Source organism: Lentzea sp. NPDC042327, assembly GCF_040647275.1.
In the GTDB taxonomy this organism is placed as follows: Bacteria; Actinomycetota; Actinomycetes; order Mycobacteriales; family Pseudonocardiaceae; genus Lentzea.
The window spans coordinates 342,317-399,987 of the sequence record NZ_JBEZBX010000007.1 but is presented as its reverse complement, the minus strand read 5'-3'; the positions used below and the strand labels follow the sequence as shown (position 1 = coordinate 399,987).

Sequence of the window (57,671 nt, the reverse complement as noted above, 5' to 3'; positions counted from 1 at the left end):
CGGCCGTCACGTCGACCTGGTTGCCGACCGACACGAACCGCGACACCCCGAGCCCGGCGGCCGCGGCGAGTCCGGCGATCTCCAGCCCCACCTGCCCGCTCTGCGACACCACCCCCAGCGAACCGGGCTGGAACTGCCCCCACGCCAGGTGCAGCGACGTCGCCGCGTCGTACACGCCCAGGCAGTTCGGCCCGAGCAGCCGCGCCCCCGCCGCACGGATGCGCGCGACCACGCACTCGTCCATCGCCGACGGAATCCCGACGAAACCGCGCGTTCCCAACGCCAGAGCCTCGTCCACCACCGCGGCGACGTGCTGGGGAGGCACGGCGAGCACCACCAGCTCCGGTGCCTCGGGCAGTTCCGACAGCGTCCGCACGGTCGGCCGCGACAGCACCGCCCCGCCACCGCGGTTCACCAGGTGCACGGCCCGGCGGTCGCTGCCGGTCAACGCACCGCGCGCCAGCCAATGCCCCCACTTCGCCGGGTCGTCACTCGCGCCCACCACCGCGACGGACGACGGATCGGAGAAGATCACCTGGCACCCAGCCCGCGCGAGATGATCAGGCGCTGGATGTCCGAGGTGCCTTCCTCGATCTCCTCCAGCTTGGCATCGCGCATCCAGCGCTCGACGGGGTACTCGCGGGAGTAGCCGTAGCCGCCCAACGTCTGCACGGCCGCGTGCGTGCACCACATCGCGTTCTCGGAACCGACGAGTTTCGCCATCGCGGACTCCTGCGCGACCGCCTCCCCCGCGTCGTGCAGCGCAGCGGCCCGCAGCGTCAGCAGGTGCGCGGTGTCGACGCGCGTGGCCATCTCGGCCAACCGGAACGCCACGGCCTGGTGCCGCAGGATCGGAACGCCGAACTGCACGCGTTCAGCGGCATAAGCGGAAGCGAAGTCCAGCGCCGCGCGTGCCAGACCCGTGCAGGCTGCGCCGATCAGGATTCGCGAGGCGTCGAACGTCCGCATCAGGCCCGAGAACGCCTGCCCCTCCTCGCCGAGCCGGTTCTCGGCGGGCACGCGCACGTCGTCGAGGAACACCTCCGCGTTCACGATCGCCCGCTGCCCCATCTTCCGGAACGGCGGCCCGACGGTCAGGCCGGGCGTGTCCCGTGGCACCACGAATGCCGTGACACCACGGGAACGCAAGGAGGGGTCAACGGTCGCGAAGATCACGAACATCGCGGCGTACGGGGCGTTGGAGATCCAGGTCTTCTGTCCATTGAGGACGTAGGAGTCGCCGTCGCGCCGCGCCGAGGTCCGGATGCTCGCCGCGTCGGAGCCGGCGCCCGGCTCGGTGACCGCGACGGCGGTCACCGGCGGCAGGTCCGTCCCGAGTGGACCGAGGAAGCGCTTCTGCTGTTCAGGGGTGCCGAGGTGGTCGATCGGCGCGCTGAAGAAGCCGTTGGACGTGAGCAGGTTGCCGATGCCGATGTCGCCGTGGCACAGCTCCTGCTGGACGAGCACCTGAGTGGTGAGGTCGGTGATCCCGCCGCCGCCGAACTCCTCTGGGATCATGAACGTCGTCAGCCCCAGCCGCGACGCCTTCTCCCACAGGTCGAGCGGCGACTCGGTGTCCGCCTCGTCCACGGCGCGGGCCCGCGGGCGGATCTCCTCCGCCGCGAACCGCCTGGCGAGCTCGACGAACTGGTCCTGTTCAGCCGTGCGCCGCAGGCCGTCCCGGACGGTCCGCACCATCTCCCACCCCTAAGTTGACTGATGAGTCAGTTATCTGCGGTTCACGGGGCAGCCTAACCGCATAAGGGCAGGTAAGAGGGTCCGCAAACGGGTGAGTGGCGTGCACGTTCGTGGCGGTCGTGATCACCTGCTTGGAGCAGGCAGGCATACAGATACGACTACTCGGCCACGCGGCGCCCGCAGCATGATGAACTGGCCGTGACGGCGGTGTTCCACCTCTGGCCAGACCCGCGGTGTCGAGCACGACGGGCGCATCGCGGCTCAACTGGGTGAGCGCGATGTCGTCATTCCAAGCGGCCACCGCGTTGTCGACGCCGGCGTCCATGCCCGCCCTGACTCGGGCGGGCACGGCGGTTCGTCCGGGCCCGTAGCGACACCTCGCCGAACGCCCGGTGCACGATTCGGGCGTGGCTTGCGACTTGTCCACAGGGCTTCGGTTGTCCACAGGTTCGCGAGCCGCGGGCTTGACACGCGCGGACTCTCGCTATGGTGGGTGGAGGTGGGCGGTCTGCCCCCAGGGTGGGCGGGGCCCTGCGCTCGCGTCGTTCACGCGATGAGCGCACTGCCGCTGCCCACGACCCGCATCTAGGCTCCTGACGTCCTTTCAGACACTCAAGGTCCCGCCTGACGCGTGGCATCCGCACCCGAGGCCCGTGGCCCCTTACCTCGACACCGGTGGCCCGACCGGCACGTCCGGCCCCATCAGGCCCGGAACGCCGCCCGCACGATCTCCAGCGCCTCTTCTCTCGACAGTCCCAACTCGGCCGACATCGACGCATAGGCGTGCGCTGCCGAACGCACCCGCTCGCGGTTGCTGTCACCGTTCGCGCTGACCACGGTGCCCGCCCGGCCTCGTGTTTCCACGAGTCCCGCTTCCTCCAGCTCGCGGTAGGCGCGAGCGACTGTGTTCACCGCAAGGCCCAGGTCTTTCGCGAGCGCGCGCACTGTGGGCAGTTTGGCGCCGACCGGCAGTTCGCGGTTTGCGATGGCGTGTGCGTAGTGCACACGCACCTGCTCGTACGGGGGTGTCTCCCCGTGGTGGTCGATCTTCACTGCGCCGTTCCTCCCCGCTTGTAGCTACCTCTGTGTTGACCAACGGGCGAGGGCGGCAGAGGTTGCGGGTTTAATTCAGCTCGGACCGGAATTGGGCTGAACCGCTCTCATCTTCACGGAGAGCGACGGCCGGACAGACCCGGCAAGGCGGCGCCGGGACAGGAGCCGTCTTGCCGGGTCGAGCTGGGGCGTGCGGGCGTTCGATGTCGGTCCACACCCGCGGTTCTTGTTGCTATTCTGCGGATTTCGGCGCGACCACGGTGCCGCGGGCGCGCGTTACGACGATCGGTTCAGCCAGCGCGTCCGCCGCGGAAGGGCCGCGTTCGGGCGCCGAACGGCACACCACGCGGGCCTCGAACTCGATCTCCCGCGACCGCTTCCCGATGCGCACCAGCGTCGCCACGGCCTCGATGACGTCACCGGCCTGAATGGGCGCGACGAACTCCACGGAGCTGTAGCCCGCGAACAGGCCCTCGTCGGAGTCGGTGTGGATGAGCATCTCGGTGGCGACGTCACCGAACATGCCGAGCCCGTAGGCACCGTCGACGAGGCTGCCGCCGTAATGCGCGTGCGAGTGCGGCACGTAACGCCGGTGTGCCACGGTGAAACCTTCGACCAAAGCCCCGCTCACGCGGCGACCCCCTTTTTCTCCTGCATCGCGTGCACCAGGTAGCTCGCGACCTCGCCCGGAGTGGTACCCCGGGAGAAAACCCGGTCAACCCCCAGCTCGGCCGCCATCAGCGGGTCGAACCGCGGGCCGCCCGCCACCAGCAGCGGCCGCCGGTCCCCCATCGCCTCGCGGAACGCCGCCGACATCTCCTGCGTGTTCAGGATGTGCGCGTCCCGCTGCGTCACCACCTGGGAGACCAGCACCGCGTCGGCCTTCTCGGCGCGGGCGGACCGCACCAGTTCCGGAACGCTCACCTGCGCGCCGAGGTTCACGACCTTCAGCTCGCGGTAGTACTCCAGGCCCTTCTCGCCGGCGAAGCCCTTGATGTTGAGGATCGCGTCGATGCCGACCGTGTGCGCGTCCGTGCCGATGCAGCCGCCGACGACGACCAGCTTGCGCCGCAACACCTTCTTCAGCGTCGTGTTCACCTCGGCCGGTGACAGCAGCGGGTACTCGCGCTCGACGACCTTGACCTCGTCGAGGTCCACGAGGTGCTTGACCGAGCCGTAGACGACGAAGAACGTGAAGTCGTCGCCGATGGGGTGCGAGTGGACCACCATCGCGGGGTCCATGCCCATCCTGTTCGCGAGCTGCTGCGCCGCGCCGTCCGCCTTGGGACCGAACGGGATCGGCAGCGTGAACGACGTCTGGACCATGCCGTCGCCGGTCGTGTCGCCGTAGGGCCGGACGTACCTCTTGGCGTCAGACATTCGAGGCCTCCAGCAGGTCCGAAGCCGGGTTGAAGTACTCGGGAGCCTTCTCGACCACGCCGTCCGCGCCCTTGCCCTTGTCGGCCGGGCGCTTCATCAGGCCGAACGTGCCGTCGGCGATCGCGTTGAGCAGCCCGTCGCCGACGATGCGCTCCAGCAGGTCCACCGCCTCGCCCAGCACCTGGTGCGCGCGCTTGACGATCAACCCGTCCGGTGCCGGCCGGAAGTCCTCCGCGAGACTGCCGGCCGCGTTGAGCACGTACCGGACGTTCTGCAGCGCGAGGTCGCGGTCGGACAGGAACGGCGTCACGACCGCCTCGGTCATCATGCCGACGAGCAGGATGGACTGTCCGGTGAGGACACCCGCGAGGTTGAAGAACCCGTCCAGCAGGTAGCCGTTGAACACGTCGCCGGTCATGTGCTTGGTCGGCGGCATCCATTTGAGCGGCGCGTCCGGGAACAGCTCGCGGGCCAGCAGCGCGTGCGCGAGCTCCAGCCGGAACGAGTCGGGCACCTTCGGGTTGATCTCGAACGCGTGCCCGAGGCCCAGCAGGTGGTCGGGCAGTCCCGCCTCGTGGGCGAAGTGCTCGTTGAGCAGCTGGGACACCGTCACGGTGTGGGCGGCCTCGACGGCGTCCGCGGTGGTGAGGTAGTTGTCCTCGCCGGTGTTGATGATGATGCCGGCGCGCGCGTGGACCTGGCGGGAGAACCGCTGGTCGACGAACGTGCGGATGGGGTTGATGTCGCGGAACAGGATGCCGTACATCGAGTCGTTCAGCATCATGTCGAGCCGCTGCAACCCGGCCAGGACGGCGATCTCGGGCATGCACAGGCCGGACGCGTAGTTGGTCAGCCGCACGTACCGGCCGACCTCCTTCGACACGTCGTCCAGCGCCGCGCGCATGATCCGGAAGTTCTCCTGCGTGGCGTAGGTGCCCGCGAACCCGTGGTGCGTGGCGCCTTCCGGGACGTAGTCCAGCAGCGACTGGCCGGTGGAGCGGATCACGGCGATGACGTCGGCGCCGGCGCGGGCGGCGTTCTGCGCCTGCACGACGTCCTCGTCGATGTCGCCGGTCGCGACGATCAGGTAGATCCACGGGCGTTGCGCGGGGTCGCCCCACTTCTGCACCAGCTTCTCGCGTTGGACGCGGTTGCGGTCGACCGTCTTGAGGCCCTTGGTGATGGCGGAGGTGGCGGCCTTCTTAACTGCGTTCAGGTCCCTGCCAGTGGGGATTGAGAACTGGACCTGCCCGGCGGCGGTGGCCTCGGCGAGCTCGGTCAGGCTCGCGAGGTTGTGCTGCCGCAGGGCGTGGAACGCGGGCAGCACCACCCCGTGCTCCAGCCCGCACTGCTCGCGGACCGTGTCGATCACGCGGTTGACCCACGGCACGTCACCGGCGCGGTGGGTGGAGTCCGCGCCGGTGATGCCGGCCAGCCGCAGCGTGGCGCGCTCGACCGCGACCGTGGTGTGCGCCTTCGCGATGGACACCACGGGTTCGGCCGCCCGCGCGGCGAGCTCGCGCGCGGTGGCGACGACCCTCGGGTCGAGGTCGAGCAACGCCATCGAGTCACTTCCTCTCGTAGATCGTCCGGCCGTTCAGCACGGTCCGCACGCACACCGGGGCGGGCCCGGTGAGGTCGGGCAGGCCGGGCACGCCCGACCGCGGGTCGGTGGACCAGCGCTGGACGCGGGCGTCGGACCCGGCCACCACGAGGTCACCGGTCTCCCACACGGCGTACGTCGCGGGCGCACCGGGCCGCAAGGTGCCGGTCACGCCGTCGTCCACGCCCGCCGCACGCCAGCCACCGCGCGTGTGGGCGGTGAACGCGGCACGTGGGGACACACCGAAGCCCTCGGTCCTGTGGTGCACCGCGGCCTTCACCGCTGCCCACGGGTCGATGGCGGTCACCGGCGTGTCGGAGCCGAACGCCAGCACGACGCCCGCGGCGGCCAAGCGCGAGAAGGGGTTGAGCCCCACTCCGCGCTCGGCACCGAGCCGCTGCACGTACATGCCGGTCGGGCCGCCCCATTCGGCGTCGAAAAGCGGCTGCACCGAGGCGATGACGCCCCACCCGGCCAGCTGCTGGGCCTGTTCGGCCGAGACCATCTCGACGTGTTCGAGGCGGTGCCGGGCCGACGCCAGCGCCGGGGTGCCGAGCGTTTTCTCGGCTATTGCGAAGCCCTCGACCACGGCGGCCATGCCGGCGTCGCCGATGACGTGGAAGCCGGCCTGGATGCCCAGCTCCGTGCACTTCACCAGGTGGTCGGCGACCTGCCGGCCGGTCAGGTACAGCGCACCGGACGTGTCCGCGTCGGCGTACGGCTCGGCAAGCGCGGCGGTGCGGGAGCCGATCGCGCCGTCAACGAAGTGATCGCCAGCCAGGCCCTGCACGGGGACACCGGGCAGGTCGTGGTCTCCCCAGTAGGCCACGACCTGCGGGCCCTCGCCCAGCGCCAGCAGCTCGCGCAGGTCGTCCTCGCCGGAGATGTCCGGGCCGGCGCACTCGTGCACGGACGCGATGCCCATCGACGCCGCGTGGTGCAGGAACGCCAGCTGTGCCTCGCGGCGCTGCTCCGGCGTGATGGCGTCGCGTGCGATGCGTCGGACGTGATGGTGTGCGGCGCGCGCGAGGGGGCCCTCGGCGGAGTAGCCGTCAGCCGCGCGCGTTTCGTCCGTGACGAGGTTCGACGACACAAGTGCCGAGTGCACGTCGATGCGTGACAGGTAGACCCTCTTGTCGCCAGCCGCCTCGTCGATCTCCGCACGCGTCGGAGGGCGGTTCTCCGGCCACCGCGTCTCATCCCAGCCATGACCCCACACGAGCGGGCCCTCGGCGTTGCGGACCTGGTCCAGCAACGCCTCCAGCGACGGCGTGCGGGTCAGGTCGACACCGGTCAGCAGCAGACCGGCCGAGGTGGCGTGGACGTGGGCGTCGACGAACGCGGGCGCGACGAAGGCACCGCCGAGCTCGACGACCTCGGCGTCCGGGTGCAGCGTGCGCCCGACCGAGTCCTGTCCGATCCAGACGACCACGCCGTCCGTGACGGCCATCGCCGTCGCATCCGGTGCGTAGATGCGGCCGCCGACCAAAAGTTGCGTACTCACGTCACGCAGTCTGCCTCTGCTCGAACAACGCCCGCACACCCGCCTGGGTGCGGACGAGGTCGAGCGCGAACGCGGCGTGACCTGGCACATAGCCGTTGCCGACCAGCATCTCGACGTCCGCGGCCAGACCCTCTGCTCCCAGAGCGGCGGCGCTGAACGAGGTCGCCATGGAGAAGAAGATCACGGTGCCGCCGTCGGCGGTCGCGAGGATGGCGCCGTGCTCGCACCCCGGCACGTCCACGCACACGACCGTCACGTCGACCTGCTTGCCCACGGCTTCGGCGACGGCGACGGGGTTGCGTGCGTCCGCGATCACGACCTCGTCCGCCAGGCCTGCCGCACGGACCTGTGCCGCTTCACGTTCCGTGGGCACCAAAGCAACCAGACGCGACGCACCGGCCTGACGCGCGGCCGCGAGGGAGAGCGACCCCGACTTGCCCCCACCACCGAGCACGAGCACGGAACCACCGGGGTGCCGGCGCACGACCCGGTCGGTCAACGCGGGCGCACCGCACACGTCGAGCACCGACAGCGCGAGCCCGGCGGGCAGGTCGTCGGGCAGCACGGCCGCGATCGAGCGCCCGAACAGCACCGCGGTCCCCCGGCACGGCACCTGCTCGTCCTCGCCGCTCCAGTCCTGCAGCCCGTCGGTGATCCGCAACGGCGTCAGCGTGAGGCTGACCAGCGTCGCGATCCGGTCACCGGCCTTGAGCCCGAGCGGCGAGGACGGTCCCACCTCCAGGACCGTCCCGAACAGCATGCCGCCCGAGCCCGTGACCGGGTTCTGCATCTTGCCGCGCTCGGCGACGATGTCGAGCACCGCCTGCCGCACCGCGTCCGGACTCCGGTGCGCCTCCCTGAGCTGCCGGAACGACGCCGCGTCCAGGTTGAGCCGCTCGACCGCGACGACGACCTCGTCGTCAGCGGGCACGGGTGCCGCGTCGAGCCGCCACGCCTGCTGCGGCAACACGCCCGCAGGTTCGAGGACACGGTGCAGTCCGTACGCGCTCACCTGAAAATCCTTCGGTCGACGACGCTGTCTCGAAGATATCTTCACGTGAGGCGTCAAGATCCCGCAAGTATCATTCAGAATTCACGCGGAACCAGCGGCAGTCGTAGGGCGCCAGGTCGACCTTGGCACCGGTCTTGGCCGGCTTCACCGTGCCGCCCGTCGCCAGGTCCGTGAGCACCCCGTCGACCGGGACGCGCACGGTGACCTCCCGGTCGGCGAAGTTGTGCAGGGCGATCACCGCGCCACCGTCGCAGTCCGCGCGGTGGGCGAACACGGTCGGATCGCCGACGTCGAGCACCTGCACGGTTCCCCACGCCAGCTCCGGGGCCTCGCGGTAGAGCTCGACCAGCTTGCGCATCCACGTCAGCAACGACTCGGGGTCGTGGCGCTGCTTGCCCGCCTCCTCCCAGTCCATCGGCACGCGCACCGCGAGCCGGCCTTCGAGCGACAGGTCCTCCTCCAAGCCGATCTCCTCGCCGTAGAAGAGCACCGGCGTGCCCGGCAGCGTGAACAGCAGGCTGTAGACCATCCGGATGCGGCGCTGGTCCCCGTCGAGCATCCCGGGGAGGCGGCGGCGCAGCCCCCGGCCGTAGAGCTGCATCGAGGGATCCGGCCCGAACGCGTCGAAGACCTCCTGGCGCTCGTCAACCGGCAGCTTGTCCAGCGTCAGCTCGTCGTGGTTGCGGACGAACGTCGCCCAGTGCCCGTCGCGCGGTGGCTGCGGGCGTTCCTGCAACGCCTTGGCCAGCGGCCCGCTCGTCTGCCGCGCCAGCGCCAGGTACATCGCCTGCATGCCGACGAAGTCGAAGCACATGGTCAGCTCGTCGCCGACGCCCTGGCCGTAGAAGGCCATCGTGTCCTTGTACGGCAGGTTCACCTCGCCGAGCAGGACAGCTTCACCGTTGCGGCGGTTGAGGAACGCCCGCAGGTCGGTGAGGTAGTCGTGCGGGTCGGGCAGCTCGATCGCGTCGGACCGCTCCTGGTGCTCCAGCAGGAACGGGACGGCGTCGACCCGGAAGCCGCTCAGACCCAGCTCCGTCCAGAAGCCCATGATCCGCGCGATCTCGTCGCGCACGGCGGGGTTGGCCACGTTCAGGTCGGGCTGGTGCTTGTAGAAGCGGTGCAGGTAGTACTTGCCGACCTCCTCGGAGTACTCCCACAGCGAGCTCTCCTTGTCAGGGAACGTGATGCCCTTCGGCCCGTCCTCCGGCGGCTCGTCGGCCCAGACGTACCAGTCGCGCTTGTCGGGGTCGTGGAACCACGGGTGCTGGTCGGACGTGTGGTTGACGACGAGGTCGGCGATGACGCGCATGCCGCGGTCCCGTGCGGCGCGGACGAACTCCACGAAGTCGCCCAGCGAGCCGAGGCGCGGGTCGACGGCGTAGAAGTCGGTGATGTCGTAGCCGTCGTCGCGCTCGGGCGTGGGGTAGAACGGCATCAGCCACAGGCAGGTGACACCGAGCGCGTGCAGGTGGTCGAGTCGTTCGGTGGCGCCGCGGAACCCGTTGTCGGAGAAGGTCTCCACGTCCAGGCAGTAGAGGACGGCGTTCTTCCACCACACGTCCGAGGTGCGGATCATGCCGTCACCTCCGGCAGCACGTGCTCGCCGAACGCGTCGATGAACGGCACCAGGTCCTGGCCGACGTGGTGCAGGTAGATCTCCTCGAAGCCCAGCTCGGCGTAGTCGTGCAGGCGTTCGGCGTGCCACTTGAGGTCGTCGGAGATGTTGACGACGCCTTCGAGCTGCTCGGCCGTGACGTTCTCGGCGACCACGTCGAAGTGCTCCGGCAGCTCCAGGTCCCAGCACACCGGCGGGCGGAACACGTTCGTGCGCCACTGGTCGTGCGCGATCGCGCGAGCCGTGTCGAGGTCCTGCGCCCAGCTCAGGTGCACCTGCAGGTGCAGCTTGCCGCGCCCGCCCGCGTCCCGGTAGGCGCCCGCGACCTCGCGCAGGCGTTCCGGTGCGGCGTTGACGGTGATCAGCCCGTCCGCCCACGACGCGCACCACCGCGCGGTCTCGGGGCTCACGGCGGCACCGATCAGCTGCGGCACCTCGCGGGGCAGGGTCCACAGCCGGGCGCGGTCGACGCGGACCAGGCCGTCGTGGCTGACCTCGTCGCCGTTGAGCAGCGCGCGGATCACCTCGACGCACTCCTCCAGCCGCCGGGTGCGGACGTCCTTGCGCGGCCAGCCGTCACCGGTGATGTGCTCATTGCTCGCCTCACCCGTCCCGAGCGCGGCCCAGAACCGGCCGGGGTACATGGCGGCGAGCGTGCCGATCGCCTGCGCGGTGATCGCCGGGTGGTAGCGCTGCCCCGGTGCCGTGACCACGCCGAACGGCAGCTCGGTCGCCTGCAGCGCGGCACCGAGCCACGACCACGCGTACCCGGACTGGCCCTGCCGTTCGCTCCACGGCGCGAAGTGGTCGGAGCTCATCGCGGCGGTGAAGCCGGCCTCCTCGGCCCTGCGCACCGCGGTCAGCAGCTCGGCGGGGTGGATCTGCTCATGTGACGCATGGACGCCGTAAACGGTCATGCGACATCGGTACCCAGGACGAAGATCCAGGCAACCTCCGCTTCGGCGGCAACTCCCCGGCGGGCGCGTTGAACCGATCCCGGCTGGCGTCCGTGTCCACGTCAGCACCTCGGAGCTGAGGAGGATCGGCGATGTACAACGAGACCCGAGTCGGGACGGCGACCGTTGTCCAGTTCATCCGGCCGGACGGCACGGTCGAACCCATGGACGTCGACCTCCACTACCGCACGGACGACCCCCACGCGGTGACGATGCGGTTCCACACCCGCGACCAGGAGTCCACCTGGCTCGTCGGCCGGGAGCTGCTCGCCGACGGGGTGCTGGCGCCGGCTGGGCTCGGTGACGTGCGGCTGCGCCCCGGTGACGGTGACGTGCTGGTCCTGGAGCTGGTGACCGAGGACTCGCACGCGGTGTTCCACCTGCCGGCCGAGGAGCTGCACCGGTTCCTGCAGTCGACCTACCAGGTGGTGCCGTCCGGGCGCGAGGTCATCGACTTCGACCTGCTGCTCAAGGACCTGCTGGCCTGACCCCTGCTGATCTGGTCCCCGCTGCTCTGGTCACAGCCGCAGGCCGAGCACCAGCTTCTCCTCCACGGCGATCTGCCGGAACCCGAGGTGCTGCCAGAACCCGATCGCGTGTGTGTTGTGGCGGCGCACGTGCACGTGGACGCCCTTCTCCAGGCGTTCGAGCACGGCACGCACGAGCTTGCCGCCGTACCCCTTGCCCGTCGCACGCGGCAGCAGGTTGGCGTGCATGTGCGCGGGATAGTCGATGGCGAGCATCGGGTCGACGCGCGCCGGGTTGTGGATGTGGCGGACGACCCGGTTCGCACTCGGTGTCATCGGGTAGCGAATGCGCAGGTCGGGCCACCAGTCGCGGTCCAGTCGGTCCTCGAACGCGAGGCTGTCGGCCGTGCCGATCGCGTAGCCGCAGACGCCGTCGTCGTCCTCCGCCACGAACGCGAGGTCGGGCTCGAAGGCGACGTACGGGCCGACGTGGGCGTGACCGAGCAGGCGCGGGTCGTCGAACAGGTGGCGGGCGCCCCGGCCGCCGTTGCCGGTGTCGAGGCAGATGTCGTGGAGCGCGTCGAGGTCGGCGGGGTGGTACGCGCGGATCACGGCAGTTCGCGGCGTTCCGCGACCACCACGTGGTCCGCGTCGACCGTCACGACCTCACCCTCGACGACCTGACCGGGGCCGAAGCGGCGCTCGTGCTCGAACTTGAGCGCGGCGGCCTCCGCCTTGCGGGCGATGCGGCGGCTGACGAGCCGGCGCGTGGGCGGGAAGAGCAGGAACAGCGCGGCCACGTCGCTGACGAAGCCGGGCACCATGATCAACGCGCCGGCGGCGGCGATGAGCACCCCGTCGGCCATCTCCTGGTGCGGCTGCTGCCGCTTGAACACCGACTCGGAGAACGCGGCCATCGTCTGCGCGCCCTGCCTGCGGACCAGCACGAGACCGACGAGCGTGCCGACCAGCAGCAACCCGATCATGGCCAGCGGGCCGATGGCGTTGCCGACGGCGAGCATGACCGCGACCTCGGCGAAGATCCCGGCGAGCAGCAGCGCGAAAAGGGGCATACCTCCACAACGCACGGACGCCCGCGGTTGCTCCCACGCCTCTTCGACCAGGGCTTGAGCCGAAATATTTACGGCACGCTAGCGGTGTGACAGGATATCTTTACGCGACCTCGACGCTGAGGAGTACGGATGACCGCGCTGCACGACGCCCCCACGGCGCTGGAGCGGCTGGACCGCCAGCCGTACACGTACGTCCGCCGTGAGCTGGTCGAGCCCGACTGGCGCCGGTTCCCCGGCTGGGCGCACGTGACCGAGGCGCAGTGGCGTGACGCCCAGTGGCAGCGGGTCAACTGCGTGAAGAACGTGAAGCAGCTCCGCAAGGTCGCGGGCGACCTGCTCACCGACAGGTTCTACGACGACCTCGCCAAGGACATGGACGCCTTCGCGACGATGTCGATGCTGATCCCGCCGCAGATGTTCAACACGATGGCGGTCGGCGCGGACCTCTCCCCCGACGCCTTCACCGAGGCGTTCCTGGCCGACCCGGTCCGCCGCTACATGCTGCCGGTCTCCTCCGACCGCGACCCGCGCTGGCCGTCGCACCCGCACTCGCAGCGCGACTCGCTGCACGAGGCCGAGATGTGGGTCGTCGAGGGCCTGACCCACCGCTACCCCACCAAGGTGCTGGCCGAGATGGTCTCCACCTGCCCGCAGTACTGCGGGCACTGCACCCGCATGGACCTGGTCGGCAACTCCACCCCGCTGATCGACAAGCACAAGCTGTCGCTCAAGCCGGTCGACCGCCAGGACCAGATGATCGACTACCTGAAGAAGACCCCCGGCGTTCGCGACGTGGTCGTCTCCGGCGGCGACGTCGCGAACGTCCCGTGGCCGCAGCTCGAGTCGTTCCTCATGCGCCTGCTGGACATCGAGACCGTGCGCGACGTCCGCCTCGCCACCAAGGCGCTGGCCGGCCTCCCCCAGCACTGGCTCCAGCCCCGAGTGGTCGAGGGTCTGGAACGCGTCGCCCGCACCGCCTCCCGCCGCGGCGTGAACCTCGCCATCCACACGCACGTGAACCACGCACAGTCCGTGACCCCCCTCGTCGCCGAGGCCGCCCGCACCGCCCTGGAAGTCGGTGTGCGGGACGTGCGCAACCAGGGCGTGCTGATGCGCGGGGTCAACGCCACCCCGGCCGACCTGCTGGACCTTTGCTTCGCCCTGCAAGGGGAAGCGAACATCCTGCCGTACTACTTCTACATGTGCGACATGATCCCCAACGCCGAGCACTGGCGCGTTGCCGTGTGGGAGGCGCAGGAGCTCCAGCACGCGATCATGGGCTACCTGCCCGGCTACGCGACGCCACGGATCGTGTGCGACGTGCCGTACGTCGGCAAGCGGTGGGTGCACCAACTGGAGGACTACGACCGCGAGCTCGGGATCTCGTACTGGACCAAGAACTACCGGACCGGGATCGAGCTGGAGGACCCGGAGGCGTTGAACCGCCGGTACCCGTACTACGACCCGATCTCGACGCTCGGTGAGACCGGGCAGAAGTGGTGGGCCGACCAGAGCTGACGGGTCACGACGGGGCCGTCTCCGGGACATCTCCCGAGGACGGCCCCGTCGGCATGTTTGCCCGGTCGAGACCTATAGGGTCTTATTGGTCCTCGACGTCCAATGGCCCCGCGATGACCCAGGAAGTCCATAAGAGACGGTCTTGCCGTCTACATCAGACTCACGCGGTCTCGGATTGGTCCATCTACCGCCCTCGACCCGCCGCTCATGCCTTTGGATCATCTGGAGGCACACCACATCAGCGCCGGGCACCGGGGTCGCGAACAGGACCGCGAACCGCTCACGCTCGGGTGCGGCGATGCCGGTCACGCCGGCGATGTGATCAGGGCCGGTGTACTTGGCCGTCAGAGCGAACCGGCCCCCAGAGGGTTCTCCCCGTGGGTCTCGGCGGCGGCGATCCGACGCCGCTCGTCCCTGACCCAGACACTCGGCATTCCCGCGTCGATCCCCAGCTCACGGGCAACCGCGCTGATCATGCGACCGGAATCGATCACACGAGGAGGCTCACGGACATCCTTTCACCAAGACCTCTGGTCCTGCTGACTCGGGGTCCACTGCCCGGGATGACCTCACCGAACGCGGCAACTGCGACGGCGAGCCGCCGGTCGTTCTGCGAAGCGGTTGCTTCGAAGACGACACGGTCCGCTTGATCGACCGCCGGGATGACTTCGCACTCCGCGGGATCGCACAGATTTCCCGGCCGAAGGAAGTGCATCCGCAACGATGCAGCCGACATGGTCGCGGGCAACGCAGCACCAGCGGCCAGAAGAGCTTGGCACAGGAGCTGGCCGCCGAACACCGCAGACCCCTCGTCCGGGCGCACGGGATGCCGGCGAAACATTCCATCACCCGCCCTGACGAGGCGCGCGAGTTCCGCCGGCTCATCAATGCCGTCCCCGCCGGCCGGTGAGCGGCGGTCCGGCCGATCGCCTTCGACCTCATCTCTCTTCACCTCCTGTCGCCAAGCATCGCTGACCACACTCCCAGGCACCCGTGCCGCCGGGAAGCTCGACGTTCCAGGGAGTGGCACGCACATTCGCCGTGGATGTTTTCCCGGCCTTAACGTCGGCTCAGTTGCGAGGGGAAGGAAGATCATGGACCTTGACGACCCGCTATCGGTTGAATCGACTTTCACCGACGAGCAGGTGCCCAACATCGCGCGCGTGTACGACTGGTACCTCGGAGGCACGTGCAACAACGCGGCCGACCGCGAGTTCGGTGAAAAGGTCGCTTCGACGATCCCATCCCGGACGATGGTCCGGGACAACCGCGCCTTCCTGCGCCGCGTGGTGGAGCACCTCGTGAAGCGCGGAATCCGGCAGTTCCTCGACATCGGTTCCGGCATTCCGACCGTCGGCAACGTGCACGAGATCGCGGCAGCGCTGGACGAAGGCGTCCGCGTCGTCTACGTCGACCACGACCCGGTCGTCGTCGAACTGAGCAAAAAGCTGTTGGACGGCAACACGTCCGCTGTGGCCGTCCAAGGCGACCTCCTCACGCCGGCGACCATCCTCGAACACCCCGAGGTCCGCGAACTGCTGGACTTCGACCAGCCGATCGGCCTGCTGCTGTTCGCGATCCTGCACTTCGTGCACGACGAGGAACAGCCGGAAGCGGTGATCTCCGCCTACTGCTCCGCGCTGTCCCCCGGCAGCTATGTCGCGATCTCCCACACCACAGACGAAGGCGCGGCCGACGACATGCAGGGGCGGATGGACTCCGCGACCGGCATGTACCAGGACAGGACCAGCCCGTTCATCAACCGCGACCGGGCGACCCTCCGGCGCTGGCTCGACGGTTTCGACGTGGTTCCACCGGGGGTGACGCAGGTGGTCGAGTGGAACCCCGACGGCGAAGTGCCAACAGGACCGGACCACCGACTCGTCATCGGCGCACTCGCCCGCATTCCCGGCGAATAGGAGAGATGTTTCTCCGGCGGCGCACGCGCACCTCCGCAGGTTGAACACGCTCGCGATCCTCCGACGAGTTGAGGGATTTGCATGGATTTCCTGTATTCGACCGAGCAGGCCGCGCTGAAGGCACGGGCGAGGTCTCTGACGACGCAGCTGACGGCTTACGAGGACGAGTGCGAGAACCTCGGCCACCTGGCACAGGAGAGCCGTGCCGAGGTCAAGAACATCGTGCTCGAAAGCGGCTTCAACGCGATGAACGCGCCGGCGAAGCTCGGCGGCGCGGGTCTGAGCTGGCTCGACCAGATGGTGGTCGAAGAGGAGTTCGGCGGACTCACCAACGGGCTGTGGGCAGCGGTGTGGCGTCCGACGGCGGCGTTGCTGCTGGCGGCCACGCCCGAGCAACGCGACCGCTACCTGGTGCCCGAGATCCGCGGCGACCGCTTCGGCGGCCGCGCCGTGACCGAACCCGGAGCCGGCTCGGACCCCAGCCAGATCACCACCACGGCGGAACGCACCCCCACCGGCTACCGGATCAACGGCGAGAAGTGGTTCGTGACGCTGGGAGACATCGCGGACTACTTCGTGCTGCTGGCCCGCACGGCGCCCGACGCGCAGCCGACGATGTTCCTGGTGGACCGCAACCTTCCTGGCGTCCAGATGGCCAGAAATCCGCAGTACACCCACAGGTTCGCCTACGCACACCCGCACTTCCGCTTCGTCGACGTGGACGTGCCCGCCGACGCGGTGCTCGGCTCGGTCGGCGACGGGTTCCGCCTGAGCCAGGCGACCTTCTTCGAGGAGCGCATGCTGGTCGCGGCTCATGCGGTGGGCGCGGCTGAGCGCGCGCTGACGCTCGCCACGGACTGGGCTCGGGAACGCGTGCAGGGCGGCGATCGGATCATCCGCCACCAGATGATCCAGGCGATGCTCGCGGACTCGGCGATCGACGTGGCGGTGAACCGGGTCTTCGTGCACCAGATCGCCGCTGACATCGACCGCGGCTGCGAGCTGAAGACGTTGAACGCCAAGGTCGCGATGGCCAAGATCTCGGCGACCGAGGCGGCCGGACGCGTCGCCGACCGGGCGGTGCAGATCCTCGGCGGCCGCGGGTACATGCGGGACAACCCCGTCGAGCGGATCAACCGCGACGTCCGCGTGGACCGGATCTGGATGGGCACCTCCGAGGTGCAGCGGCTCGTCGTGGCCAACGAGCTCGACAAACGAGGTACCTCCGGCCTGCTGCACTTCGCGGGCAAGAGCGCGTCATGAGCCGGGCCGGCGCAGCCGTCCTGCCGGCGCGGCAGGCCCACTCGCTGCTCGATCCACTGCACGCCGTGACCTACCTCGCCGAGGAGGCGACGGCGTCGTTCCACGAAGCTGGGTTCACGGGGCCGTGGCACGGCTACTTCGCCGGCCGTTCCGCTCCTCTGGGGACGGTGCCCCCGGCCGTGGTCGCGGCGGTCTTCTACCACTTCGAGCCCAGGTTCGTCGTCGAGGAGACGACCGCCGCCTTCGCTCAGGCGACTCCAGCACGAGCACTGCGAGCACGACTGACCGGAGTGGACGGTGCCCTGCGCGCGTTGCTGGGGCAGGCCACCGACGGTGCGGAGGTCAGGGAGGCAGCTGCTCTGGCGGAAGAGGCTGCGGCCGCCTGCGACGTGCCCGGTCGTCCGCTGGGGGCCGCCAACGCGGCGCTCGCCCGGCCTGCCGAACCTCATCTCGCTCTCTGGCAGGCCGTCACGACGCTGCGCGAACACCGCGGGGACGGCCACGGCATCGCTCTCGCCTCAGCCGGACTCGACGGTGTGGAAGCTCTGGTGTCCATCACCGCCGCGGGCGGCGAACGACGCCGCAGCATCCAGGCACGGCGAGGCTGGACCGACGCGGAATGGCTCGCCGGCGAACACAGGCTGGTCGAGCGCGGGCTGCTGAACCACGACGGCACCCTCACCGAAGACGGCCGAGCGCACCGGCAGGCCGTGGAGGACACGACCGATCGACTCGCCTCGGTGCCCTGGCAGGTGCTCGGCGAGCGCAAGACCCGTCGTCTGCTGGAACTGCTGCTGCCGCTGACCGAGCAGGTGGTCACCGGTCTGCGCGCGCGGAGGCCGACGTGACCGGGGCAGGTGCGGTCGAGGAGCGCTTGGCACTGCGTGAGCTGGCCGACCGCTACGCGCAGGCCGTGGACCGCGGGCGCCAGGACCTGTTCGCGGAGCTGTTCTGCGCAGGCGCGCACATGAGTCTGCCCCACCCGAAAGGTTCCCACCGCCCGAACCTGGTGTTCGACAGCGCCGACGGCTGGGCGAAGTTGTGGTCCGCGCGGCCGCCGTGGGTCGGGTCGACACATCTGACCGGCAACCAGGTCATGGCCGTCGCGGGTGACGAGGCCACCGGCGAGACCTACTGCCTGGCACACGAGCTGTACGAGCGCGGTGACGGCTTGCGAATGGTGACGCGAAGCGTCCGGTACCTCGACGTCTGCCGCCGCGAAAGCGGTAGCTGGCGCTTCCACAGCCGAGAGTTGGTCATCGACTGGAGCGATGAACGGCCACTGCGCAAGCCGTCGCACGAGCCGAGAGGAGGCCGGTCGTGATCAACGAGCTGACGCCCGCCACGCGTACCCGTGGCGCGGACACCGGTTCCGGTGCGGCGACGTATGCCGCCGCACGTCCACGGGATGTCGTCCACCTCGTTCGCGACAACGACACCCAGCGGATCGGTCTCATGTTCGACGCGGACGAGGCTGCCTCGTTGCCCGGGGTGGTCAGCTCACTGCCGCCCTGCTACCCGGAGTGGCTCGGCGACCACGGCTTCCTCACTGATCACGGTGCCCGTTTCCCCTACATCGGCGGGGAGATGGCCAACGGCATCGCGACCACCCGGATGGTGATGGCCCTCGCCGAGATCGGCGCGGTCGGTGTGTTCGGCGCGGCCGGCCTCGCACCGGCCGCGGTCGAGCACGCCTTGTCCGAGTTGAGCGCGCGGCTTTCCGGCAGGCGCAACTGGGGAGTCAACCTCATCCACTCCCCGGCCGAGCCGGACGTGGAACGGCGGGTGGCGGACCTGCTGCTGGCGTGGCGGGTTCCGATCGTGTCCCTCTCGGCCTTCTTGGCCCTGACGCCCACCGCTGTGCTGTGCTCGGCCAAGGGCCTGACCGCGGACTCGTCGGGTCGCGTCGTGCGGCAGACCCGTGTGATCGCCAAGGTGTCGAGGCCTGAGGTGGCGGAGCAGTTCATGGCTCCGGCGCCGGAGGAGATGCTCGCCGCGCTCGTGGCGGAAGGGGCGTTGACGGAGTCCGAGGCCGCCTTGGCTCGTCTCGTTCCGGTCGCCCAGGACGTGACCGCGGAGGCCGACAGCGGTGGCCACACCGACAACCGGCCGTTGGGCGCGCTCCTGCCTGCATTGCTGGCGCTGCGCGACGAAGTCGCCATCAGCAGGTGTTGTCCCCCGGTCCGGGTCGGTGCGGCCGGTGGGCTCGGCACACCGTCAGCCGTGGCTGCGGCCTTCGCCGCGGGAGCCGCCTACGTGGTCACGGGTTCGGTCAACCAGTCCGCGGTGGAGTCCGGGCTTTCCCTGGCGGGCAGGGAACTCCTGGCACAGGCGGACATCGCCGACGTCTGCATGGCGCCGGCGTCCGACATGTTCGAGATGGGCGTCAGCCTGCAGGTGCTGCGCCGGGGCTCGCTGTTCGCCGGGCGTGCGGCGCGTCTTCGAGAGATCTTCCGGGCCTACGACTCGCTGGAGAGCATTCCGGACGACGTGCGCGGTCAGCTGGAACGCGGGGTGCTCGGGGAGCCGGTGGCCGCGGCTTGGGCCTCGACGAGGAAGTACTGGGAGCAGCGCGATCCCCGCGAGGTCGAGCGGGCGGAGCGCGAAGCACGGCATCGCATGGCTTTGGTGTTCCGGTCCTACCTCGGCCGGGCGAGTCGGTGGGCGATCACGGGAGACGAGTCGCGCAGGGCCGACTACCAGATCTGGTGCGGTCCCGCGATGGGCTCGTTCAACCGCTGGGTGCGCGGCACGTTCTTGGAGCCGGTCTCCGAACGGACGGTGGCGCAGATCGCCCTGAACCTGCTGGAAGGCGCGACCGTGGTCACCAGGGCACAGCAGTTGCGCACCGCCGGGGTGAACGTCGCCCCCGAGGCCTTCGTCTACCGCCCGCGTCCACTCGCCTGATCAGCACCGTCGATCGAGCCGCTTTCCTCCTGGAGGACCGCATGACCGGAACAAGTCGGCCACAGCAGCAGCCGATCGCGATCGTCGGAGTCGGCGCGATCACCCCAGGAGCGGAAGGTCCGCCGCAGTTCTGGCGAGCGGTGCTCACCGGCCGGGATCTGATCGGGGACATCCCACCGGGCCGCTGGGACCCCGGCAGCTACTTCGATCCCGATCCAGCCGCGAAGGACAAGGTCTCCAGCAACCGCGGCGCCTTCCTCAGCGAGATCGACTTCGACCCGCTGTCGTTCGGACTCCCGCCGGCGACGCTGCCGGCGACCGACACCTCCCAGATGCTCGCTCTCAAGGTGGCCGAACAGGTCCTCGGCGACGCAGGCGTACCGGAGAACGACCGCGAACGGGTGGGGGTGATCCTGGGGACGGCCGCGCTCGAACTGCTGCAGACGATGAGCAACCGCATGCAGCGGCCGGTCTGGCTGCGGGAAATGACCACGGGCGGTGTGCCGCAGGAGCAGGCGGAGGCGATCTGCGACCGGATCGCCGAGAACTACCCGACCTGGCAGGAAATGAGCTTTCCCGGCCTGCTGAGCAACGTCGTCGCTGGTCGGGTCGCCAACCGGTTCGACCTGCACGGCCCCAACTACACCACCGACGCCGCCTGTGCCGGTTCGCTGGCCGCGGTGGCGAGTGCGGTGAACGAACTCGCGACCGGCAACGCGGATCTGATGATCACCGGCGGCGTGGACACGCTCAACGACATCCTCATGTTCAAGTGCTTCAGCGCTGCCCAAGCGCTGTCGAAGTCCGGAGACTGCCGCCCGTTCGCCGCTGACGCGGACGGAACGATGATGGGCGAGGCGGTCGTGATGTTCGCCCTCAAGCGCTTGGCGGACGCTGAGGCAGCAGGCGACAAGATCTACGCGGTGATCAAGGGGGTGGGCAGCTCCTCCGACGGCCGCGGAAGCGCCGTGTACGCACCGGTCGCCGCCGGACAGGCACGCGCGCTGCGCCGGGCCTACGAGGCGGCGCGGTACGGCCCAGGATCGGTGGAGTTGGTCGAGGCGCACGGCACCGGTACCACCGTCGGCGACCTGACCGAGTTCACCGCCCTGAACTCGGTTTTCACCGAGTCCGGACGCGAGGACCGGCAGTGGTGCGCGCTGGGCTCGGCCAAGTCCCAGTTCGGGCACACCAAGTCCGCTGCCGGGGCGCTCGGAATGCTCAAGACCGTCTTGGCCCTGCGGCACAAGGTGCTGCCACCGACGATCAAGGTCGACCAGCCCAACCCGGCGCTGGACCTGCCGAACAGTGCGCTCTACCTCAACACGAAGGCGCGTCCGTGGATCCGGGACGACGCGCACCCGCGCCGGGCCTCGGTCTCCGGGTTCGGCTTCGGCGGCACGAACTTCCACCTCACCCTGGAGGAGTACATCGCAGGTGGCGGCCGCGAACCCGAGTGGTTCACCGCTGCCCCGACCGAGCTGGTCGTGGCATCGGCCGGTTCCACCGGCGAACTCTTGAACGCTCTGCGAGAAACGGTCGAGCGCTGTCAGGACACCGGAGACGTCACGACGGCCTCACGCGACGCCGCCAAGTCGTTCCGCGCCGACGCGCCCGTGCGGGTGTGTCTCGTCGTCCGCGACGCCGAGGACCTCGCGCAACAGGTCTCACAGCTTGCGCAGCTGGTCGCGGGACAGCCGGAAGGTGTGATCAACACCCCGGCGGGCCTCTGCCTCGACCGCGCGGCAGCGGCACCGGGCCGGGTCGCGCTGATGTTCGGTGGCCAGGGCAGCCAGCACGTCGACATGGGGGCCGACGTGCTGATGCAGGTCCCCACCGCACGGGAGTGCTGGGACCGCGCGGCCGGTTTGCGCCGTGAGGGCCGATCGCTGCCGTCGGTGGTGTTCCCGCTCCCGGTGTTCAACGATGCCGAACGTGAGGACCAACAGGCACTGCTCACCCGCACGGAGTGGGCTCAGCCCGCGCTGGCCGTCCACGGGGCCGCCATGCTCGCGGTGCTGCGGACGTTCGGCCTGCGGTTCGACTGCGTCGGTGGGCACAGTCTCGGAGAGCTCGTCGCCCTGCACGCGGCCGGGGTCTTCGACGAGTCCACGCTCCTGCGGCTTGCCGCCGGTCGCGGCGAGGCGATGCGGGACGCCGCAGCGGAAGCCGGCGCCATGGTGGCGGTCAGGGCATCCGCCGAGGAGACCGCGCGGCACATCGAGAAGTTCGCCGGTCGTGTCTGGCTCGCCAACCTCAACGGCCCTCTGCAGACCGTTGTTTCCGGGCACGAGGACGCGATCGCGGAACTCGAGGCGCTGCTCGCGGAGAAGCGAGTCGGGGCGAAGCGCTTGCAGACCGCGGGCGCATTCCACACCCCCCTCGTCCACGCCGCGCGGCAACCGTTCCTCGAGCTGTTGCAGTCCTGTTCATTCACCTCACCCAAGACCGACGTGTACGGCAACACCGACGCCAGCCGGTATCCGGTCGAGGTCGACGTGATCCGGCAACGGCTCGCCGACCACCTCGTGTCACCCGTGAGGTTCGCGGACCAGCTCCAGGCGATGCACGACGACGGCGTACGGACGTTCATCGAAATAGGTGCGGGCACCCTGGCGCGGCTCACAAGTGACGTCCTCGGCGAGCAACCACACCTGGCCGTATCCGTGGATCGCACCGGCTGCCACGGCGTCACGGCGCTGCAGCGCGTGCTTGGGCGACTCGCCGTCGCCGGTGTCGAACTGGACCTCAGTCCTCTGTGGATGAGCGAGGACCCGGTAGCCGGAACGCGTCGGCCTCCTCGGATGCGGGTCCGCATATCAGGCGCCAACTACCGAGATCTCAAGCCGCACAGCGACACCACTGTGGAGACGAGGATGACGACCACCGAGCGAGTCGTGCCCGCGCCCCGGCAACTGCCCGAGCCGCCGTCTCTCTCCCAGGGAGAGCAACAAGAGGTGAAACCTTCCTCGCAGGCGCCGTCCTCGCGGGCGTACTCACCGCAGACACCGGCTCTGCAGGCGTCCCCACCCCAACCGACTACGCGGCCCCCATCGGCGCTGCCACTCGCACCTCAGACGGAGCGCCCTGTGCCGGTGCCTCCCGACTCTTCCACGCGACCGGTGAACGTGCCTGATTGGCTGAGCTCGTTCGAGCTGGTCCAGGCCCAGGCCGCGAACGCCCACACCGAGTACCAGCGCGTGATGGCGGAGACGCACCTGCACTACCTGCAGTTCGCCGAAAACTCGGTGCGGCTGTTCCTCGGGGAGTCGGCCGGCCAGCAGCCGGCTGACGTCACCGGATCGGCCCGGCCACACGCGGAAGTGTTCACCGAGGCCACGTCCGGTCCACAGCACCCGGCCGCTTCACCAGTGGTCGAGGCCCGCGAGCACCGGCCCGTGGAGCCGCAGCGGCCACCGCTGATGGAGGCCGCTCCGCATGTCCAGGTTCAGCCCATGGCTCCGCCGCCGTGGCCAGTGGCCGCTCCGCCGGTACCGGAACCTGTCATCGGCTCGAAACCTTCCTCCCAAGACGCCGAATCAATCCTCCTGGACGTCGTCGCCGAAAAAACCGGATACCCCCGCAACATCCTCGAACCCCACCTCGAACTCGAAACCGACCTCGGCATCGACTCCATCAAACGAGTCGAAATCCTCTCCCACCTCCGCACCCGCCTCCCCCACGCACCCGAAATCACCCCCACCCAACTCACCCAACTCCGCACCCTCGGCCACATCGCCGCCCACTACACCACCACCACACCCACACCGAACACGAATCAGCCCGCATCGATTGTTCGTGCTGTGACCAAGGTGGTTCCCGCTGTCGTTCCGGGACTTGAGATTCCCGGCTTGCGCAACGGCCCCGTCGTCGTGGTCGACGGCGGTTCCGGCTTGGCGCAGGCGGTGGTGCGGGCGCTCCGGGAGCACGGCGTCGACGCGGCCGAGCAGTCGGCTGCGGTTCCGGGCATGAGCGCATTGGTGCTCCTCGGCGGGCTCTGTCCTGCAGTCACCGCTGAAGAGGCGATCGCGGTGAACCGCGACGTCTTCGGCACGGCGTGCAAGGCGGTCAAGGAGTTCGCGACGCCGGAGCGCACGCTCGTCGTGGTGCAGGACACCGGCGGCGACTTCGGGCTTCGGGGGGCCGGGGAACGGGCTTGGCTCGGCGGGTTGGCCGGTCTTGCCAGGTGCGCGAACCACGAATGGCGGTCTGGTGTGGCCAAGGCCATCGACGTGGAGAGGGGCGGTAGGTCCGCTGAGGAGCTCGCCGCGGTGATCGTCGCCGAACTGCTTCACGGTGGCGCCTGCCCGGACATCGCGCTGCGTGCGAACGGCACTCGGTGGACGCTGCGGGACGAGCGCGAGCCGATCACGTCCGAGGACTCGTGGGAACCGAAGAACCCAGTGCTCGTGGTGACCGGCGGAGCCAGGGGCGTGACCGCCTCGGCCCTGCTGGCCCTGGCCGCAGATGGACATCCGTCGGTGGCGCTCCTGGGCCGTACCGAGGTGACCGAGGAGTCACCTGAACTGGCTGGTGTCACGGGTGAACGGGAGTTGCGGCAGCGAATCGCCGAACTCAGCACTCACGCCGCACCCGCTGAGATCGGCATCAAGGCCAAACAGGTCATCGCGGCCCGAGAGATCCGGGCCACGCTCGCCGAACTGGAGAAGGCGGGGTGCACCGCTGCTTACTTCGCGGTCGACGTCCGCGATGAGGCAGCCGTATGTGCGACGCTCGATCAGGTGCGGACCGAGCTGGGCCCCATCACCGGCCTCGTGCACGGCGCGGGCGTCCTCGCTGACGCCCTGCTGGAGGACAAGACCGGTGGGCAGTTCGACGCTGTGTTCGACACGAAGGTGGTCGGCCTGCGAACACTCCTCGCGGCGACCGAGAACGATCCTCTCGACCTGGTGTGCACGTTCTCCTCGGTGGCGGGCCGGTTCGGCAACGCCGGGCAGAGCGATTACGCGATGGCGAACGAGGTCCTGGCCCTGGTCGCCTCGGACGTGGCAGCACGCCGGCCCGGTTGCACAGTCCGGTCCATCGCGTGGGGCGCCTGGGACGGCGGCATGGTGGGACCAGCGCTGCGGGAGCACTTCACCACACGTGGGGTCGCGTTGATCGACTTGGTGGAAGGGGCGGAGGCGTTCCGCCGCGAAATCGCGTGGGGAACGGGTCCTGCGCGAGTCACCGTTGTGGCGACGGATCGGCCCGACGACACCGCTTCCGGTGGTCTTCTCGACGGCGAGCTGATCGGAGCGGGCTCTTCCGAGGCTGAGCCCGCGGCTGTCGGCACAGTCAGGCTGACCTCGCACACCCACCCCTTCCTGGAGGACCACGTCATCGGGCAGATGCCCGTGCTCCCCGTCGCGCTGGTCCTCGAGTGGTTCATCGGCGCGGCACAGGCGCTGCTGGTGTGTGAGATAGGCACCATCTCCCTGCGGAACCTGGAAGTGGTGCGGGGCGTTCGGCTGCCGGACCTGGATGGCAACGGTCACGAGCTCACCGTCAAAGGGCATCGCCGCGGATCCGCTGCGGTGGGTCTGACGTTGACGGATGGCGACGGCAGGCTGTGCTACCGGGCCACCGCGGAGATCTCGACGCCGCGCGACGCGCAGAACACCTTCGCGACGTCGAACGGGATGCTGCTCGACTCCAGTTTCTGGTCCAAGGTGGATTCCCTCCCCGGCTCGGCCGCCAAGGAGGACCACTACGCTGGGGAAGTCCTCTTCCACGGCAAGGCCTTCCGGGCACTCACCGATCTGCGGTGCCGCTCCACGGTCGGCGCTCTGGCGGACCTCTGCGGGGTGAACGGCCTCGACGGGTGGCCGCCAGCCGTCTGGCACACCGACCCCGCCGCCGTCGACGGCGCACTGCAACTGGCTCTGCTGTGGGCGGCCCAGGCGACCGGCGGCGCTCATCTCCCTATGAGCGTGGAGGAGATCCGGATCCATCTGCCCGGTCTGCTCACCCAGGGCCTCAGTTGTGCCGCGCTGGCGGTGAACCCGGACCCGGTCCAGCCCATCTGCGACATCACGATGTTCAGCGAGGACTGGGGCGTCGTGGCCGAACTCCTGGGAGTGGGACTCGTTCGCCGGCCCGGCCATGAGCAGGTGCGGGGATGAACGGTGCGGCCAGCGAACCCGTCGCGATCGTCGGGCGGGGGTGCGCGCTACCCGGTGCGCTCGACCCGGAGATGTTCTGGCTCAACGTGGTCATGGGCCGCTCGTCGGTCCAGCCGGTTCCGTCCGGCAGGTGGAGGTTCCCGCACACCGGTGCGAACCTGCCGCACCGGATGCGCACCGGAACCGGCGGTTACGTCGAGGGCTTCGCGGATGTCTTCGAACCGGACGCCTACCGGTTGCCGGCAGGGCTGGCGGCGGACCTGGATCCCGTGGTCCAGTGGACGCTGTACGGCGCGGGCCAAGCCCTGCGTGAGGCAGGTCAGAACCAGCTGCTCGATCGTACCGGCCTGGTCATGGGCAATCTGTCCTACCCGACCTCAGGACTCGCCGAGTACGCGGAGGCCGTCTGGAAGAACGGGGACACACCGTCGCCGCACCACCGCTTCTCTTCCGGCCTGCCCGCTCAGCTGACCGCGCGCGGGCTCGGGCTGGGACTCGGCGGATTCGCCCTCGACGCCGCCTGCGCGTCCTCGCTGTACGCCATCGCAGTCGCGTGTGGACGGCTGCAGCGCCGAGAGGCGGCGATGATGATCGCTGGTGGCGTCAACGCGGCCGACAGCCTCTTCATCCATCTGAGTTTCGACAAGTTGTCCGCGTTGAGCCGCACCGGGAGAAGCATGCCCTTCCACGAAGGCGCGGACGGGCTGCTGCCGGCGGAGGGCGCCGCTTTCGTAGCTTTGATGCGGCTCTCAGACGCCATCGCGGTTGGAGCGAGGGTGTTCGGCGTGATCCGGGGAACGGGTCTGTCGAACACCGGGCGTGGCCGTGGTCCTCTGGTGCCGGACGAGCGGGCTCAACGCGATGCGATGGTCGCCGCGTACCGCGCCGCAGGGGTGTCTCCCACAACTGTTGGGCTGCTTGAAGGGCACGCGACCGGCACCGCCGTCGGCGACGGTGTGGAGATCCGCAGCACCGCAGCGGTGTTCGGAGACTCGCGCGATCTGCCGGCGGGTTCGGTGAAGTCCAACATCGGGCACACGATCACCGCGGCCGGGGCAGCGGGTTTGCTCAAGGCGCTGGGTGCGTTGGCCGCGGGTGTCCGACCGCCCAGCCTCGGAGAGGGAACTCCCTCCTCCTCGTTGAACGGCACCCCTCTGCGGCTGCTGCGGGAGGCCGAGGAGTGGACCGGCTTCCGCCGAGCCGCGGTGAGCGCGTTCGGATTCGGGGGCAACAATGCCCATCTCATCGTCGACGCGTGGACCGGTGACGACCATGTCGCCGGAACGCCGATCATGCCTCCCGTGCCCGTACGGGAACCGTTGGCGATCGTGGCGATCGGCTCACGTGTGGCCAGCGGGCAGGACGTCGGCGATCTGCGGCGGTCGCTGGTCGAAGGCGTGCCTGACACTGCGGCACGCGAAAGCCTGGAGGTGTCCACCGCCGGACTGCGGCTTCCACCGCTCGACCTCCAGCACGTCCTCCCGCAACAACTCCTGCTGCTGGAGGCCGCGAGGGAAGCCGCCGCGGCGACCACCCTGCCGCCGGAGCGCACGATGGTGCTCGTCGGCATGGGATGCGACGCCGAAGCCGTCCGTCCAGTAGCGCGGGTGCGCGTCGGCACCGCGGTGGACCGGCCAGGGCAGGTGCAGGACGTGGCAGGCGCGACGCAGACCGCCGCAGCCGTGATCGGGGCCATGCCGAACATGGTGGCCAACCGCGTCAACGAGCTTCTGGACCTGCGAGGCCCGAGCTTCACGGTGAGCGACGAGGAGTCTTCCGGGTTCACCGCGATCGAGCTGGGCGCCGCAGCACTGCGGGCGAACGAAGTGGACGCCGTCCTCGTCGGAGCCGTGGATCTCTCTCACGAACCTGTGCACCGGGTGGCACTGGAAGCGCTCGGCGACCGGCGTCCGGTCGGCGACGGGGCCGTGGTGATCGCACTCAAGCGCTTGTCCAGCGCGGAAGACGACGGCGACGACGTGCTCGCCATCCTCGACGAGACGCGGGGAGAGAACGATGAGGAAATCGGATTCGTCATCGGAGATGGCTCTCACGACGACCTCCTCGACCCCGGACAGCTGTTCGGACGGGCACACGCGGCTCATGGTCTGCTCTCGGTCGTGACGGGCGTGCTCGCCCTGCGGCACCGCTTCCGGCCGCGAGGTGCCGGAACGCCGGCTGTGCCGACTTTCGGTCAAGCTGAGGTGACATGCGTGAGCCAGCCGCTGGAAGGACCGCGCAAGTGCCTTCGGCTGCGTGCTGGAGAAACAGCCGGCGTGGCCGACGCACTGCCCGTTAGGTTCCGCATCTACTCGGGAGCGAACCAGGAAGACGTTCTGGACGCGCTGGCCGCGGGTCGTGAGAGTGATGCCGGTCCGGCCCGGCTCGTCTTGTGGGCGCGTGGCGAGGACCAGTTCATCGCGCTGGCCGAGAGGACCGCTCGCTGGTTGCGCGGGAGTGGAGCGCAGCCGTTCGGCGCCGCCTTCCGCGCGAGGCCGGTCAAGGGCGATGTCGCCTTCGTCTACTCGGGCGGTTCGATGGCCTACGAGGGCATGGGCCGGGAACTGGTGCTGGCCTTCCCGGAACTGGTTGACGCCGTGCGGCAACGGACCGGTCCTTTGGAGGACGCCATCGGCTGGGCGTTCGGAGAAACCGGCCAGCCGCCCCATCCGCTCGACCAGATCGCCGGGGCTTCGGTGCTGGCCCAGTTGCACACGAGGATCACGCAGGACGTGCTCGGTCTGCGGCCGCGGGCCGCGCTCGGCTACTCCTCCGGTGAGTCCGGCGCCCTTGCGTCACTCGGTGCCTGGCGCGATGTTTCTCCCCTGCTCATTGGTGCGCGCTCGTCGACACTGTTCACTTCGGACGTGGTCGGTACCCTTGACGCTCCGCGCCGAGCATGGCGGCGCGAGGGCGTCGGCGGAACCCGTTGGGCGAGCTACGTGGCCGAGACTTCCGCGGAAACGGTCGAGGCGGCGCTCCGCGAGGAGCCCTCGGTGCACCTCATGGTCGTCAACGCACCGGACTCCTGCGTGTTCGGCGGAGAAGCCGACGCCTGCGAGCGGGTCGTGCGAAGGCTGTCCGGTGTGCCGACGCTCCGCATCCCGTACCAGATCGCCGCACACGTGCCGGAGGTCGCCGAGGTGGGCCCGCAGTGGCGCGAGCTGCACCACCTGCCCACGACCGAGGTGTCCGGCGTTCGGTTCTACACCTGCGCCACCGGCGACTGGTACAGCCCCACTGCGGACAACGCCGCCGACGCGATCACCGCACAAGGGCTGGGCATGATCGACTTCTCGCGCACGGTGGAGCGTGCGTGGGAGGACGGCGCCCGCACCTTCATCGAGCACGGTCCCCGGCGCCAGTGCACCGGCTGGATCAAGCGGACCCTGGGAGACCGCGAGCACCTGGCGGTGCCGCTCGACGCCGTGGACGGCAGGCGCCTCGACCAGCTGCACCAGGTCGTGGCCGAACTGACCGCCGCAGACGTGCCGGTCGACTCCGAACGACTCGAGGCGCACCTGCGGTCGCTCAACGTGGACCGTGCGGCTGGAAACGAGGGAACCACGGTGCGACTGCAGGCTCATCTTCCCGAGATGCGGCTGCCGTCGACCGCGAGCGCCGAGGAACCAGGCCGGCTCGTCGCGGTTGTGGCCCCGGTGGCTTCCGAGGCACCGGTTCCGACTTCCCTCGCTCTGCCGGCCCCGGCTCCGAGCACTGCATCCGCGCCCTCGCCCGCCTTCTCGACGAGCGACCGCTCCCCGGAGGTAACCGTGGTGGAACCGGCCGCTGCCGCGATCAGCGACACCCGCAGGAGCGCGGCTGCGGTCTTCTCCACCATGCAGGCGGAAATCGCCGAGGTCCATCGCCAGTTCCTGTCCGTTCAGGGCAACGTGCAGCGCCAGCGCTTGGACGGGCTGTTCAGGACTGCCGAACTCGTGCGCGCCGCGCTCGTCGGCCATTCGACCGTGGTGCCCGAGCCACCGACGCCGGTCGAGGCGGCGGCCGGAGCCGCAGCCGAGAACGGCTCGGCACCTGTCTTCTCACGAACTCAGCTCGAACAACTCGCCACCGGCCGGATCTCGGACGTCTTCGGGCCCCTGTTCAGCACGCAGGACGGGTACGCGCGGCAAGTCCGGATGCCCGCTCCCCCGCTGCTGCTCGCCGACCGTGTGACCTACCTCGACGGCGCACCCGGTTCGATGGGCACGGGCACGATCCACACGGAGACCGACGTCCAGGCCGGCGCCTGGTACCTCGAGCCCGCAGGCCGCATGTCCACCGGCGCCCTGATCGAGGCCGGGCAGGCGGACCTCCTCCTCATCAGCTGGCTGGGAATCGACCAGATCAACCAGGGCAAGCGGGTGTACCGCCTGCTCGGCTGCGACCTGACCTTCCACGGCGAGCCGCCGTCGCCCGGTGAGACGCTGCGCTACGAGATCACGGTGGACGGGCACGGCGAGCACGGCGGCGTACGCGTGTTCTTCTTCCACTACGACGCCTACGTCGGGAACGAACTCCGGCTGTCGATGCGCGAAGGACAAGCCGGCTTCTTCACCGACGAGGAGCTCGCGAACACGCGCGGGGTGTTGTGGACTCCGGAAACCGCCCCGCTCAACGGGGGGCCGGCCGCCGCTCCCCCGCAGATCGCGCAGCCACCCAAGGCGTACAGCGCGGAGCAAGTGCTGGCGTACACCGAAGGGCGACCTGCCGACTGCTTCGGCGAGGACTGGAACCTCGCACGCACCCACATCCGCAGCCCCCGCCTGGGCGAGGGACCGATGAGGCTGCTCAGCCGCGTGGTCTCGCACGACGCTTCGGGCGGCCCCTGGGGCAAGGGGTACGTGAAGGCCGAGACGTCGATCTCGCCGGACGACTGGTTCTTCGACGGGCACTTCCACAACGACCCGTGCATGCCCGGGACCTTGATGCTCGACGGTTGCTTCCAGGCCATGGCCTTCCACCTGGCGGCATGCGGGTACACCGTGCAGCGGGACGGGTGGCGATTCGAACCGGTTCCCGGTTCGACGTATCGCATGGCATGCCGGGGCCAGGTGACGCCGAGCAGCAAGTTGCTGACCTACGAGGTGTTCGTGTCCGGACGTGCCGCCGGCCCGGAACCCGAGTTGACGGCGGACGTCCTCTGCACCGTTGACGGAGTACGCGCCTTCCACGCTTCAGGGTTGAAACTGCGACTGGTGCCCGACTGGCCGCTCGACCAGTGGAGCCCGCTCGCCCCTCCCGCTGTTCAACGGACGGGCCGCCCCGTGGCGCACCGTGAGCTCGCCGGACTGGCTGGGCACCACGAACATGTGCCGATCGCCGAGGTGAACGGCTTCCGGTATGACTACCAGGCCATGTTGGCCTGTGCCTGGGGCCGCCCCACCGAGGCGTTCGGTCCGGCCTACGCGCCGTTCGACGGGCACCGCCGGCTCGCCCGACTACCTGGCCCGCCGTTCCACTTCATGAGCCGGGTCGTCGAGGTCGAGGGACCGCCTCTGGTGATGCGGGCGGGCAGCGCGGTCACGGTCGAGTACGACGTGCCGGACGAGGTCTGGTATTTCGAGCAGAACGACGATCCCGGCACCATGCCGTTCAGCGTCCTGATGGAGGTCGTGCTGCAGGCGAGCGGCTGGCTGGCCTCCTACGTGGGTTCCGCGCTGACGAGCGAGACCGACCTGCTCTTCCGGAACCTGGACGGCAACGGCACCGTGCACGGCGTCGTCACACCGGAGACGAAGGTGTTGCGCACCAGGACGGTCCTGCTCGACGTGTCAACCGACGGCGACATGATCATTCAGACCTTCGGCGTCGAATGCGCCGCAGACGGCGTGCCGTTGTTCAGCCTCCGCACGGTGTTCGGCTTCTTCCCGCCGAGCGCGTTCGCCACCCAGGTCGGTTTGCCTCCCTCAGAAGACGAACGCGAGCTCCTCACGGCACCGAGCACCTTCCACGTCGACCTGAAAGCCCGGCCCCAGCGCTACTTCAACGGATCGCTGAGGCTGCCGGCACGGATGCTGCTGATGCTTGACCGGGTCACCGGCTATTGGCCCGACGCGGGTGCTGCGGGCCTTGGGCGGTTGCGTGCGGAGAAGGAGGTCGACGCGGACGAGTGGTTCTTCAAGGCCCACTTCTTCCAGGATCCCGTCCAGCCAGGTTCGCTCGGCGTGCAGGGATTGCTCCAACTCCTGCAGTTCTACGCGATCGAACGGGGCCTGGGCACCGGCAGCTCGAAGTTCGTGCCGGTCGTGCTCGACGAACCCGTGACTTGGCGCTACCGCGGTCAGGTCACCCCAGCGTCGAGACTGGTCACCGTGGAGGTCGAGATCGTGTCGGTCACCACCGACCGGAACGGCACACAGCTCATTGCCGAGGGCTGGCTGTGGGCCGATGGAATCCGGATCTACCACGTGGGCCGTTTCGGCGTGGGAATCACCGAAGTCTGAACGGGCTTCGGCGCATCGTCGAACCGCCGGTACCCGTACTGCGACCCGATTTCGATGCTCGGTGAGACCGGGCAGAAGTGGTGGGCCGACCAGAGCTGGCGGGTCACGACGGGGTCGTCTCCGGGACATCTCCCGGAGACGACCCCGCAAGTCCGTTGTGGATCGTCCAACGGCGCGGGCTCGCCCGGCCGCCACCGGTGCTGGGCCGCTGGTGGGTCACAGATCCCGGTGAAAAACGGCCGGGTGGCGGCTCACGGGCGGACGCGCCCCGAGGACACCAGCTCGTCGAGCACCTCGCCCAGCCGCGTCATCCAGGCCCGCGGGCCGAGGAACATCTTGTGCGAGATGACGAACCCGGTGACGTCCGCCGCCCGTTCCGCCTCCGGGCAGCCGTCGTTGCGGTGGTCGATCGGGTTGTCGAGGAACAGCGGGCGCCGGTACACCGGGTCGAGGTGGCCCTCGTGCGCCGACACCCCCTCCGCCGACAGCGCCTCGACGAGCTTGTCGCGCGACACCTGCTCCGGGTCCACCCGGAAGGGCACCGCGAACAGGCTCCACCTGGTCGTCGCCGCGAGCGGGGTCACCTGCTCGACCCCGTCCACGACAGCCGCGCGCAGTGCCTCCGCGTTGGCCGCCCGGTGCTCGACCTGCTCGTCGAGGCGGGGCAACCGGGCGCTGAGCACCGCGGCCTGGAACGGCGTGAGCCTGCCGTTGGTGGAGACCTCGTGCTTGTCCTGCTTGGGGGCTCCGCGCATCCAGAAGCCGTTGTGGTGGGCGAAGACCCGTCCGGCGACGGCCGGGTCGCGGGTGGCGACCGCGCCGCCCTCGCCCGCGGTGAGCTGCTTCTCCTGGTGGAAGGAGAAGGTGCCCGCGTCGCCGAACGTGCCGACCTGGCGGCCGCGCCAGGTCGAGCCCAGCGCCTGCGCGCAGTCCTCGACCAGGAACAGCGAGTGCCGCGCGCACAGCTCGCCGATCGCGTCCAGGTCGACCGGGATGCCCGCGAGGTGCACGACGAGCACCCCCACCGTGCGGCTGGTGACCCGCTCGGCCACCGACGCGGGAGAGATCGTGAAGGTCGCCGGGTCGATGTCGGCGAACACCGGGATCGCGCCCAGGCGCACCACGGGTGAGACCGAGGCGAAGAACGTCGACGCGGGCACGATCACCTCGTCGCCGGGACCGACGCCGAGTGCGGCGAGCGCGAACTCGATGGCGACCGTGCCGTTCGCCGTGGCGGTGACCTGCTCGGCCCCCAGGTAGCCGCCGAGCGCGGCCTCGAACCGGCCGACCTCGCCGCCGGCCCAGTCGCTGTCGCGGCTGCGCGACCACACGCCGGAGTCGAGGACCCGGCGCAGGCCGTCGAGCTCGTCGGGGTGCGTGCCCGGCCACAGGGCCTTGGCCTCGTTCGCGTCGAAGGCGGGGGTTCCGCCGTCAAGCGCTGGGGTGCGCATGGGTCTCCTCCTGGGGGCGGTGCGGGATGCGGCCGGTGGGACGGGCTGACTCGCCGATGCGCGGTGGCCTGCCCCGGTGCCTGGCGCGGAACCCGGCCAGCGCGCCGGCGAGGGCGTCCAGGCGCAGCAGGCGCACCCGGTCGCCGTCGACCCGCCAGTCCGAGGGGCGCAGGCCCAGCGCCAGGCACACCCAGCGCCACTGCTCGTCGGCGGCGTCGCGGCGCTTGCGCACCTTGCGGGTGAAGGCGAGGTCGCCGGAGAGCACGTCCTCGAACAGCTCGGCGTTCTCACGGGTGAGCCTGGCCGAGGGGCGGGCCAGCTCCAGCAGGTCGTGCGGGTCAGGGGACTTGATGCGCGCGGTGACGTCGGCGGAGAAGAAGTTCGCGTAGCCGCCGGACCGGTTGTAGGGCTCCACGTCGGCGGCCACCCGCAGCAGCCACCGCCGGGGCGAGCCCTCCGCCCTGGTGCGCAGCGCGCCGACAGTGCCCACCTCGGGGCGGAACACCGGCCCGTCCCAGCGGCCGCGCACGCAGCTGAGCCGCTCACCGAGGTCGACGTCCTCGCCGAGGCGGCGGTCGGGGGTGTAGCCGCCCATCGCTGCGAACGCCTCCGCGGTGATCGCGGTGTTCCAGCCGCTGGTCACCACCCGGTTCCAGGTGAAGTCGTAGTCGGGGTTGCGGTGCGGGTGCAGCGACTCGCGCATGAAGTAGGCCTCGGTGAAGTTCCACGAGCGGCGCAGCAGCACGAGCAGGTCGTTCTCGCACATGATCCACGGGCAGCGGTCCTGCTGGCCGCGCACGCCGTCCAGCGCCGGGTCGGCGTCGAGCGCGGCGACCTGGATGGCCAGCTGCCGGGGGTCGAGCCACACCGTGTCGGCGTCCTCCAGCGCGAAGTACAGCGGCGCGCGCTGCCGGCCCCGCAGCGCCCTGACCGCGGTGATGTCCGCGCACAGCCGCCTGCACAGCGTCAGCGGGTACGGCTCGTCCGCGTCGAGCACCACGTCGACGAGGTGGAAGGCCGCGCCGACCGCGCCCGCCTCGGCGCGGAACCGCTCGAACACCGCGGCGGAGTCGTCCGGGTCCTCGCCCGCGAGCCGGTTGGTCAGCACCAGCACGTCGAAGCTGCCCGGCGGCAGCGGCGAGCCGTCGACGTCGCGCTGGTCGGCGTAGACGTCGAGGAAGCGGCGCAGGTACTCGGCCTCGAACCGGGCGGGCACCTGCACGCTGATCCGGCAGCGCGGGTCCAGCGGGGGCAGCTGGTCGGCCAGGGCCAGCACCCTGGCGCGGTGCGCCTGCGGCAGACCGTCGAGGTAGCGCCGCAGCTGCTCGCGCTCGCGTTCGACGTCGCGCCGGGGCGGGGCCAGGTCCTGGCCCATCAGACCCGCCGGTGTGCGCACGTAGGGTGCGCTGCCCGCGAGGGGGCCGAGGTTGTCCAGGTGGTCGGTCAGCGAGAGACCCATCAGCACCAGCCTTGTCGGTCGCGGCGGTCGGGCGATCGGACGCTAACAAGCGGCCGTGGCCGGGGCAAAGGCGCGCGTGTGGTGCTGAACAGTCCTTATGGAGCAACGGATGCCGGGTGCGGCACGCGATCTCACTCAGCGCGTCTGGCCAGTGTGGACGCAGGTCACGTCCTCACCCGTGCGCGCCCGGCGCCGCGCCTCGCCGACCACCGCGCGTGGCCGGCAATCATGTTGAACACCAACGGTGTGCACGGTGGCGGTCTTGGCCGCGTGCACCCGGCCCGCCTACCTTGCGGCCTTGAACCGCCCACCCCGCAAGGAGGTACCCCGACCATGGTGTCGCCCACGAGGCCGCAGACCGGCCTTGACCTGGTGTACTTCGGGTTGTTCGACAACTGCAACGCGCGCTGCAACATGTGCGACTGCTGGCTGTTGCCGCGCAGCACCCTCGGCGTCGAGCACTACCGCGAGGTCCTGGACAAGGTCCTGGAGCTGGCCCCGAAGTCGTTGCGCTTCACCGGCGGCGAGCCGCTGCTGCTGCACGGCCTGTCCGAGCTGGTGCGCCGCGCCACCGACGCGGGCACCAGGGTGTCGGTGATCTCCAACGGCCGCGTCCTGGCGTCCAAGGTCGCCGAGCTCGCCGGGGCCGGGTGCCAGGAGGTGGTGCTCAGCATCGACGCCGTCGGTGCGCGCCACGACACGATCCGCGACACGCCACAGTTGTTCGACCGGTGCGTGTCCGCCATGCGCCGCATGCACGAGGTCGGTCTGCCCTTCGGCGTCAACTCCGTGTTGCAGCGCATCGGCATCGACGACCTGGAGGAACTGGGCGACGTGCTGCTGTCGCAGCCGAGGCTGCCCGACTGGTGGCACCTGATCCCCATCCGCGGCGCGGCGGAGCAGCTGCCGACGCCGGAGCAGGTGCGGCGGGCCACCGCGGTGATCGGGCGGTTGCGCGTCCGGTGCGCCGACGCCGGCGTGCAGCTCATCGCCCGCGAGGAGGGCTTCGCCGAGGACGACTCGCCGCACCCGTGCAGCGTGCCCACCTTCACCGCCTACGTCCGCGCCGACACCGGTGACGTGTTCGGCTGCAACATGCTCGTCTACGCCGACGCGCCGATCGGCAACCTGCTCACCTGGCGCCCGCGCGACGCGTGGAACAGCCTCAACGCCCTGTCCCTGCGGGCGCGCTGCGCGTCGGGGACCAACAGCGCCTGCGGGCGCTGCGACGTCAGCTCGCGCGTGATGAACCACTTCCTGCGCGAGCGCGCCACTGCCGTGGAGGTCTCCTGATGAGCGCACCGGTCGGCCTCGGCATCGTCGGGGCGGGCATGATCAGCCGCTCCTACGCCAAACACCTCGCCAAGCAGCCCTCGGTCCGGCTGGCCGCTGTGGCCGACGCCGACCCGGCGCGGGCCAGCGCGCTGGCACGTGAGGTCCCCGGACTGCGCGCGGTGCCCGTCGAGGAACTGCACCACGACCCGGAGGTCGCGGTCGTCCTCGTGCTGACACCGCCCGCCCACCACGCCGATGTCGCCCTCGCCGCCATCGCCGCGGGAAAGCACGTCTACACCGAGAAACCCCTTGGCGTTGACCGGACTGAGGCCGCCGCTCTGCTCGACGCCGCCGCCGCGGGCGGGGTTCGCGTGGGCAGCGCGCCGGACACCTTCCTGTCCCCTGCCTTCCAGCTCGCCAAGCGACTCGTCGACGAGGGCCGCATCGGCACGCCGGTGGGGGTCACCGCGCTGACCCTGAGCCCGGGGCCGGAGTGGTGGCACCCGGACCCGGCCTTCTTCTACCGGTCCGGCAGCGGTCCCCTGTTCGACATGGGCCCCTACCAGCTCAGCGCCCTGGTCTGCCTGCTCGGCCCGATCGCCGCCGTCTCCGCCGCCGCCGCGACGACCTGGCCCACCCGCACCGTGACCAGCGACCCGCTGGCCGGGTCCGTGGTCGAGGTCGAGACGCTGACCCACCTCTCCGCCGTGCTGGAGTTCGCGGGCGGAGCCGTCGGCACCCTCACGACCTCTTTCGACACCGCCGCCGATGTGTCCAGTTTGGACGTCCACGGCACCGAGGCGACGTTGCGCTGCCCCGACCCCAGCTCGTACGACGGACCCGTGCTGCTGCAACGGCGCGGCTCGCAGGAGTGGACGGAGGTCGAGCTGCCCGAGCCCGCCGGACCGCCGGTGCGGCGGGGAGCGGGCGTGGTCGACCTGGTGCGGGCGCTGCGGGAGGGCGGGCAGCACCGGGCCAGCGGGGAGCTGGCGCTGCACGTGGTCGACGTGCTCGACGCCGTGCTGACGTCGGCGGGAGAGGGGCGCCGGGTGCGGCCGGAGGGGCTGCGGACGCCGGTGTGACGCGCCGGCAGGCCCATCACGACCTGGGCAGCCGAGTGGCGGTCCCGCCCGCAGACGGGACCGCCACTTGTCCAGCCCACACCACCACCGGTCACCGGGCCGCGGACTCAGACCCCGATTCCCCGCCGGTCGAGACCGCAGCGGCGCAGCTGCTCCGGGTCGAGCTGGTTGCGGGTGTCGACGACCACGGTCCCGGCCATCAGGCCGGCCACGCGGTTCCAGTCCAGCGCCCGGTACTGCGGCCAGTCGGTGAGGAGCGCCACCGCTGCCGCGCCCTTGACGGCGAGGTCGACGTCGTCGACCAGGGTGATGCCCGGCAGTGGCGCGGTTCCGGGGGCGATGGCCGGGTCGTGGGCGACGACGGTCAGGCCGTGGGCCGACAGACGGGCGGCGACGGCCAGTGCGGGGGACTCGCGCAGGTCGTTGGTGCCCGCTTTGAAGGCCAGCCCCAGCACCGCCACCCGGTCGCCACCCGCTTCCCCGGCCGCGGTGCGGACCTTGTCCGCGATGCGGTCCTGGGTGGCGGAGTTGAGGTCCGCCGCGGCCCGCACCAGGGTCAGGTCCACGCCGCGGCGGTCGGCCAGGTGGAGCAGGGCCCTGGTGTCCTTGGGCAGGCAGGAGCCGCCCCACCCCGGGCCGGGGCGCAGGTGGCCGGGGCCGATGCGCGGGTCGTGGCCCATCCCCTCCGCCACCGACCCGATGTCGCCGCCCACCCGCTCGCACAGTTCGGCGATGCTGTTGACGTAGGACAGCTTCAGGGCCAGGAAGCAGTTCGCGGCGTACTTGACCAGTTCGGCGCTGACCGGGTCGGTCACCACGACCGGGGCTGCCACCCCGGCGTAGACGCCGGCCAGCGTGGTGGTCCCGGCCGGGTCGTCGCACCCGATGACGAGCCGGTCGGGGTGCAGGAAGTCGGTGACGGCGGAGCCCTCCCGCAGGAACTCCGGGTTGCTGGCGACCGCGACGCCCGCTGTGCGCAGGCGGTCGCGCACGGCGTGCGTCGTCCCCACCGGAACTGTCGACTTGAGCACGAGGACGTCGCCTGCGACCAGTGCTCCGGCCACCTCGTCCACAGCGGACTCCACCGCCGTCAGGTCGGCCCGGCCGTCGGCGTCCGAAGGCGTGGGAACGCAGAGGAACACCGCCCGCGCGCCGGGAGCGCAGCCGCGCACGGCGGCCCCGGCCCCCAGCTCGAAGCGCAGCGACCCGTCGGCCAGGCCGGCCGCCACCAGCTCCGGCAGACCCGGCTCCAGGATGTCCACCCGGCCGGCGCGCAACCGGTCGACCTTGGCGGCGTCGACGTCCGCGCAGACCACGCGGTGGCCGAGCGAGGCCAGGCACGCCGCGGTGGTCAGCCCGACGTACCCGGCCCCGATGACGACGACCGCGGTCGCCCGCGCGCCCCGCTCAGCCACGCGCTTGCGCGTCGACCGCGCGGTGCCGGTGCTCGCGCCCGCCGGTCGCCAGCACGATCTCGGCCACCTGCGCGGCCCCGGACGTGCCCAGCCTGGCCGCCAGCGCGCCCCAGTCGGTCCCGCCCGCGGCCACCGCCCGCAGCGCGTCGGCCAGCGCGGTGCGCAGCGCGGGGCGCACGGCTGCGGGCCGGGCGCGGGAGATGCCGCCGTAGACGACCTCCAGCGCCGCCTCCTCACCGCCCGCGCTGGCCGCGACGGCCTCCTCGTCGGTGAACACCCCCGCGGGCCAGCGCACGCCGAAGCGGTCGCCGACCGCGGCCCGGTGGAACCGGGCGTTGAAGACCTGGCTCAGGTTCTGCGGCGGCAGCGCCACCACCGGAACGCCCCGGCTGCTGGCCTCCAGCAGCGTGGTCAGCCCCGGCGAGGTCACCAGCACGTCGCAGCCGCCGTCGAGGCGGGCCAGGAAGTCCGCGCGGGCCAACGGCCCCGCCGACACCCGCAGCCGCTCCGGGGCCGAGCGGACGAGTTCCGCGGCCAGTTCGGCCGGCACGTTGCCGGCCACGTGCGCCTCCTCGAACCCGGTGTCGCGCAGCGCGGTGAGCACCGCGGGCACCACCAGGCGCGGGTAGGCGGCCCAGTCGGCGGCGTGCGGCGACCGCAGGCCGCCCAGGTTCACCAGCGCCCGGCCGCCCGCGCCGCGCCACCGCCCGGCGGGGACACCTGGCCCGCCGGCCGCCGCGTGCTCGACGACGGGGTCGACCCAGTGCAGCCGCTGGACGTGCCCCAGCACCTCCTCGCTGCCGGCGGGCAGCTCGAGGCAGCGCTGCGCGCAGTAGGCGGCCACGGCCACCGGGAACCCCGGCAGGTCGCCCCTGGTCCACAGGAACGGCAGGCTGTCGACGTAGGTCGTGGGCACACCGGCCGCGGTGCAGGCGTTGGCGATGGCGGGGTCGAGCACGACGAGCGCCGCGTCCACCTCCTCCTCGGCCAGCACCTCGGCCACCGCACCCGGCGTGGACACCTCGTGCACGGCGTCGATCCCGTGCCCGGCCAGCAGCGGGCGGCCCAGGCCGGAGCCGAGCAGCACCACCCGCCTCGGCCGGGGGTCGCCGGCGCGCAGCGCCGCCAGCACCGCGCTGAGCTTGCCCGCGCTGCCCCAGCCGAACTCCGCGGCCGCCACCGCCAGGGTGGGCGCGAGGGCGGTCATCCGACCAGCTCCGGCGTCGCGGTCCGCACGTAGCCGAGCGAGGTGTCCAGCGCGGTGCCCCGCCACGCCACCGGCGGCGAGCACTCCCTGGCCAGCTCCACCGTCGCCGCGGTGATCGCGTCGTGGGCCGAGGGGTCGAGGCCGTCGCGCACCACGAGCTCGCGCACCGGGGTCGTGGTGGACAGGCCCTGCACCATCTGGCTGTGCTCGACGCCCTCGTCGAGCACCAGCAGCACCGGCTTGTGCATGGCCGAGGCCCAGCCCAGTTCGAGGCAGACCCCGCCGGAGGCGGGCGTGCCCAGGTAGGCGCAGACCACGTCGGCGGTCTGCATGGCCCGGAAGTCGTTGGGCACGCACACCTCCGGCGGCAGCCAGCCCTGGCCCCAGCCCTCGTTGTGGTGGGCGTTGAACACCGGCAGGCCCAGGTCGAGGAAGGCCGTGCGCAGGCCTTCCAGCCGCTTGCGGGCCACCGGGTCCACGGTGCCGTCCGGCGCGAGCCACTGCGCGAACGGGGCGGCGAGGAACACGCGGAAGTCGTCGGTCATGTCGTCCTCCTGGGGACGGACGGCGCGCGGGTCAGTCCGTGGCGAACCCGCGCAGCCAGTCGTGTTGGCTGGTGAGCGCGTGGTAGGTCTGCAGCGAGCGGCACTCGGCGATCTCGAAGGCGTCCGGCCGCTTGCGGTGGTTGCGCTGGATGTACTCGGCGGCGTCCGCGGCGTTGAACACCCGCACCGCCAGCGGCAGCGCCGCCCGTTCCCGGTCCGACAGCGGGCGGACCCGCTCGTAGTCGGCCAGCAGGGAGCGCATGGCCGCGGTGTCGAAGCGGTCCTCGTCGTCGGTGGCCCAGGTGGTGAGCAGGGCGGCGACGTCGAGCACCACCGGGCCGGGGTAGGCCTCGTCGAAGTCGATCAGCCCGAGCACCCGGCCGCCCGCGTCGACGAGCACGTTCTCGTGGTAGTAGTCGTGGTGCACCGCGCCGTGCGGCAGGCCTGCGCCGAGCAGGTCGTCCACTTCGGACAGCAATGTGCGCAGCTCGCCCGCCAGCTCGCTCGCCCCTGCCTTCGTCGCCAGCGGGCCGCCGGCGTCCAGCTCGGCCAGCAGGTTCTGGATGCGGCCCCGGTCCGAGCGCGACCGGCGCGCTCCCGCGGGCAGGTCGGCCGTCGCCAGGTGCAGGCTCGCGGCCAGCTCGGCCACCGTGCGGCGGCTGGCGGGGGCGTCCTCGTCAATCGGCGAGCCGGGCACCAGCTCGAACAGCACGGCGTGCGTGCCCTCGTGCTCGACCCGCCGCGCGCCGTCCGCGGTGCGCAGCACGCGCGGGGTCGGGAAACCGCGCTCGACCAGGTGGTCGATGAGGTCGAGCTCGACGTCGACCTCCTCGGCCGGGGTCACCCGGTAACAGCGGAGCACGAATTCCGAGTTCACCGATGCGGTGAAGTTGTCGGCTCCCTGGTTGAGCGGTTCCACGGGCTTTCCGGCGAGCCCGTAGTGGTCGAGGACGGCGTCGAGGAAATTGTTCGTGATCACGTTTCCCGACCCTACCGCGAACCCGCCGCGGTCAATTGCGGGCCCTTGTCGTCGTAGCGGCCACCTTGGGCGGCGAACGCGAAGGCGGCGTCCTCGTTGGCCTGCACCCACTCCCACACCTTGAGCACGGCGCGGGCGCTGACCACGCCGTCGTCCGGCGTCATCAGCGGCCCCGACTCCAGGTCGACCGCGCGGCCGAGGTCGAGGTCGGCGACGGGGAACTCGCCCGCCCCGCCGACCCGCCCGCGCAACCACTCGATCGTGTGCAACGCGGCGTGCGGGGGCTTGGCGGAGACGTTCTCCCACTCCACCGCGCGCACGAACCAGTCGCGCAGCGGCAGGTACCGCGGCGGCAGCAGCACCACCTTGCGGAAGTACGAGTGGAACGCGACGTCCGGCGGCCGCTGCACTTCGAGGCCGCTGCCCGCGAGCTCGTCGTCGTAGGCGTCGGACACCGCGCGCCTGGCGGCCACCTCGGCGTCGAGCGCCTCCACGCCCTGGATGCCCAGCACCGCGCTCATCTCGGGCAGGTTGTAGGAGAAGCCCATCACCTTGTGGGTGAACCAGCCGTTGTCCTTGCCCTTGTTGGCGACTCGCCGCACGCGCAGTGCGAGCTCGTCGTCGTCGGTGACGACCATGCCGCCCTCACCGGTGTTGATGTGCTTGCGGGGCGCGGCGAAGGAGAAGCAGCCGAGGGAGCCGAAGGTGCCCATGAGCGTGTCGCCCCACCGGGCGCCGTGGCTCTGGCAGGCGTCCTCGACCACGACGAGCCCGTGCCGCTGCGCGAAGGCGGTCAGCGCGGGCGCGTCGCCGGGGTAGCCGTACATGTGCACCGGAAGCACGGCCCTGGTGCGCGCGGTGACCTGGGCCGCCGCGGCGTCGAGGTCGATGGCCAGCGACCCCGGCAGGCAGTCGACCAGCACCGGGACCGCGCCGAGCTGCAGCACCGCGGTGGCGGCGGTGAAGAAGCAGCTGGTGGGCACCAGCACCTCGTCGCCGGGGCCGATGCCCGCCGCGGTCACCGCCGTGTGCAGCGCCGAGGTCCCCGAGCTGACCGCGATCGCGTGCCGGACGCCGAAGTGCTCGGCGAAGCGCCGCTCGAACTCGGTGCACCACCGGCCGCCGTAGAAGTCGCTGAGCGCCCCGTCCGCGAGCAGCTCGGCGACCCGCTGCCTGGTCGCCCCGGTCGGCTCGAACCGCGCGGTGATCTTCGCCGGACGCTGCGGCTCACCACCGAGAATTGCCAATGCACCCATGCGCTGGAACCTCTTCCGAAGAATGAGAATCGCACCGGCGGAGAATTCCGGTGCACATTCATGTCGAGTGCTTGTCCGCTGGGATTGATTTGAGTTTGAAGTAGGCTCTCGCAGGCTGTCAAGGCACCGCAGGCGAAGGGTCCAGGTGACGCGAATATGAATTCGGAAATCCATCGGAAGAACTTGACACCGCCTTTCCCGGGCACTAGCGGGGCGCGCTGGCTGGCCGGGGTGCTGCGCGCGCGGCCCGGCCTGGTCGCCGCGGCCGCCGGCACCTCGGCGTTGTGGGCGACACCGGGGGCCCTGCTGCCGTTGGTGGTCGGCGGCGGCGTGGGCGCGATCGACGCGCACGACACCGCGCGGGTGTGGTGGTGGGCCGCCGTCGCGGTTGCCCTCGGTGTGGCGCAGTCGGTCCTCAGCGCGGCGTCGGATCACTTGAACACCGGGCTGCGCCTGCACGGGGCAGAGCTGACCCAGCGGCTGGTGACCGCGCACCTGGCCAGGGTCGGCCCCGCCGTCCACAGCGCGACGACGGTCGGCGACGTCACCGCCGTCACTTCGTCCGATGTGGACTACATCGGCGCGGCGTGCAAGTCGGTCGGGCGCGCGTTCGGCACCACGGTCGGGTTCGCGGTGACCGCGGCCGCGCTGCTGGCCACGTCCGCCCCGCTGGGGCTGGCCGCGCTGCTCGGCGTGCCGCTCGCCGTCGTGTCGATCAAGCCGCTGTTCCGCCCGCTGCAACGGCGCAAGGCCGCTCAGCGCGGGCTGTTCGCCGCGGTGGGAACGCTCGGCGCGGACATCGCCTCCGGGCTGCGCGTGCTGCACGGCACCGGCGGTGAACGCCGCTTCCGCGCGCGGTTCGCCGCGGCCAGCGGCCGGGCCCGTGACGCCGGCGGCCCGGTCGGGCGCAGCGAGGGCGTGCTGTCGGCGGCCAACGTCGCCATCCCCGGCCTGGTCACCGTCGTCATCGTCTGGCTGGGCGCCAGGCTGGCCGTCGCGGGCGAGATCTCCGCGGGCGAACTGGTGGCGTTCTACGGGGCATCGGCGTACCTGGTCATCCCGGTGACGACCGCGACCGAGGCCGTCGACGCGCTCTCCAGCGGCGTCGTCTCGGCCAACCGGGTGCTGGCCCTGCTGGCGATCGAGCCCGCGCTGGCCGACGCCGCCGCACCGGTGCCACTGCCACCCGGCCCACTGTCCCTCGTGGACACCGAGACCGGCCTGGTGCTCGCGGCCGGGGCGCTGACCGTCGTCGCGGGACCCGCTCCCGGCCTGGCCGACCGGCTCGCCCGCCTCGCCGACCCGGCCCCCGGGCAGGACGTGCTCGTCGGCGGCGTGCCGGTGCGCGAGGTGGCGTTGAGCCAGCTGCGCCGCAGGGTCGTGCTGGCCCGCCACGACGACCCCTGGTTCGCGGGCGTGCTGCGCGAGGAGCTGACCCCCGTGCACGCCGGGGCGGTCGGACCGGCCGCGGCCGTGCGCGCGGCGGACGCCGACGACGTCGTCGACGCGCTCGACGGCGGGCTCGGGCACGCGGTCGGCGAGCGCGGCCGCGAGCTCTCCGGTGGCCAGCGCCAGCGCCTCGCGCTCGCCCGCGCGCTGGCCACCGACGCCGACGTCCTCGTCCTCGACGAGCCCACCTCCGCGGTGGACGCGCACACCGAGTCCAGGGTCGCGGCCGGGGTGGCCGGGCTGCGGCGCGGCCGCACCACCGTCGTGCTCAGCGAGAGCCCCCTGTGGGCCGGGGTCGCCGACCGGGTCGTCACCGCAGGGGCGGTGGCCCTGTGACCGGGCTGCCCACCGCGCCGCCGCGCGCGGTCCGCGACTGGGCCGTGGCCACCGCCCGCCGCCACGGCGGGCGCTTCGCCGTCGTCCTGCTCTGCTTCGGCCTGGCCACCCTGATCGGCCTGGCCCGGCCCAGGCTGCTCGGGGCCGTGGTCGACGGCGTCGGCTCCGGCGCCGGCCGGGGGCACGTCGACCTGCTGGCCTGCCTGCTGCTGCTCGCGGTGGCGGGCCAGGCCGCCGCCCGCGGCCTGGCCAAGGCCAGGTGCCGGGTCTTCAGCGAGACCGTCCTGGCCGACACCCGCGAGCGCCTGGTCGACGACGCGCTGGCGCTGCCGCTGGACGTGGTCGAGACCGCGGGCGCGGGCGACCTGCTCAGCCGCGCCACCAAGGACGTGTCCCGCGTGAACCAGGCGGTGCGCGTCGCCGTGCCCGAGGTGCTGATCGCGGTGACGACCGTGCTGCTGACCACGGTGGCGATGCTGCTGACCTCGCCGCTGCTGAGCCTGTGCCTGCTGGTGGCGCTGCCGGTGCTGGTCGCGGGCAACCGCTGGTACCAGCGCAGGGTCCCGGACGCGATGATCACCGCGCTCGGCCGGTGGGGTCGGGTGCAATCGACCGTCCACGAGAGCGTCGACGGCTCCCGCGCCGTGGAGGCGCTGTCGCTGGGCGGGCGCCGCCGCGACCTGGCCGATGCCGCGCTGGCGGACGCGCTGGCCGCCGAGCGCGGCATCCGGCGGCTGCGGGTGCGGTGGCTGGCCACGCTCGACATCGGTTACCTGCTGCCGATCGCGGTCGCCCTGGTCCTCGGCGGCCTCGCGCACGAGCGCGGCTGGGCCAGCCTCGGCGAGGTCGCCGCCGTTCTGGCCTACCTGCTGGCGATGATCACCCCGCTCAACGAGGCCCTGTGGTGGCTGGAGGAGCTGCAGGTGGCCTCCGCGGCGCTGCGCCGGGTCCTGGGCGTGAGCCAGGCCCGCGGCGCGGCCACCGTCCGCGACGGCTCGCCACCCGAGGGCCGCGACCTGGTGCTCTCCGGCGTGCGCTTCGCCTACCCCGGTGGCAAGCAGGTGCTGCACGGCATCGACCTCGTCGTCCCGCCGGGGCAGCGGCTGGTCCTGGTCGGACCCTCCGGCGCGGGCAAGTCGACGGTGGGCAGGCTCATCGCCGGCATCGCCGCGCCGACCGCGGGCCGGGTGCTGATCGGCGGGGCGGACGTCGCCGCCATGCCGGACGACGTCCGCCGCGGCGAGGTCCTGCTGCTGACCCAGGAGAACCACGTCTTCGCGGGCACGATCCGCGACAACCTGACCCTGCCCGCCCGCCGGGGCGGCGGCGAGTTCAGCACCGAGGAGATCACCGCGGCGCTGACCGCGGTCGGCGCGCTCGCCTGGGTCGAGTCCACACCGGACGGACTGGACACCGCGGTCGGCTCCGGCGGGGCTCCCGTCCCGCCCGCCGTCGCCCAGCGGCTGGCCCTGGCCAGGGTGCTGCTGGCCGACCCGCACACCCTGGTCCTCGACGAGGCCACCTCGCTGCTGGACGCGGGCACGGCCAGGTCCCTCGAACGCTCGGTGGACCGGGTGCTGGCCGGCCGCACGGTGATCGCCATCGCGCACCGCCTGCACACCGCCGCGGCCGCCGACCGGGTCGCCGTGGTCGACCGCGGCCGCATCGTGGAACTGGGCGCGCCGGCGGACCTCGCCGCCGCCGACGGCCCCTACGCCCGGCTGTTGCGGGCCGCGCAAGGCTGAGCGGGCGCCAGCGGCGCGGTTCTGGGCCGGGCTCGGCGGGCTGGCCGACTGGCTGGTGCTGAGCCCGGTCGCCCCGGCGCGGTGGTGCCGGGGCGACCGGGCTCAGCGGGGCCGGTGCTCGGCCTGTTCCGCGAGGCTCGACGCGGCGGATGGCTGGGCGCGGCGGACAACTGCGCGCGCCCGGTTCCTGCCGCCGGTGCGGGGGCATTGGGTTGTCCCCGGTGCGCCTGGCCGCCGTCGCGCTCGTCCGGGTGCCGTCGTCCGGTGTTGGCGGCCACCGGTGCGGTGCCAGGTGGCCCTCGCGGGAGCCTGCGCCGTTGTCAGGCGGGGCGTTTGCCGGTGTGGCGTCCGCCGGTGTGGCGCTGTTCGATGCGGGTTGCCAGGTCCGTCCACCGGCGGGCGCACTGCTGAGCGGCCTCGACGACCGCGTCGGCGCAGTGTTCGGGGAGCGAGTCGAGGATCGCGCTCCACCAGTCCGCGTCGGCGGAGGTGGCGGCCATCAGGCGGAGCATGTTGCGGCCGTTCTCGGTGTGCCGGACCGACGGGTCGTTCTTGAGGACGTCCAGGCCGCCGACCGGCCTCGGTGGCGGGCGGCGGGGCAGGGCCGGGGCGCGGTCGGGGGTCCTGGCCGGAACGACGTCGCGGCCGAGGCGCATGCGCTCGCGGACGTCCTTGACCGTGGCCACGGCGATGCCCGCTGTCCTGGCGATCTCGCGCAGGGACGCGCCGGGGTTGGCCGAGATCAGCTCCGCCGCCGCGATCCGGCCGGGAGCGGGGTCGACCGGCCTGCGCCTGCCGTCCTTGCCGACCCGGCTGGCCAACCGGGGAACCTCCTCGGTTGAACGGCGCAGCGCGGCCACGGTCTTGTTGTCCAGGCCGGTGGTCGCCGCGACCGCGCGGTCGGACCAGCCGGGGTGCGACACCAGCAGCCGCTGTGCCGCGGCGGTCCGGTCCGCCTGCGTCAGCGGCAGGCCGTGCGCGGCGTTCACCCCGACCGAGAGCGCGAACGCGTCGTCGGCCGAGCCGTCGAACCACCGCACCGCGATGGTCGCCGACCCGCGCAGCACCGCCGCACGCAGGCGGTGCATGCCGTCGACCACCCGCTTCGTCGAACGGTGCACGATGATGGGCGGGAATGTCGTCGCGGAATCAGCCAAACGGCGCACGTGCGCCATGTCCTCGCCACCACTGCGCGGCGAGTCGCCGGGAATGAGAGAAGCGGGCGGAACCATTTCCACTGTGTCGCCGACTCCCGGCAGGGCCGATGTCGACAACCGCGCGCCCGTCTCCTTGCCCGAGTCCGCTCCGCTGACCACGAATCGCCCTTCCACTGCTATAGTCCTGCATCCGCGCCAACACCACTGCGCGTTCGCTGCGCCCGCATCACCGTTCTGACCTGCGGTGATATGCCCACCAGCGTCGACCTCCGCTCATCCCATGTCTGTGTCCCCGCCAGCGAAGCAGCAATTCTTTCAGTCACCCGCGACCGCGCGGAACCTCCGATCGGGTGGCCTGACACCTCTCTCCAAATAAGGAGAATCGCCGTCACGCATGCTTATTCCTGTGCGTTGCGACTATCCCAGGGGCACCTTGGAAACGTGCTGATAAATGGTGTTCAACCGGTGTCAACCAATTCGCGTTGAACACGGCCCGAGTGCCTGGGCCGGTCGGGGTGTTCCCCGGTGCTGGGCCGGTGTTCAGTACGAGTGGGCCATGGCCTGGTAGTCCGCCGCCACCGAACGGGAACCGCCCTGGGGGAAGGCGATCCGGTCGCGCACCCCGTCGGAGGTGTAGCGCACGCTCGCGCCGGCGGCGAGCTTGTCGAGCCACACCGACGAGCCGAAGGCCGCCTCCTGGCCGGTCGGGCCCTGGGACCGGATGCGCGGGATGCGCAGCCGGTCGAAGTCGGCGGAGTACGGCGACGGGGCCGGGTTCGCGCCGACGAGCAGCGCGCCCGTGTACTCGTAGCCGACACCGTCCGCGCGGCCCTTGACGGCCAGCTCCTCCTGGACCGGGTGGACGCCGAAGGGCAGGGAGATGGTCACCGGCGTCGGTCCGGCCGCGCGGATGGCGGCGTCGCCGCGAGCGATGTCGCGCTGGGCCTCCTCCGCCGGCGCCGCGCCCAGGTTCGAGTGGGTCAGGGTGTGGTTGCCGACCTCCATGTCGTGGTCGGCCAGCCACGTCAGCGTCCGCTTGCCGCCGGGGTCCCCGAACGGGTCGCCGTTGACGTAGAAGCTGGCGACCGGGCGGAAGCCGGGGTGGCGGCCGGCGACCTCCAGCATGATCGCCACCGCCGTCCCGGGAACGGGTGTCCCCTCCGGAGTCAGCGCGAACTGCGTGGGGTGGCCGTCGTCGAAGGTGAGGACGACCGGGTGGGTGCCCGCCGGGATGTCGATCTCGCCGGAGGCGTACTCGGCCGTGGTGATCGGGACGTACCCCTCGCCGGCGAGGCGCTCCAGTTCGGCGCGGAAGTCGGCGGGGGTGCGGTCGTACACCGTCGCCGGGGTGTCGACGATCCGGTGGTACATCAGCACCGGGACGTCACCGAGCTCGTTGGCCGAGTACGTCCCGGGGTCCGGCGGCGGGGTGGTGACACGCTCCGATGAGGACGGTGCCGCCGCCAGGGGCGGCTCGGGAGCCGTCCCGCACGCGACCAACAAGACAGCCATCGCGCTCAGTGCGCCAACACGCCTACCAGTCACGTTCCCACGGTTGACGGCGATCCAGGCGGTCGCAACACGCGGACACGAACGTGTGCGTTTTGGTTGAAACGGACCTTGCTGGATACGCCACAGCGGAACGACATCGGCCGGGAGGGTGCGCATGCGATCTCGCAACAGCAGTCGCCGCAGCGTGTTGGTGGGGGCGGTCGTGCTCGTCGCGCTCGCCGTCGTCACCCCGTTGACCGTTCGCGCCTTCTCGGCCAGCCCCGTCGTGATGGGGGTGGACGACGGCGCCGTGCTGACGTCGGCCGCGGCGAAGGAGCTGGCGGTCACCCTGCCGGAGGGCATGGATCACGGCGAGGTGCGGCTGCTGCTCGACGGCAACCCGGTGTCCACCACGTCCGAGGGCAACCGGCTCGTGGTCACCGGCACCGAGCCGGCCGACGGCGAGCACGTCCTCACGGCGCAGTCCCCCGGCGCTGTGCCCCTGCTCCCCGACGACGAGGTGAGCAGGCGGTTCACCGTCGACAGCGCGCCGCCGGTCCTGACGGTCGACTCCGAGGCCGTGACCGACCTCCGCAAGCCCGTCGAGGTCAAGGGCAGGGCCGAGGGCGCCTCCGCGCTGAGCGTGGACGGCAAGCCCGTGGAGCTCGGCGACGGCGGTAGCTTCGCCGTGACCCTGCCGACGGCCGCGACCGCCCGCTTCGAGGCCCGCGACGTCGCGGGCAACGTCGCCAAGCAGGAGTTCGCCGTCAAGACGCGCCACCCCGGCATGCGCGCGGTGCACATGTCCGCGGCCGGGTGGTCGGCCGAGGTGCTGCGCGAGCCGGTGCTGCAGATGATCAAGGAACGCCGCATCGACACGGTGCAGCTCGACATCAAGGACGAGAGCGGCGAGATCGGCTACCGCTCCCAGGTCCCGCTGGCGGGCGAGATCGGCGCCACCCGGGACTACTACGACGCCAAGGCAACGGTGGACGAGCTGCACCGGCTCGGCGTGCGCGTGGTCGGCAGGCTCGTGGCGTTCCGCGACCCGGTCCTCGCCAAGGCGTCCTGGGAGTCGGGCAAGCGGGACCGCGTCATCCAGTCCTCCGCCGGCACCCCGTGGGCCGGCTCGTACGGCCAGTACTCGTTCACCAACTTCGCCAACCCCGACGTCGTCGCCTACAACGTGGAGCTGGCCGAGGAGGCCGCACGGCTCGGGTTCGACGACATCCTCTACGACTACATCCGCAAGCCGGAGGGCGCTCTGGAGCAGATGCGGCTGCCCGGCCTGGAGGGCTCCCCCGAGGACGCCATCGTCGACTTCCTGGCCCAGAGCCGCAAGGCGGTGCGGGCGCACGGGACGTTCGTGGGCGTGTCGGTGTTCGGCATCGCCGCGACCCGACCGGGCGCGGTCGCCCAGGACATCCCGAGGATGGCCGAGTACGCCGACTACGTCGCGCCGATGGTCTACCCGTCGCACTGGGGTCCCGGCGAGTACGGGGTCAGCCGCCCGGACAGCGAGCCCTACGAGATCACCAACCGGTCCGTGGCCGACTTCCTGAAGAAGGTCGAGGGCACCGGCAGCGAGATCATCCCGTGGCTGCAGGCGTTCAGCATGGGCGTCTCCTACGGGCCCAAGGAGGTCCGCGCTCAGATCGACGCCTCGAAGGCCGCGGGCGCGCCGTCGTTCCTGCTGTGGGACCCGGCCTGCCGGTACGACCCGGCCGCGCTGGAGCCGAAGAGCTGACGACTGCGCTTTTCAGGTGAAGGTTCACGGGGCCGTGTGGCGAAGCCGCTTTACTCGTTCTGGCAGCACGACCTGGCCAGACGGCGGATTCCCTGGAGTGGACCATGAGACCAGCACGGCACGGACAGTTGCTCGCGGTTGCCGCGGCGTTGCTCGCGTCGGCGCTCGTACCCGGTACCGCCGGCGCGGCGACGCCGATCACCGAGTACGGCCCGGTTCCCTCGTCACTGCCGGTCGGCGGTGTGTGCGAGGTGGAGTTCGACCACAGCGGAAACCTGTGGGTCGAGCAGTACCTGAGCAGCCAGGTCGCCCGGTTCGACCCGGCCACCGGGCAGTTCACCAACTTCTCCACGCCGATGCCGCTGTCGGTGCCCGGCGGCATGGACCTGGACGCGGCGGGTGACCTGTGGATGCCCCAGGTGACGGGCAACAGCCTGCTCCGCGTCGACACCGCCGACGGCTCCATGACCGAGCTCCCGCTGCCGTGGGCGGGCGCGTTCACCCCGCAACCGCTGGGGCTGCCGCTGCACAGCGGCCTCGGGTTGGCCAACGACCTCGCCCGCGGGCCGGACGACGCCCTGTGGTTCACGCTCGGCGGGCTGGACTCCATCGGCCGCTACGACCCGGCGACCGGGCAGTGGAGCAAGTACCGCGTGCCCGGTGAGGTCCTCGGTCAGGTCGCCGCGCTGTTCGGCATCATCAAACCGGGCCCTGGACGCACCGTCGTGTTCGCCCTGCCGCAGCTGAACAAGGTCGCCACCCTCGACGTCGACACCCACCTGTTCACCCAGTACACGATGCCGACGCCGGCCTCCTTCCCCGTCGGCGTGCGCACGGCCGCGGACGGCACGATCTGGGTCGGCGAGTCCCTCGGCATGAAGATCGCCCGCATCGACCCCGCCACCGGGCAGATCACCGAGTACCCGTTGCTGGGCGTGGGCGGCCTGCTCACCGGCATCCTCAACGGGCTGGGGGTCGGCAGCATCGGCAACCCGCTGCCGATGCCGGGACCGATCGCCGAGGCGAGCGACGGCAACATCTACTTCTCGGTCAGCTTCCCCGCGCTGTTCGGGCTGGGCAACCAGGTCGCCCGGTTCAACCCGGTCACGCACGAGGTCCGGATGTGGAGCACGCCGTCGTCGGCCTCCTACCCGTGCGACATCAACGTCCACCAACCCGGCGCGGTGTGGTTCGGCCTGCTGACCACCAACAGGGTCGGCAAGCTGGACATCAGCGCCACCTGACCAGACCTCTCCCACCACGCCGGCCGCCTCAGGTGACGCGGAAGACGGGCCAGCCGATCTCGGTGCGCCACGCGGCGGGATCACCCGAGTCACGCGGGCCGACGGTGTAGACCTCCCGCACCGGCCCGGCCACCGACATCGCGTTCTCCACCACCCAGGCCCCGAGCTCGCCGTACGTGACGTCGGCGTTGTCGTGCTCGCCGACGTGGGTGGTGACGGCCAGTTCCGCGGCCGGGAGAACCACGGGGTGCACGCGTCCGGTGCGGGGTGGTGCCGCGGTGGGCAGGTAGAGCAGCGCGTGACCGCGTTCCTGTTCGAACAGGGCGTTGTCGTAGCAACCGCCGGGAGGTCCGGTCGCGGCGGAGCCGACGGCCGCCTCCAGCTCGGCCATCGCGCCCGCGAACCAGGACGCGATGTCACGACCTGCGACCACGGCCTCCACCGCCGCGACCGTCCTGGCCGGCTCCGCACGCAGCTCGACGGCGATCGGCGCGGGATCGGGCCGGAGCAGGCGCCGCAGCGACACGACCGCGGCCCTGGTCCGGTCGAGCACGTCTTCGAGGCGTTGCAGGTGGTCCGCGACCAGTGCCGCCCGGACACCGGGGTCGGGAGTCCGCAGAATCCGCTGCACGTCGCTCAGGGGGACGTCGAGCTCGCGGAGCCGGTGGATCACCTGGGCGGTCGGGATCTGGTCGACGGCGTAGTAGCGGTAGCCGGTGCTCTCGTCCACCACGGCGGGCTCCAGCAGGGTCGCCTCGTGGTAGCGGCGCAGGGTCCGCACGCTCAGGTGGGTCAGACGCGAAAACTCCCCGATGGTCAGCACCCGTTCAGTGTGGACTCTCCCCTAGGGAGAGGGTCCACGGCTTGACCCTCCCGCGCCGTGAGGCGACACGGTGGGCTCATGACACAGCACACCGACCTCCCGTCCGACCTGCTCCCGGCCACCGTGCGCGAGTTCTTCGCCGCCCACGTCGCCCGCGACGCCGACACCGCCTCGTCGTTCTTCACCGAGGACGCGGTGATCGTCGACCAGGACGAGACCTTCCGCGGCCGGGAGGAGACCCACGCGTTCCTGCGGGACGCCGGGTCCGAGTTCGAGTACACGACCGAGCAGATCGGCGCTCACCGCGTCGACGGCAGCCACTGGGTGGTGACCGTCCGGATCGAGGGCACCTTCCCCGGTGGTGTCGCCGAGCTCGACTACCGGTTCGCGTTGCGGGACGACCTCGTCGCCGAACTCGTCATCGCCAACCACGCAGCCTGACCGCGCCCGCGTCACATCGATCTTCAGTGGAGAGACAAATGTCAAGTTCGGATCGCGACCGCCTCGACGGTCGCCGGGCGCTGGTCACCGGCGGTTCGAAGGGCTCGGGCAAGGCCGTCGCCGAGAGGTTGCGGGAGATGGGTGCGGACGTCTTCGTGACGGCGCGGACGATGCCCGACGGGTACGAGCACCCCGACCGGTTCATCGAAGCGGACACGACGACGGTCGAGGGCACCGACGCCGTGGCCGCTCGGATCAGCGAGACCGGCGGCGCACTCGACATCCTGGTGCACGTCGTCGGAGGTGCGTCGACACCGGCCGGCGGGTTCGCGGTCATCACCGATGACCAGTGGCTCACCGAGCTGAACCTCAACTTCCTGGGAGCGGTGCGGCTCGATCGAGCGCTCCTCCCGGCGATGATCGAGTCCGGGTCGGGCGTGGTGCTGCACTTCACCTCGATCCAGCGCGAGCTGCCGCAGTACGACGCGTCCTTGGCTTACGCGGCAGCGAAAGCCGCGCTGCGCACGTACAGCAAGGGACTGGCCAACGAGCTCGCGCCGCGCGGCGTGCGGGTCAACGCCATCAGCCCCGGCGGGATCGAGACCGAAGCCTACGAACGGTTCGTGGACCGGATCGCCGAGGGCAACGGGATCACGCGGGAAGCAGCCAAGCAGACCATCTACGACTCCCTAGGAGGAGTACCGCTGGGACGGTTCGCGAACACCGAGGAGATCGCGGACCTGGTCGGGTTCCTGGTCTCGGACCGCGCCACGGCGATCGTGGGCGCCGAGTACGTGATCGACGGCGGGACCGTCCCGACCGTCTGAGCCGAAACCCCTTCCACCTCATCGACGACCTGTGACCGCGGCAGGCGGACATCCCGCCGCCTGCCGGTAGGAGAACCCATGACCACGCGGACAACGGAGCGGTCTTCCGGGCGGCCGGTCGGACCGCCGCCGCCCTTCGACCCGGAGCTCGCTCCCGTCGTCGAGGTGCTGAGCAGCCTGCGCCCTCCCGACGCGTACCGTCCGGACAACATCGCCGAGATGCGCGAGCCCGTTCCCGGGGTGGAGACCCCGACCGACGAGGTCCTCTCGCGCGGTGGCGCCTACAGCGTGCGGGAGCGGGTGGTGCCGGGACCGGACGGGGAACCGGACATCTCGCTGCTGATCTGCCTCCCGGTGCACGCGGCGACCCCGACGCCGGCGATCTACCACGTCCACGGCGGCGGCATGATCGTCGGGGACAACCGGTTCGGCCTGGCCGAGATGCTGGACCTGGCCGAACCCATGGGCATGGCCGTGGTCTCGGTCGAGTACCGGCTCGCACCCGAGACACCCCACCCCGGTCCCGTCGAGGACTGCTACGCGGGCCTGGTGTGGGTGTCGGAACACGCCCACGAGCTCAACATCGACCCTGGGCGCGTCGTCATCGGCGGTGCGAGCGCCGGCGGCGGCCTCGCGGCGGGTGTCACGCTGATGGCACGCGACCGCAACGGCCCGGCGGTCCTGGCCCAGCTGCTCCTGTCGCCGATGCTGGACGACCGCAACGACTCGCCCTCCGCGCGGCAGATGCGCGGCCTCGGCATCTGGGACAGCTCCTCGAACGAGACGGGGTGGAACGCGCTCCTCGGCGACGGCGTCCGCGGAGGACCGGACGTGTCCTCGTACGCCGCGCCTGCCCGCGCCGCGGACCTTTCCGGCCTGCCGCCCGCGTTCGTCGACGTCGGGTCGGCCGAGACGTTCCGGGACGAGGACGTCGCCCACGCGACCCGCATGTGGCAGGCGGGCTGCCACGTCGAGCTGCACGTCTGGCCCGGCGGGTTCCACGGGTTCGACGTCGTGGTGCCCCACGCCGTGCTCTCGCAGGACGCCATCGCCGCCCGAGCGGCGTGGCTGCGCCGTCAGCTGGCCTCCCGGTGAGGCGCTGAGCGGGACCGCTCGGGCGCGTCAGCGGCCGAGCGGTCCCGGGAGGCGTTCGAGCAGCACGTCCTCGTACTGCCGGTGGAGCCGCTGGCCGAACCCGCCTGGTGGTCCGAACTGGACGGTGACCGCCCCGTCGTCGTGGTGACGCGGGGAACGCCGGCCGACGACGACCTCGCCGAGCTGGTCGTGCCGGCGCCGTCCGGCAGGTGCTCGCCACGCCGTCCTATCGCGACAACGTGGCAACGTTGTCCAAGGCCTACCGGGTGATCAACGCATACCGGAAAAACCTCCGCAAGCGGAAGATTGTCGACGCAACCACGTGAACACGCCGTGGGTGCGCGGAAAATGATCGGCCCCAGCGTCCACACCGGAGTCGACATATTCGGAGTTATGTCCGTTTCGCGGGAAGGATTCACCGTTCCGGCGGTGTATCGGTTACCCATGTCATTTGCCATGCACCGGCCCCGAGGCCACCTGTGGATCTTGGCCGTGGTCCGGACGCGCCGGGGCGGCGCCAAGGCGCTGCCCCGGCGCGCGGCACTTCGGTGTCCCGTACCCGCCGCGGCGGCGTGACTACGGTTGCGACACGGATTCGATCAACACGATGATGTCCCGCCCAGGCTGTGCTAAAGCATGCTCCGGAATCGCGCACCCGAGGTTCGGCAGACCGCGATTCGGCCGTACCGGTTAGCCCGTTCGCCGCCAATTGAGACGCGATCGGCCACATTCGGATTCGTGATTCCAATGGTTGCCAGGCGTGCCGCGAACACGTTTGGCCGCTGTTCTCGGGCGATGTCACCAAAGGCGCTGGACAAGCCGGGAAGCCGTGCTATAAAGCGTCCACTTGGGGTGAGCTGCAGCGGAAAGACCATCGGTGGCCATGTTGGAGGGAACTGGACGGTTGGTGCCGACAGACCATGGTGGTGCGCTTGCCGAGCTGGTCGGCCTGCTCGCGGAGTGCTCGGCGGGAACAGGCAGGCTCGCGCTGGTCAGTGGCGGTGTGGCCAGCGGGAAGACCGAGCTGCTGCAACGGTTCCAGCGGCACGCCGCCGCTTCGGGCGCGTTGTTGCTGACCGCGACCGGCGCGCCGGCCGAGCGTCCCCTGCAGGCGGGCGTCATCGACCAGTTGTTCCACGGCGCAGGTCTGCCGCCGGAAATAGCGGACCGCGTTTCCCACCTCATCACGCCGATCGCCGCGACCGTGACCGACCCCGGCGCGGACGTGCGGAGAATTCCTCATTCTTATGTGCGGCCCGTGCATGAACTGTGTCAAATTCTGCTCGAATTGTCGCGGGAAAGACCGGTCGTGCTGTGCGTGGACGACGTGCAATTCGCTGACAGTTCCTCGTTGCAGTTCATCCTCTACCTGAGGCGGCGGATGAGAGCAGGACGGGTGGTCGTCGTGCTCGCCGAGTGGCAGCAGCCGCAGCCGACGCTGCCGCTGTTCCACGCCGAGCTGACCCGGCGGCCGCACCACCGCATCCGGCTCGCTCCGCTGTCGGTGTGCGGGATCGCCGAGCTGCTGCGCGACCGGGTGCCCGATCCCGACGCGCTCGCGCCCGCGTGGCACGGCCTCAGCGGCGGCAACCCGATGCTGGTCCGGGCCATGGTCGAGGACTTCGAGGCAGGGCACGAGATCGGTCAGGACCAGGTCGGTCCCGCGTTCAAGCGCGCGGTGCTGGAGTGCCTGCACCGCTGGGAGGCGGGGCTCCTCGAGGTCGCGCGCGCCATCGCCGTGCTCGGCGAGGAGCGGACCCCGGTCCTGCTCGGCCGGCTGGCCGGCACCACGCCCGAGGCCGTCGAGCAGGCGGTCGACGTGCTCACCGCCGCCGGTCTGCTGCTCGACGGCCGTTTCCGCCACCCCGGCGCGGGGCCGGCGGTCCTCGACAGCACGCCGGGTCCCGAACGGGTGCGGCTGCGCGCCCGTGCCGCCGAGCTGCTCTACCAGCGCGGTGCGGCGGCGGCCGTGGTGGCCGACCACCTCGTGGCCGCCGACCGGGTCGCGCCGGGCTGGCCGGTCTCCGTGCTGCGCATCGCCGCCGAACAGGCGCTCATGGGCGACGACGTGGCAGCGGCCGTGCGCTACCTGGAACCCGCGCTGC

The 57,671-nt window shown here is 71.1% G+C and carries 42 protein-coding genes (2 of these 42 running past the window's edge); 19 read left to right on the top strand and 23 right to left on the bottom strand.

Annotated features, from left to right (window positions below; translation table 11 throughout):
* From AB0A63_RS20815 to AB0A63_RS20770, 10 genes are all read right to left on the bottom strand, one after another.
* On the bottom strand, positions 1–535 hold the 5' end (the start) of the coding sequence (locus AB0A63_RS20815; RefSeq protein WP_360393638.1) for an acetate--CoA ligase family protein. 1,538 nt of this gene lie to the left of the window's left edge; the window shows 535 of its 2,073 coding nt (coding positions 1–535); its start codon is at positions 533–535; its stop codon lies off the left edge, out of view.
* Positions 532–1,698, bottom strand: coding sequence for an acyl-CoA dehydrogenase family protein (locus AB0A63_RS20810; protein ID WP_360393635.1), 1,167 nt, complete (start codon positions 1,696–1,698; stop codon positions 532–534). The genes AB0A63_RS20815 and AB0A63_RS20810 overlap by 4 nt, the downstream gene beginning before the upstream one ends.
* A gap of 702 nt (positions 1,699–2,400) precedes the next feature.
* The gene (locus AB0A63_RS20805; protein WP_360393632.1) at positions 2,401–2,751 is read right to left on the bottom strand and encodes a GntR family transcriptional regulator; all 351 of its coding nucleotides are present in this window, start codon (positions 2,749–2,751) and stop codon (positions 2,401–2,403) included.
* A gap of 232 nt (positions 2,752–2,983) precedes the next feature.
* On the bottom strand, positions 2,984–3,352 hold the full coding sequence (locus AB0A63_RS20800) for a hotdog fold domain-containing protein (RefSeq protein WP_360393630.1): 369 nt from the start codon (positions 3,350–3,352) through the stop codon (positions 2,984–2,986).
* A 26-nt stretch (positions 3,353–3,378) separates the two neighbouring features.
* On the bottom strand, positions 3,379–4,131 hold the full coding sequence (locus AB0A63_RS20795; protein WP_360393627.1) for an OAM dimerization domain-containing protein: 753 nt from the start codon (positions 4,129–4,131) through the stop codon (positions 3,379–3,381).
* Positions 4,124–5,695, bottom strand: coding sequence for a lysine 5,6-aminomutase subunit alpha (locus AB0A63_RS20790; protein ID WP_360393625.1), 1,572 nt, complete (start codon positions 5,693–5,695; stop codon positions 4,124–4,126). Before AB0A63_RS20790 ends, AB0A63_RS20795 begins: the two co-directional genes overlap by 8 nt.
* A 4-nt stretch (positions 5,696–5,699) precedes the next feature.
* Entirely contained in the window at positions 5,700–7,247 is a 1,548-nt protein-coding gene (locus AB0A63_RS20785; RefSeq protein ID WP_360393745.1) for an amidohydrolase, read from the bottom strand.
* Positions 7,240–8,250: an L-erythro-3,5-diaminohexanoate dehydrogenase gene (locus AB0A63_RS20780; RefSeq protein WP_360393623.1), complete on the bottom strand. Its 1,011-nt coding sequence runs from the start codon at positions 8,248–8,250 to the stop codon at positions 7,240–7,242. Before AB0A63_RS20780 ends, AB0A63_RS20785 begins: the two co-directional genes overlap by 8 nt.
* A gap of 70 nt (positions 8,251–8,320) precedes the next feature.
* Positions 8,321–9,829 carry an alpha-amylase family protein gene (locus tag AB0A63_RS20775; protein WP_360393621.1) on the bottom strand — a complete coding sequence of 503 codons (1,509 nt, stop codon included), beginning with the start codon at positions 9,827–9,829 and terminating at the stop codon, positions 8,321–8,323.
* Positions 9,826–10,785 (bottom strand): TIGR03885 family FMN-dependent LLM class oxidoreductase, encoded by a 960-nt coding sequence (locus tag AB0A63_RS20770; RefSeq protein WP_360393618.1) that lies wholly within the window; start codon positions 10,783–10,785, stop codon positions 9,826–9,828. Before AB0A63_RS20770 ends, AB0A63_RS20775 begins: the two co-directional genes overlap by 4 nt.
* 131 nt (positions 10,786–10,916) lie before the next feature.
* Between AB0A63_RS20770 and AB0A63_RS20765 the strand changes: the two genes are divergently transcribed.
* Complete coding sequence (locus AB0A63_RS20765; RefSeq protein WP_360393615.1) at positions 10,917–11,312, top strand: SsgA family sporulation/cell division regulator; 396 nt, start codon at positions 10,917–10,919, stop codon at positions 11,310–11,312.
* Between the two features lie 30 nt (positions 11,313–11,342).
* Here the strand turns inward: AB0A63_RS20765 and AB0A63_RS20760 are convergent, their stop codons facing one another.
* Entirely contained in the window at positions 11,343–11,903 is a 561-nt protein-coding gene (locus AB0A63_RS20760; protein ID WP_360393612.1) for a GNAT family N-acetyltransferase, read from the bottom strand.
* Positions 11,900–12,364, bottom strand: coding sequence for an FxsA family protein (locus AB0A63_RS20755; protein WP_360393610.1), 465 nt, complete (start codon positions 12,362–12,364; stop codon positions 11,900–11,902). The genes AB0A63_RS20760 and AB0A63_RS20755 overlap by 4 nt, the downstream gene beginning before the upstream one ends.
* Positions 12,365–12,493: 129 nt before the next feature.
* Between AB0A63_RS20755 and AB0A63_RS20750 the strand changes: the two genes are divergently transcribed.
* The gene (locus tag AB0A63_RS20750) at positions 12,494–13,882 is read left to right on the top strand and encodes a lysine 2,3-aminomutase (RefSeq protein ID WP_360393608.1); all 1,389 of its coding nucleotides are present in this window, start codon (positions 12,494–12,496) and stop codon (positions 13,880–13,882) included.
* A gap of 490 nt (positions 13,883–14,372) precedes the next feature.
* Here AB0A63_RS20750 and AB0A63_RS20745 read toward each other — a convergent pair whose 3' ends face one another.
* Entirely contained in the window at positions 14,373–14,834 is a 462-nt protein-coding gene (locus tag AB0A63_RS20745; RefSeq protein ID WP_360393606.1) for an acyl-CoA thioesterase domain-containing protein, read from the bottom strand.
* Positions 14,835–15,027: 193 nt separating this feature from the next.
* On the opposite strand from AB0A63_RS20745, the gene AB0A63_RS20740 reads away from it, so the two are divergent.
* The 7 genes from AB0A63_RS20740 (at position 15,028) to AB0A63_RS20710 (ending at position 32,542) form a co-directional block, all read left to right on the top strand.
* A complete protein-coding gene (locus AB0A63_RS20740; RefSeq protein ID WP_360393603.1) occupies positions 15,028–15,801 on the top strand; it encodes an SAM-dependent methyltransferase in 774 nt (257 codons plus the stop codon).
* A gap of 81 nt (positions 15,802–15,882) precedes the next feature.
* Positions 15,883–17,064 (top strand): acyl-CoA dehydrogenase family protein, encoded by a 1,182-nt coding sequence (locus AB0A63_RS20735; protein WP_360393601.1) that lies wholly within the window; start codon positions 15,883–15,885, stop codon positions 17,062–17,064.
* Positions 17,061–17,912, top strand: a complete 852-nt coding sequence (locus AB0A63_RS20730) for a hypothetical protein (protein ID WP_360393598.1) — start codon at positions 17,061–17,063, stop codon at positions 17,910–17,912. Before AB0A63_RS20735 ends, AB0A63_RS20730 begins: the two co-directional genes overlap by 4 nt.
* The gene (locus AB0A63_RS20725) at positions 17,909–18,388 is read left to right on the top strand and encodes a nuclear transport factor 2 family protein (protein WP_360393596.1); all 480 of its coding nucleotides are present in this window, start codon (positions 17,909–17,911) and stop codon (positions 18,386–18,388) included. Before AB0A63_RS20730 ends, AB0A63_RS20725 begins: the two co-directional genes overlap by 4 nt.
* Positions 18,385–19,971, top strand: a complete 1,587-nt coding sequence (locus tag AB0A63_RS20720) for a PfaD family polyunsaturated fatty acid/polyketide biosynthesis protein (protein ID WP_360393593.1) — start codon at positions 18,385–18,387, stop codon at positions 19,969–19,971. The genes AB0A63_RS20725 and AB0A63_RS20720 overlap by 4 nt, the downstream gene beginning before the upstream one ends.
* Before the next feature lie 41 nt (positions 19,972–20,012).
* Positions 20,013–26,096, top strand: a complete 6,084-nt coding sequence (locus tag AB0A63_RS20715) for an SDR family NAD(P)-dependent oxidoreductase (protein ID WP_360393743.1) — start codon at positions 20,013–20,015, stop codon at positions 26,094–26,096.
* A complete protein-coding gene (locus AB0A63_RS20710) occupies positions 26,093–32,542 on the top strand; it encodes a beta-ketoacyl synthase N-terminal-like domain-containing protein (RefSeq protein WP_360393591.1) in 6,450 nt (2,149 codons plus the stop codon). The genes AB0A63_RS20715 and AB0A63_RS20710 overlap by 4 nt, the downstream gene beginning before the upstream one ends.
* A 251-nt stretch (positions 32,543–32,793) precedes the next feature.
* Here AB0A63_RS20710 and AB0A63_RS20705 read toward each other — a convergent pair whose 3' ends face one another.
* Both AB0A63_RS20705 and AB0A63_RS20700 read right to left on the bottom strand, forming a co-directional pair.
* Positions 32,794–33,993, bottom strand: a complete 1,200-nt coding sequence (locus AB0A63_RS20705) for a DegT/DnrJ/EryC1/StrS family aminotransferase (RefSeq protein ID WP_360393589.1) — start codon at positions 33,991–33,993, stop codon at positions 32,794–32,796.
* On the bottom strand, positions 33,974–35,452 hold the full coding sequence (locus tag AB0A63_RS20700) for a hypothetical protein (RefSeq protein ID WP_360393586.1): 1,479 nt from the start codon (positions 35,450–35,452) through the stop codon (positions 33,974–33,976). The genes AB0A63_RS20705 and AB0A63_RS20700 overlap by 20 nt, the downstream gene beginning before the upstream one ends.
* Before the next feature lie 333 nt (positions 35,453–35,785).
* Here AB0A63_RS20700 and AB0A63_RS20695 point away from each other — a divergent pair, with 333 nt between their 5' ends.
* Entirely contained in the window at positions 35,786–36,745 is a 960-nt protein-coding gene (locus AB0A63_RS20695) for a radical SAM protein (RefSeq protein ID WP_360393583.1), read from the top strand.
* The gene (locus AB0A63_RS20690) at positions 36,745–37,809 is read left to right on the top strand and encodes a Gfo/Idh/MocA family oxidoreductase (RefSeq protein ID WP_360393580.1); all 1,065 of its coding nucleotides are present in this window, start codon (positions 36,745–36,747) and stop codon (positions 37,807–37,809) included. The genes AB0A63_RS20695 and AB0A63_RS20690 overlap by 1 nt, the downstream gene beginning before the upstream one ends.
* A gap of 107 nt (positions 37,810–37,916) precedes the next feature.
* Here the strand turns inward: AB0A63_RS20690 and AB0A63_RS20685 are convergent, their stop codons facing one another.
* Genes AB0A63_RS20685 through AB0A63_RS20665 form a run of 5 tightly spaced genes read right to left on the bottom strand, consistent with a single transcriptional unit; the run spans position 37,917 to position 43,211 of the window.
* Positions 37,917–39,224, bottom strand: coding sequence for a UDP-glucose/GDP-mannose dehydrogenase family protein (locus AB0A63_RS20685; protein ID WP_360393577.1), 1,308 nt, complete (start codon positions 39,222–39,224; stop codon positions 37,917–37,919).
* Positions 39,217–40,431 carry a hydroxymethylcytosylglucuronate/cytosylglucuronate synthase gene (locus AB0A63_RS20680; RefSeq protein WP_360393574.1) on the bottom strand — a complete coding sequence of 405 codons (1,215 nt, stop codon included), beginning with the start codon at positions 40,429–40,431 and terminating at the stop codon, positions 39,217–39,219. The genes AB0A63_RS20685 and AB0A63_RS20680 overlap by 8 nt, the downstream gene beginning before the upstream one ends.
* Positions 40,428–40,976 carry a nucleoside 2-deoxyribosyltransferase gene (locus AB0A63_RS20675; RefSeq protein ID WP_360393571.1) on the bottom strand — a complete coding sequence of 183 codons (549 nt, stop codon included), beginning with the start codon at positions 40,974–40,976 and terminating at the stop codon, positions 40,428–40,430. The genes AB0A63_RS20680 and AB0A63_RS20675 overlap by 4 nt, the downstream gene beginning before the upstream one ends.
* 31 nt (positions 40,977–41,007) lie before the next feature.
* The gene (locus tag AB0A63_RS20670) at positions 41,008–41,955 is read right to left on the bottom strand and encodes a phosphotransferase (RefSeq protein WP_360393568.1); all 948 of its coding nucleotides are present in this window, start codon (positions 41,953–41,955) and stop codon (positions 41,008–41,010) included.
* Positions 41,956–41,966: 11 nt separating this feature from the next.
* Positions 41,967–43,211 carry a DegT/DnrJ/EryC1/StrS family aminotransferase gene (locus AB0A63_RS20665; RefSeq protein WP_360393565.1) on the bottom strand — a complete coding sequence of 415 codons (1,245 nt, stop codon included), beginning with the start codon at positions 43,209–43,211 and terminating at the stop codon, positions 41,967–41,969.
* Positions 43,212–43,394: 183 nt separating this feature from the next.
* Between AB0A63_RS20665 and AB0A63_RS20660 the strand changes: the two genes are divergently transcribed.
* Positions 43,395–44,996 carry an ABC transporter ATP-binding protein gene (locus AB0A63_RS20660; RefSeq protein ID WP_360393562.1) on the top strand — a complete coding sequence of 534 codons (1,602 nt, stop codon included), beginning with the start codon at positions 43,395–43,397 and terminating at the stop codon, positions 44,994–44,996.
* Positions 44,993–46,741, top strand: coding sequence for an ABC transporter ATP-binding protein (locus AB0A63_RS20655; protein WP_360393559.1), 1,749 nt, complete (start codon positions 44,993–44,995; stop codon positions 46,739–46,741). The genes AB0A63_RS20660 and AB0A63_RS20655 overlap by 4 nt, the downstream gene beginning before the upstream one ends.
* Before the next feature lie 320 nt (positions 46,742–47,061).
* Here the strand turns inward: AB0A63_RS20655 and AB0A63_RS20650 are convergent, their stop codons facing one another.
* The gene (locus tag AB0A63_RS20650; RefSeq protein WP_360393556.1) at positions 47,062–48,072 is read right to left on the bottom strand and encodes a ParB N-terminal domain-containing protein; all 1,011 of its coding nucleotides are present in this window, start codon (positions 48,070–48,072) and stop codon (positions 47,062–47,064) included.
* A 366-nt stretch (positions 48,073–48,438) separates the two neighbouring features.
* The gene (locus AB0A63_RS20645; RefSeq protein ID WP_360393553.1) at positions 48,439–49,410 is read right to left on the bottom strand and encodes a polysaccharide deacetylase family protein; all 972 of its coding nucleotides are present in this window, start codon (positions 49,408–49,410) and stop codon (positions 48,439–48,441) included.
* A 154-nt stretch (positions 49,411–49,564) separates the two neighbouring features.
* On the opposite strand from AB0A63_RS20645, the gene AB0A63_RS20640 reads away from it, so the two are divergent.
* A complete protein-coding gene (locus tag AB0A63_RS20640; protein ID WP_360393550.1) occupies positions 49,565–51,136 on the top strand; it encodes a putative glycoside hydrolase in 1,572 nt (523 codons plus the stop codon).
* Between the two features lie 104 nt (positions 51,137–51,240).
* A complete protein-coding gene (locus tag AB0A63_RS20635) occupies positions 51,241–52,380 on the top strand; it encodes a hypothetical protein (RefSeq protein WP_360393547.1) in 1,140 nt (379 codons plus the stop codon).
* A 28-nt stretch (positions 52,381–52,408) separates the two neighbouring features.
* Here AB0A63_RS20635 and AB0A63_RS20630 read toward each other — a convergent pair whose 3' ends face one another.
* Positions 52,409–53,203, bottom strand: a complete 795-nt coding sequence (locus tag AB0A63_RS20630) for a MerR family transcriptional regulator (RefSeq protein WP_360393545.1) — start codon at positions 53,201–53,203, stop codon at positions 52,409–52,411.
* 78 nt (positions 53,204–53,281) lie between these two features.
* On the opposite strand from AB0A63_RS20630, the gene AB0A63_RS20625 reads away from it, so the two are divergent.
* The 4 genes from AB0A63_RS20625 to AB0A63_RS20610 all read left to right on the top strand — a co-directional run.
* Complete coding sequence (locus tag AB0A63_RS20625) at positions 53,282–53,644, top strand: nuclear transport factor 2 family protein (RefSeq protein ID WP_360393542.1); 363 nt, start codon at positions 53,282–53,284, stop codon at positions 53,642–53,644.
* Between the two features lie 38 nt (positions 53,645–53,682).
* Positions 53,683–54,471 (top strand): SDR family oxidoreductase, encoded by a 789-nt coding sequence (locus AB0A63_RS20620; protein WP_360393540.1) that lies wholly within the window; start codon positions 53,683–53,685, stop codon positions 54,469–54,471.
* A gap of 78 nt (positions 54,472–54,549) precedes the next feature.
* The gene (locus AB0A63_RS20615) at positions 54,550–55,566 is read left to right on the top strand and encodes an alpha/beta hydrolase (protein WP_360393538.1); all 1,017 of its coding nucleotides are present in this window, start codon (positions 54,550–54,552) and stop codon (positions 55,564–55,566) included.
* Positions 55,567–56,473: 907 nt separating this feature from the next.
* Positions 56,474–57,671, top strand: partial view of an AAA family ATPase gene (locus AB0A63_RS20610; RefSeq protein ID WP_360393536.1) — the beginning only. It continues 1,526 nt past the right edge of the window; the window shows 1,198 of its 2,724 coding nt (coding positions 1–1,198); it begins with the start codon at positions 56,474–56,476; its stop codon lies off the right edge, out of view.

Bases quoted from the DNA above. Each gene is read 5' to 3' on its own strand.
- AB0A63_RS20690 (WP_360393580.1), top strand. From the start codon at position 36,745: ATGAGCGCACCGGTCGGCCTCGGCATCGTCGGGGCGGGCATGATCAGC.
- AB0A63_RS20715 (WP_360393743.1), top strand. From the start codon at position 20,013: ATGACCGGAACAAGTCGGCCACAGCAGCAGCCGATCGCGATCGTCGGA.
- AB0A63_RS20765 (WP_360393615.1), top strand. From the start codon at position 10,917: ATGTACAACGAGACCCGAGTCGGGACGGCGACCGTTGTCCAGTTCATC.
- AB0A63_RS20810 (WP_360393635.1), bottom strand. From the start codon at position 1,698: ATGGTGCGGACCGTCCGGGACGGCCTGCGGCGCACGGCTGAACAGGAC.
- AB0A63_RS20665 (WP_360393565.1), bottom strand. From the start codon at position 43,211: ATGGGTGCATTGGCAATTCTCGGTGGTGAGCCGCAGCGTCCGGCGAAG.
- AB0A63_RS20775 (WP_360393621.1), bottom strand. From the start codon at position 9,829: ATGATCCGCACCTCGGACGTGTGGTGGAAGAACGCCGTCCTCTACTGC.
- AB0A63_RS20755 (WP_360393610.1), bottom strand. From the start codon at position 12,364: ATGCCCCTTTTCGCGCTGCTGCTCGCCGGGATCTTCGCCGAGGTCGCG.
- AB0A63_RS20680 (WP_360393574.1), bottom strand. From the start codon at position 40,431: ATGACCGCCCTCGCGCCCACCCTGGCGGTGGCGGCCGCGGAGTTCGGC.
- AB0A63_RS20675 (WP_360393571.1), bottom strand. From the start codon at position 40,976: ATGACCGACGACTTCCGCGTGTTCCTCGCCGCCCCGTTCGCGCAGTGG.
- AB0A63_RS20620 (WP_360393540.1), top strand. From the start codon at position 53,683: ATGTCAAGTTCGGATCGCGACCGCCTCGACGGTCGCCGGGCGCTGGTC.
- AB0A63_RS20635 (WP_360393547.1), top strand. From the start codon at position 51,241: ATGAGACCAGCACGGCACGGACAGTTGCTCGCGGTTGCCGCGGCGTTG.
- AB0A63_RS20710 (WP_360393591.1), top strand. From the start codon at position 26,093: ATGAACGGTGCGGCCAGCGAACCCGTCGCGATCGTCGGGCGGGGGTGC.
- AB0A63_RS20615 (WP_360393538.1), top strand. From the start codon at position 54,550: ATGACCACGCGGACAACGGAGCGGTCTTCCGGGCGGCCGGTCGGACCG.
- AB0A63_RS20695 (WP_360393583.1), top strand. From the start codon at position 35,786: ATGGTGTCGCCCACGAGGCCGCAGACCGGCCTTGACCTGGTGTACTTC.
- AB0A63_RS20645 (WP_360393553.1), bottom strand. From the start codon at position 49,410: ATGGCTGTCTTGTTGGTCGCGTGCGGGACGGCTCCCGAGCCGCCCCTG.
- AB0A63_RS20795 (WP_360393627.1), bottom strand. From the start codon at position 4,131: ATGTCTGACGCCAAGAGGTACGTCCGGCCCTACGGCGACACGACCGGC.
- AB0A63_RS20705 (WP_360393589.1), bottom strand. From the start codon at position 33,993: ATGCGCACCCCAGCGCTTGACGGCGGAACCCCCGCCTTCGACGCGAAC.
- AB0A63_RS20625 (WP_360393542.1), top strand. From the start codon at position 53,282: ATGACACAGCACACCGACCTCCCGTCCGACCTGCTCCCGGCCACCGTG.
- AB0A63_RS20790 (WP_360393625.1), bottom strand. From the start codon at position 5,695: ATGGCGTTGCTCGACCTCGACCCGAGGGTCGTCGCCACCGCGCGCGAG.
- AB0A63_RS20700 (WP_360393586.1), bottom strand. From the start codon at position 35,452: ATGGGTCTCTCGCTGACCGACCACCTGGACAACCTCGGCCCCCTCGCG.
- AB0A63_RS20730 (WP_360393598.1), top strand. From the start codon at position 17,061: ATGAGCCGGGCCGGCGCAGCCGTCCTGCCGGCGCGGCAGGCCCACTCG.
- AB0A63_RS20750 (WP_360393608.1), top strand. From the start codon at position 12,494: ATGACCGCGCTGCACGACGCCCCCACGGCGCTGGAGCGGCTGGACCGC.
- AB0A63_RS20735 (WP_360393601.1), top strand. From the start codon at position 15,883: ATGGATTTCCTGTATTCGACCGAGCAGGCCGCGCTGAAGGCACGGGCG.
- AB0A63_RS20770 (WP_360393618.1), bottom strand. From the start codon at position 10,785: ATGACCGTTTACGGCGTCCATGCGTCACATGAGCAGATCCACCCCGCC.
- AB0A63_RS20640 (WP_360393550.1), top strand. From the start codon at position 49,565: ATGCGATCTCGCAACAGCAGTCGCCGCAGCGTGTTGGTGGGGGCGGTC.